A 57,671-nucleotide genomic window follows, 5' to 3' on the forward strand; every position below is an offset into this window, starting at 1 on the left:
CACACCTAGTGTGTGCTCACCACTCGTCAGCGTGAGATGGATGGCTAGTGAGTCATCATTCCTGGTGTCTTGGCCTTGTTTGTCTCCCCGCACCACCGAGGGGGTTGTACTGGCCGGTACGGCGGGCCATAACGCGTCGTAGGTCAATGTGTCAGTGAGCTGCCGTGAAACCCCGGCATAGTCATAGCTGACTTTCGTCTGGTGGAACTGGGCCACCCGAGCCACCTGGTCCACATGCTCACCGGACCACGCACCATAACGGTAAGACACAATGAGGTGATCAATAGGCACATGCTGCGCAACCTCTTCAAGCGCTCCCACATGGTCTTCGTGGGCGTGAGACAACACCAACGTAGAAATGCGGGTAACCCCCAGATCATCAAGACACGACGTCACGGACTGGCCAGGTGGACCCACATCAACCATGACCGTGTGCCCAGTAGAATCTTGAACCAAAAAAGCATCCCCTTGCCCCACATCGCAGGCGGCAACAACCCAGGCACCGTCAGGAGGATCCAACACTGTAGAAAGCCACGCAGGGCGAACCACGACAATAACGATTGCGACAACAAGAACCCCAATCACCCGGATGAGGGCTGTGGAGGGTTTCATGAGTGGGGCTGCGGAACGCGGAGGAAAAACAGGAAAATCCATCAGCCGAGTCGTTGACACTAACCAGGTGGACCGGGCCCGTTGCCGCAACGACACCAGATGCTGCACCACCCGCCTCCCACCGCCGCTGAGAACCCCCACCACGACCACCAAGACGGCCCCCACAGCAACAGCCCCGCCAATGCCCTCAAGCCACGGCACAGTAGCCGAAGGCCACGCCGCAAACGTTTGTGCAACCATCGCGATCCACCACGTGGCACCACTGGCAGCATGAAAAAACAGCATCGCTATACCCGGCGCAACCGTCGACAACAGTGTGCCGGCAACAGCACACAGCGTCGCAGGAGCTAAAGCTAGGGTCGCCACAGCGTTCGCCGGCACGCTGTACAACGACACCGACGGTTCCAACAGAATAAGAATCGGTGTACACGCAATCCAGGCAGCAAGAGGAACAGCAAGAAACGCAGCCAACCCGTAAGGCATCCAACGCCGTGGACGTTGCGGGCGGTGCAGCCACACCGCCAACGGGCGCGTTCCCACAATGAGCCCCGCAGTAGCAACAACGGACAACACAAAACCGTAATGTACTGCTAACTGAGGGTCCGCAATCAGCAAAACAATCACCGCCCAGGACAACGCTGTCATCCCCTGATGAGGGCGACGCAACAACAACGCCAACACGGTAATACCTGCCATTGCCGCTGCCCGCATCACACTGGGTTGAGGTTGCACAAGCACCACAAACACAACCATGACTAAGCCAGCAAGAAGCCCCCTCAACCACACCGGTGTGCTCCGAAGCACAAGGAGCGCACACGTGAAAATCAGAGCAAAATGCGAACCCGACACTGCAGTGATATGAGTTAAGCCCGTCACCTTCATGGCCGCGTCAAGTTCATCAGACATCAACGACGTGTCACCAATCGCAGTGCCTGGCACCAACCCTCGCGCCTGATCACTCATATCCGCGACCGCCGTCAGCGTCGCCGCCCGCAACGAGTTCGCCCACGCCGCCGTCCCCGAGGGGACCTGAAGAACCTCAACACTGTCCGCTTCAAAAAAAGCATGCCGGTGACTTGGCGTGGGCGCCTCACGCACCGTTCCACACACAGACACCACACTGCGAAAATCCAACGGCTCCTGCGACAAAACCATCACTGTCACATGCTGAACACTCAGATCGGCGTACCAAACAGGTCGCTGAGGTGTCGACGAAGACGTCGGGCGCGATGATCCCAAAACCACACCCTGCGCGCACACAGAACTCTCCTGCGCAGCAGCGTCATACCACCCCGCCTTCTCCGCGCGATACATCGTGCCCCACGCCGAAGCCAAAACCAGCATCGTGCACACCGCGGTCACCGCCACACCCACACAGGCAGCCAACACACGGCGAGACACCCGAGGAGAAACACTCCCCCAACGCCGCAGAACACACACCATCACCACGGCACAAACCACAGCCACACAGGCAACCACCAGAACCCCCGGCAGCAACACATCACGGTGGTTCAGCGTGATAATCGCTGCGATCCATGGAACACCCGCTACCGGAACAAGGCGGTAGTCAATAACTTTCATCGCCGGTTACGTGGTAATCAAGTCAGCAACATTAGCCATAATCGCTGGCCCTATCCCACTCACCGCATCCAACCCATCAGGGGAGGTAAACGGACCATGCGCATCACGATGCGCAACAATCCGCCCCGCCAAGGCAGGCCCAATCCCCGGGAGCGCCTGTAACTCCTGTGCGCTCGCAGTATTGATGTTGATAGGTGCGGTTGGCGCTTGCTCGTTCGTATGTGCCGGTGGGTTTCCTGTTGTTGTGGCGGGCAGTGTTTCACCAGGTTGTGGAACAAGGATCTGCTCACCATCGGTGAGCGTACGGGCAAGGTTATGCGCCTCGATGTCAGCTTTTTTCGTCACCCCACCGGCAGCCTCAATGGCATCTGCGACACGGGACTGTTCAGGGAGCGAATATAGGCCGGGCTTCTTGACCTCGCCTGCCACATGAATGACTATTTCCGATGCGGCCCCCACCTCAGCGTTGCCGCCGCTAGGCACAGTCGCTGGCGCCGTTTCCTGTTGCGCGTCAGGCGCAGCAGCGGGGTCAGCGGCGGGGTCAGCGGCGAAATCCTCTTCTTGGTTATCTGTGAGGACTGCACCCGTCAAAGGTGTTGTGGCGTCCTGATAGGTGAGGAGTTGGTACCCGAGGAACAACGCGAGCGCCACTGTGATGACGATGCTTGCCGCACGAGCAGACAGCACCCATCGGTGGGTTCGGCGATGACGGGCTACAAGACCATCGTGTTCAAGTGGATGCCCGTGCGCTGCAGTATAAGCAGCGAAAACGGACTCACGAGCTGAAGTGAGCGCTGGGCGTGGAAGCGCATCATCATGACTTGTTGCGGGATCAGAATGGGTGTTGTCAGTGGTGGTCACCCGTGTGAGGGTACGGATAGGTGCACAGTGGTGCTGTCGCGAAGGCTGTTGTGATCAGCCTAAAGGTGGATAACCCTCAAGCCTTACTCCTGGGGACAACGAGACTCCGCGCACTGAGCCAGAGCTTCGTGCGCAATCAACCAGCCGATGTCGTTGTCCGAGCCCACACAACGGCCAACGTACCAATACCTGTGTGCGCTGCAAGCACAGTGGACAGCGGCGCCACGACAACGTCCACACCTAGTACGTCACGCAATTCCTGAGCGAGGTCATCTGCCTGATCCGGGGCAACACAATGCTGCACAGCAAACTGGTTTGCTCCACGTTCTTGAGCGCGCTGAGCTGCAACAATAAGTCGCTCAGTACCAGCAACCGCAGACCGCACTGCGCCGTGAGGTGAGATGGTCCCGCCTTTGAGGCTGAGCATCGGGCGAATCCCTAGCCGCTGCCCTAACGCACCCATGGGAGCAGACAACCGCCCACCCGCCACAAGACGATCTAAAGTATCGACCAGAAACTCCGCGCCAGCGTGGCTACGCCACTTGGCAATAGTGTCAGCGATGCGGGCAGCGGACATTCCTTGGTCAGCAAGTCGCTGTGCTTCCATCACGAGAAAACCCAAAGACAGGCCCGCAACGGTGGAATCAATCACGTGAATACGCCCTGGCCATGCCCGAGCAGCAACTGCTGCTCGTTGACAGGTTCCCGATAGGTGCGCGGAAATATGCAACGAAATAATGTGTTCCGCACCACCCTTCAATGCGGCCGCATACGCTGCAGTGAACTGGGATTCAGCTGGTTGGGAGGTGCGCAGTGGCATACCTGCACGCAAAAAAGCTTCACAGTCTTGCGCGGTGAAATCAACATTCTCAGTGAACTCATGACCGTTACCGTGAACATGGAGATTAACGACCCGAACCGCACTGCTGCCAGTTGCCCCGGGGGGAAGGCACGCCGTGGAGTCGGTGACAATAACAATTGGTGAATCCTGCACCCTCGTAGACTACCGCTTTCACGACAGGGCAGTTGTCACAGGAGGTAGCCGAAAGGTGGAGTGAGGTACAGGCAAAATAACCCTGCAGTCTGACGCGACAGCGCGTAGGGCACCGTAGGTTTGATCATGGGAAGATTGCTGGCGTTGTTCCCCAACTCTTCCTGAACACTCAGTCAAGTGCTATTGACGTTCACTCATGGAAGGGGCAGCATGCAGGCAATCAGCGATTTTTATCAGCAGATGCGCCACATCGCTGTCGCTTTGACCTGCGTTGCTGCCGTAACGGCCCTTGCGGCGTGCACCCCTTCTCCACGCGAATCTCCAGACCCCACGGACCCAACATCCGCTCAACACCAAGCCGCTACTCACATCACTCATGGTGCTGGGCGCCTCACTGTTGTGGAATCTGACAAAGCACAGACTGCTCTCAACGGACGCCAATTCAGTGTGATCCAAGAGTACTCCGGCGGGGACGGGGAGGACTTCTCGGCAGCGCAACTCACCGAAGACGGTGACATTGTGGCGTTGGCCCGCGATACTGCTTCGGAGACTGGCAGTCGGAACGTGGGGCGAGTTGACTCGGGGAACTACCAACAAATAGCTGACACCACAGTGTTTTGGGGCGGTCAGTTTCATGAAGTTGTGGCAGTCTCCACCACCTCAGAGACAACTGCTTGGCTAGAAAACACCGGTTCAGACGGATTCGCTGGTACTGATGCATGGAAACTCTTCATGCTTCATGACGGAGTAGTCCGAGAAGTTGCCTCCTCACAGGAAAACCTTCCCGATGTGACAAGCCCAGATTTCGGTGACCTCGTCGTTGCAACATCGGAAGACGGAACTCGATTCACCCTTGCTATCACTGGTGAAACTGCACCCCCAGACGGAGGTTCCCGCCACAAGCGCAGTTACCTCATTGAAGGATTAGTTGATCCCTTGATGTGGGAGGAGCCCGCTCAGCACACAACCCTCGCCGTCCACGACCTCGGGCAAACTCAGCTGGCCAGCGTTGTTCAAGACACTGCGTGGCAGGTGCAATCTTCTTCAGAAAATGGGGTCACCACCTTTGCGGTGTCCTCAACTGACCTGACCTCTGACTCCCCTGAACCTGTCCAGCGATTAGTGTACGAGCCTGGAGTGCGAGTGCACCATCACATCGTGTCTGACGGTTCAATGATTGCGGTGCGCGCAAGCATGGGTGGCGAGACATGGATCGACATCATGACACCGCAAACCATGGACATCACCCGAGTGTTGTTGGACTCTGCCCCAGCCGATATCGCGTTGTGCGACGGGTTACTGGCGTGGACATCACCGGCAGCTGATGACCGCTCCTCCCCCGTGTTTATTTTCACGACAGACACCGGTACGTTGTGGTCCACCGACGTCTCGGACAACTTGGGGTCCATCGCCTGCCGTGACGGGTACATCATGTGGCAGGCGATGGATGCATCAGTTGATCAAGGTGCCACGGCCGTTGTGGTTGCTTGGCAAGAGTGACTCTTGAATAACGTGGTTGTCTTGTAGCTCTTCCTCGTTCTGCAGGTTTTCTTGGGTGTAGTTGATACCGGGTAGAGCAGCATCAGTGGCAAGAGACCATGTCAGTTGTGTGAGTCCTTTGCTGTCCTTCACAGTTTGCACCAGCAGTGACATGTGCGGTTCCAACGCTGAGACTTTATCCAACGGCGCACCCACAATGAGTTGGAACCCTAACCCTTTCCAGGCTGAGACACTTCGCCCAGCAAACCGCGAGTCGGCTTTGATGAATGCTTCATCGAGGAAAACTGGTGCATAACGTGGGCGGGCCGCGTCTGCGTCACCAAGCTGGTAACGCAGTGCGGCTCCAACAATAAAAGCCACGAGCTCTTGGGATTCGCCACCTGACTTTCCAGCGATGTGGTCAAACACGGAAACCTCAGTACCCTGCAGGTCAACTTTCATCGCATCTACCTTGACGTGTTCACGCACGTCGATGAGCCGCCGATGCTCAGGAGACTCTGGGCGGACACGGTTCAGTAACGCAGCCATTCGGGCGTAGTGACGTTCCCTGTCAGCTGGTGCAGAGTCTGCACCAAGTTGGGTGGCGAGTTCTTTGAGTTCATGCCGGAAACTACGGATGTCCTGTGATTCAGTGACTTTCGCGACGATCTTTAAGCGATGGTGGTCGTCTTGGAACGGCAGTTTCCACAAAATGTCATTGACTGGTTCCATCCGTTGCCGAATTTCGTCGATTGCTTGCGATATTTGCGCGTTCAACGTGGTGAGTTCATGCCCTGACAACAGGGTGAGAGTTCGGTCCCACTTTTCGCGTAGTTCGTAGAGCCGTTGGTGTTCGAGTTCCGTCAGAATTCTTTCAAAGTCTTCGAACGACCTCTCCGGGTGGGACCCAACATTTGGGTTGGGCCACCGGGCAAGGAACTGAGTGAATACCCTTTCCAGTTCATGAAGCACAGATTGAACTTTTTCTTGCGCATGGTGTCGTTCAACCTGAAGTTCACGGATCATCGCGGTCACTGCGGCATCGAACTCTGCGATGCTACCGGCGTGGGATTGCTCCACCCGAGAATCCAGCAATTTTTCGATCCGGGGGTCAAGCGTGGTGTCTTCGACGTTTTCTAGCCGGTCTTTCGCAGCGTCTTCAATGTCTACCAACCCCGCATAGGTTGCCTCGAGGTCTTCAATACGTGCTGAGGCGTGAGCTATGCGAGTGCGTACTGCAGAGAGCTGGGCGCTGATTTCGTTTTCTTCGCGTTTAAGTTGCGCAACGATGTCGCTGCCGGCTGTGATGTCTTCTAATTGCTGGCGGCGGTTTTCCGCGAGTTGTTGTGCGGCAGCGACATCAATGTTGTCCCAACTCACTGTCAAAATGTGTTCGTGCGCCCGCACGACATTGCGTAGTGTTGCTTGAGCCTCTGCAGCTGCGTCAGCGGCACCGGTCTCTTGCGCGATCTTCTCATCGCAGGCAGCTGCTTCAGCACTCAGGGCAACAATGGCGCCGTCGTTGGAGAAACCTAGCACGGCACGCGTGAGCCCCCCATGACTTCCCCGGCGCCCCTGGCTGGTTTGCCCGGTGACAGTTAATGCTTGCGGGTGGGAGTTCAGTTCTGCTGGGTCGTTGACACACACCAGGGCGAAAGATTGGAGTAGACGTTCTTGCAACCACCCGGTGAATCGCCCGCGGCGATACTCCAAACGCCCTGGGAGGAGGCGGCGGTCCTCGCATTCACTCTGAGGCATATGCGTGGGTACACCTTCAAAGGAGATCCTTCTGCGCAGCGTCAGTGAGTTAATGGCGCGGCGGAAATCAGGAAGTTTCTCCTCGTCAACAAGGAGGGTGACCGCAAACCCGCCAAGCGCAGCGGACAGTGCGGTACGCCATGTCTCATACTCGGCCCGTACTTCAACGAGTTCTCCCACAAAGGGCAGATCGTGAGGTTCCATGCCGCATGCTGCGGCTAGTTGGCAGCGGGCCTCATGAAGTTCTGCTGGGATGTTTCCTTGGCGGGCGCGTAGTGACGACAACTGGGCCGCGATGTCATCACGGCGAGTTTGGGCCGCATCACGACGACGAAGCGCCTGGTAGTGCTGATCGCGTAACTCTTGTTCCCGTTCACTTAAACCGTTGAGGAATTCACGCGCTGTGCGTTGAACACTGTCAAAGTCGCGCCGTGTTGTCACCGTGGCATCTAAGGTGTGCAGGTGGCGATCCAGCGTCGAACGTGTCGCCTCTACCGTTCGTGCTGATTCCTCAAGACCGCGCAAATCGCGGGTGAGGGCGTCAACGCTATCCCCACCTTCGTTGCGGATTGAGGTTCGCACAGTGTCGAGTTGGGTATCTAACGCACTTTCTTGAGCGAGAGCTTGGGCACGTTCTTCCCGGTGCCTGCGAAACTCTTGCCTGTTGTTGGCAATTTCACTGCCCAACAGTGTCACGATGCGTCGGTCACGCCACACCGTGAAGGGTGAGGTGTCCGACGTGTCCGTGAGCAACCCAGCATCATCAATGGCGTGTAAGCCTTCTCGGGCCTGTTCGAGGCTACCTTTAAGTTCGCGAATTGGTTCCAGGTGCGCTACTTGTTGCTGTGCTGTCATCATTTCTTGGCGGACAGTGCTGAGCTCATCAAAGTGCGCCACCGCTTTGGCAGCGGTGTCGAAGGTGGCTGGTTCTTCTAACACCATCTGCTTATACAAGGCGTCAACGGTAGATATGTGTTGGCCTGCTTGGATTCTGGCAAGCAGTTGCATCGCTTTTGCCCCACCACCTGCAGCACCAATTCCCAACGCTGAGTGGAGGCGAGTGAAGAACGCTGCATCCGTGTCATACAGGGTAAGTCCCTCCACCTGGGTGAGGGTGCGTTTGGAGAACCTGCCCTGTGCATGGGACACCAACCTGCGCAGGTCAAACTTTCCCTCCACTGTCGCCCGGTGGAAAACGCACTCATCGTTGCGCCGTGCACGGCGCGGAACATAGAAAATGCGCAACGCGGTCATGAGTGCGCCGCGTTGGTCACGCCACGTCATCGCTACAGCGGACCAAGTGTCGCTGTCTCCGCCTCGTAACACCGTTTCAGTGGGGCCAGTTGCTGTTGGGCGATCATCTGTTTTGCCGCGCACATAACTGATGATGTTGCGTTGGTCTTGTCCTCGGGCGCGGCCTGATGTTGCAGAGTTTGACGCGCCGTTAAAGGGGGTGGTGTGGGGCATCATTAGCGCAATGTAGGCGTCAAGAAGGGTTGATTTTCCGGTCCCTGAACCACCGGAGAGTAGTGTTCCTTCTGGGTGGAAAGGCAGTGCGTGGTGTCCGTGGTAACCGCCCCAGTTCACCAGTTGCAGGGACTCTGCCAACCATTGTTGGCCGGTAGATTCGCGGGGAATTAATCCAAAGAGCGAGTCAACAAATGTCACAGCAGGTCCCCTTGATCTGTGGTGGGTGTTGCGGTGTTTTCCGTCAACCACTGGGTAAGTTCGGTGAGGCGTGAAACGGGTAGAAGTATTTCGATCACTGATGACACTTGGTAGCGCCCTGGTTCACGTTCCGTCATCACACCTTCACGGGTGAGCTGGTTGATGGCTGCTCGAATTTCGTGGTGACGTGCTGCCTGGTTTGTGTCATGTTGCGGGAAGAATGAGTCGGCGTAGTCGATGAGGTCTTCGGAGTCAACAAATACTGATTGGGCGCCAAGGGCAGCGTGTTGCCGGTAGACGGTGCGTAAGTGAATGAGCACAAGAGTTTCAACACGTTTGTATGCCTCGTCTTTCAGGAGGATCGGAACGTGGGTGTCCTCCAGCCTCACCTGTTGTTTATAGGCAATGTCGTAGTTGCGATCAACGATGAGGGTGAGGAACATGTCGTGAAACCGGGACTGCAACAGGTCTTCATGCGTCAAGATCGCTCGCCATACTGCAGGGTGATTCGCCCGGTCTACGAAGCGTTTTTGGAGCAGGAGCGCTAATGCACGGCGCGCTTCACTGGGGAGTTGGCCGCGGTCAGCGTCAAAAAGAATCGTTTGCGGAGCTTCCACCGGTGTGGTGTCGACAAAAGGCTCATCACTCATGGGGTTTCTCCGTGTTCTACCTGTGCGAGGCCAACCGTGTGGCGGGGAATATAAAACTGACGACGTGTCCCGTCATGGCGGATCGCGGTGACTGTGTCGACCTGGTGCGCCTCCCCAGGTGTTTCAGTGGTCTGTAAGTTCTTGCTTGTGAGCGCCATTTCTTGGAAGCCAAGAATTTCCACGGGGCGTTGCAGATCAGGGGAACTCTGGGCAAAAAGTTGGGCAATTGTTACTGCCTCTTGCCGAGCAAGTGCTGCTTGGAATGCGCCATGAATCGCTTCGTGTTGTGGCCCACCCAAGGCCAGCATGTCATCCAGTGCCATGCCTGAGACCTCTTCACGAGGCGCATCAAGATGATCAGGAACCGGTGTAGCCCCCAAATCGGCGAGAGTAGTACGTAACCGCCCCAGTGCTGCGCGTTGGAACCGTGGCATCGCGTCAACTCGGTCTCCGCGATGTGATTGTTCGAACCATCGTGTCAGTGCGGTAACTGTTGACCGTAGCGCTTCGTCAAGTTCGCGGTCGCGCAATGGGTTGTGGTGGGTGATGTTCGCGGTGAGGGTGCGTGAGGCACGTTGTTGTTCTGTGAGGACCACATTGACAGAATCCAGGATGGACGTTTTGATCCCTCGTAGTGCAGCTTTGTCACGACTGTCCAACGCTCTAGCGTGTGGGTGGGAAAGTATCGCATCAATTGCTTGGTCAAGTTCATTGAGAAGGGTTTCATCGCGCAGGACATCAACGGCTCCGGTGAATGCGCGGCCTTCTGGTGTGTGATGGAGGAGTTGCTCAGAGGCATCGAGGTACTCATCAAGCACATCTCCTGCTGGGCGGGAGTCTGAGCGTAGGTCGCTGAGGATAGACCGTTGGAGATCTTTGATTGACTCGGCCACGCGCGCAAAATCGGCGGGAAGTTCCCGTACCAGATAGCGCACGTTGTCCAGTTGCTCTTCCATACGTTGCGGTTCAATGGTGGGCATTGGGGCACCTGCCCGCAGTGCATCGCGTTCCTGTGTGAGGCGTTGTATGTCGCGGTCGAGTTGGGTGATGCGCGCTTCACGGTCTGGTTGAGCTTCGTGCGCGAATCGTTCAATGGTGGACAACAACGTTCGGATTCTCGACTCTGACACCAGTTGATGCATGCCCGATGCGCGCGCCACAAAATCAAGTGCATCTTGGGTGTGGGAGGTCAGTGAGTATTCTTCGGTGTTGTCCACTGTCACCTGGCGAATCAACCACTTTTCCCGAACCCACCGGGTGGTCAGTTGACGCACGGAGGAAGCTTCAATGTCTGCCACGCCATGTGCGCGTAACTGCGTCAGATGGTCTTCAATTTCGACGTAGAACTGCTCGGCCCCAACGCTGGTGCGTTGGGCGGAAAAAACTGAAGCAAACAGGGCCAGAACTGTTGGTGCGTATTGCCTGTTGAGCAGCGTTAATGTGGGTTGACTAAAGGCACGGCGGGCCCGATCAAGTTGGTCAGTCAAGGGCTGCACGTTTCTCCTCACACATGGCGCTGACCGCCGTGCATCACCAGGACGGCACGGCGGTCAGCATCGGGTACTCGTTGAGCGGCAATCACTCCGGGACGATGTTCACCAACTTTGGTGCCCGCACAATGATTTTGCGAATCCCACGCCCATCGAGAGTGCGTTTCACGCCGTCATTGTCCAGAGCCAGAGCTTGCAGGTCCTCATCACTAATCGATGGGCTAACTTCTCCCTTACCGCGGACTTTGCCCTGTACTTGGAAGATCGTGGTGACGGTGTCTTCCACCAGGTATTTTTCCTCAGCCACAGGGAACGGTTGGTACACAACAGAGTCGGTGTGCCCCAACTTGTGCCACAATTCCTCGGCGATGTGTGGCGCGACAGGCGCAACCATGATGACGAGCGCTTCGGCAGCTGCACGCGGCACCTGTGGCAGCGATGTGAGGTGGTTATTCAACTCAATGAGCTTGGCAATGGCCGTATTGATGCGCATGCCGGACATCTCTTCACGGACAGCCACAATTGTTTTATGCAGTGCCCGCAGTGTCGCAACATCGCCAGGTTCTTCGGAAACTGTCACCTCGCCAGTGTTCTCATCAAGCACATTGCGCCACAAACGCTGAAGAAAACGTTGTGCACCAACGACAGCACGGGTTTCCCATGGGCGAGACAAATCCAAGGGGCCCATAGACATCTCATACACACGGAAGGTGTCTGCACCATAGTTCTCGTACATTTCATCAGGTGTCACCACATTTTTCAGTGATTTACCCATCTTCCCGTATTCGCGAGCAACCGGCTGCCCTTGCCAGGTGTAGACAGTTGAACCGGATTCATCCGTGTGTTCTTCGACCTCCGCTGCAGGCACATATTGTCCACGTGCGTCAGTGTATGCGTAGGCCTGAACGTAACCTTGGTTGAAGAGCTTGTGGAACGGCTCAGGTGAGGAGACGTGCCCCAGATCGAAGAGGACTTTGTGCCAAAACCTGGCGTACAACAAGTGCAAAACTGCGTGTTCTACACCGCCAACGTACAGGTCCACTCCCCCAGCATCTGCGACTTGCTCATTGTGGTGAGGGCCAACCCAATACTGTTCAAGCTCACGGGAAACCACGTTCTGGGAATCAGAGGCGTTGTTTGTTGGGTCGATGTACCGCAAGTAATACCAGCATGACCCCGCCCAGTTAGGCATGGTGTTGGTTTCTCGGCGGTATGTTCGCACTCCGTCACCGAGATCGAGGTCAACGTTCACCCATTCATCGTTGCGGCCCAACGGAGGTTCCGGTTGGGATTCTGCATCCTGTGGGTCGAAGGTTCGCGGTGCGAAGTCTGGGGTGTCAGGCAACGCGATGGGCAGCATCGACTCAGGAACCGCAATGGGCTGGTCATTCTCGTCATACACAATGGGGAAGGGTTCACCCCAGTAGCGTTGCCGTGAGAACAACCAATCGCGCAAACGGTAGGTGACTGTACCTGTGCCAGTTTTTTGTTGTTCAAGCCAAGAAATAATCGCGCTCTTCGCTTGTGGCACCGTCATACCGTTGAGGCTAATTTCCTCATTTGATGAGTTGATGATGTCACCATCACCGGTCCACGCACTGTCACCAGCAAAGTCTTGCGGTGGAGCAACGGTGTAGACCACATCGAGGTCGAAAGCCTGAGCAAATGCGTAGTCTCGATCGTCGCCACCGGGAACAGCCATAATTGCGCCGGTACCGTACCCCATGAGGACATAGTCTGCGGTGAACACTGGAATCTGGCGTCCATCGACTGGGTTTGTTGCGAAAATTCCAGTGAACACACCGGTTTTCTTCTTCGCATCAGCTTGACGTTCTACTGCCGTTTTCGCTGATGCCTCTGCTTGGTAAGCCGTGACCGCATGAGCAGGGTTGTCGTACCCTCCGGTCCAGGCATCACGCGTGCCGTCAGGCCATTGAGTTGGAACAGCAGTTTCCAGGATTGGGTGCTCCGGTGCAACAACCATAAAAGTGGCACCAAACAGCGTGTCCGGGCGAGTCGTGAAGACTTCAATGGTGTGCTCGCCAGCGGTGAAGGCCACATGCGCGCCTTCCGAACGGCCAACCCAGTGGCGCTGCATCGACTTGACCTTCTCTGGCCAGTCAATTGAGGCAAGATCATCTATAAGCCGGTCAGAGTACGCCGTGATCCGCATGTTCCACTGGCGCATGGCGCGCTGGAACACGGGGAAGTTCCCACGTTCAGAACGCCCCTCAGCGGTCACCTCCTCATTGGCCAACACAGTACCCAAGCCTGGGCACCAGTTCACCGGTGACTCAGAAACGTAAGCAAGACGGAAGTGATTCAGCACCTCGGTGCGTTGTGCTGGGGTCAGTTCCCCCCACGGTGTACCAGCGACAACGTCACCCACAGGCGGCACCGCGCGCACACCGGTTGAAAACTCCTGCTCCAACTCACTAATAGGGCGCGCACACCCCAGTGAACCGGCAGGGTTAGTCGCCGCCTCGTCATACCAAGAATTGAATATTTGCAAGAAAATCCACTGTGTCCACCGCACATAGTCTGTGTCAGTTGTGGCGAAGGACCGCCGTGAATCGTGTCCCAAGCCCATACGACGCAGTTGGCGTTGCATGTTGGCGATATTGTCCTGTGTTGCCTGGCGCGGGTGTTGGCCAGTCTGAATGGCATACAACTCTGTGGGCAAACCGAAAGCGTCAAACCCCAACGCGTGCAACACATTGTCACCATTCATACGGCGAAAACGAGCTACTGCATCAGTTGCGATGTAACCCAACGGGTGGCCTACGTGTAAGCCAGCTCCAGAGGGAAAAGGGAACATGTCCATGACAAAGAAGGAAGGACTGTCCGGGTCGGCGTGAAGGCCTTTACCATCAGTGAGTCCGCCCACCGGGTCTGCTGCGTGGTAGGTCCCTTGTTCTTCCCATACCTGCTGCCAGCGAAGTTCAATCTTCTGTGCAAGGTCAGCGGTGTACCGGAACGAAGGCTCGGTGGGTGCAGCGTACGCTGCCGTCTGCTGAGGATTGGGCGTTGTGTTCACACACGCGAGTTTACCGCGTTACCCATGGTGCTTACTGAGAATTCCGCACTCACCTAGCCTGTGATTCCCAGCATGTCTGTGTGACGGCTTTACAAAGCCATCGCGATAACGTCTCCCATGCCCAGCAGAATCCAGACCACAACAGCCAAGAAGAACAACGGCAGCAGGAGAAGCCGGTTGTTCACCATGAACCGGCGTGTCGAATCACTAACCCGTACGTGTTCCTCCTGAACGAGCCACACCAAGGTGTACCACGCCAACGGAATCATCATTGCCCACACCACCATGCAGTAAGGGCACAAGCGCTGTAGCACGTGCACTGAGGTGTACATCAAGAAGACAACAAAGACCATGCCAACGGCCATGCCAATGCCTAGCGCACGGTAGAACCACCGCGGCAAATTCCCACCAGCCAACACAACCACACCTGTTGTAACCACAACGGGGAATACCGCCACACCAATCAACGGATTCGGGAACCCCAGAAGAGCACCCTGGCTGGAAGCCATAGCATCGGCACAGTCGAGAAAGAGATTGAAACTGCAGGACGCCAACCGGTCCGGATTAAGCAACTTGAGGTACTTTTCGATCGCCAACGCCATAGACGCAGCAAAGGCAACAGCACCGGCAACAACAAGCAAAAGTGCAAAGTTCCGGTCCGTCAAACGTCGGACAGGTGGTGCTACGACATCGACGGGGAAATCCTCGTCAGGTAGTGATTCGTCGGTTGAATGCTTCTGTGCCATAGCTGACCCCATGTGTTGTCGCGGAACACCGCACGGTGTTGAACTGAGCCTTCACAACAACTGTGTTGGCTCGCTGGGTGTAAAGTACGTGACTTTTCTGAGGACCACCTGAAGGTTCTGCGCCCCCAGCGTCGTGCACATCGTGCCGGGTCAGGACGTTGAACTAGTTAATACGTCAAGTCGCGAGGGCCGTGGAGGAGTAAAGAGAGTGACTAACACAAAACCCACAACGGTCAGTACCACACCTAGCCACGCCAGATTTTGGTAAGAATCTGGGCGGGCAATGACCAACCCACCTAAAAATGCACCATTGGCATTCGCGAGATTAAGCGCAGAGTGACACAATGCTGCACCCAATGATGGAGCTTTAGGCGAAAGGTCCATCAACAACCCTTGTAATCCCAACGCTAAGTACTGTGAAGTTAGCCCCACCAGAAACACTCCAACAAATAACCACACAGCGTGGCTACCTGTTAGACCAAGAAAGATAAGAGCACCTGAGGTGGTCACAAAACCAACATTCACTGTGCGCTTGACGTCAATGTCCATCATGCGACCGGCGAGGAATATCCCAACAGTCATTCCCGTGCCAAAAAGCGCCAAGAGAATGGGAACCAAGCTCTCATTTACCCCCGCGCCAATAACCGCCATGGGCTGCACGTAGGAATACACCGCAAACATGCCACCGAAACCGATACCAGCAGCAGCGAAGACCGCCCATAGGCGCGGATTACGCATACTAGCCAGTTCAGTACGCGGGCGCGCGCCAGGCTCCGGTGCCACCGGTGGAATAAGCACCAGTAAAGCAGTCATAGCAAGTGCGCCAAGCGCACCAACAGCGATAAATGAAGCTCGCCACCCAAACACGGCCCCCAACCATGAGGACAACGGGACACCAATAACGTTCGCTACGGTCAGTCCACCCAACATGATGGACATCGCGAAACCACGGCGAGCTGAACCAACAATCGCCGTTCCCACCACCGCACCAACACCGAAGAACACTCCATGAGGCAGCCCAGCGAGGAACCTGCCCACGATGAGGAGGCCGAGGTCCGGGGCGAAAGCTGACAACACATTCGCCGCAGAATAGATACCCATCAGCCACATGATGAGGTGTGACCGAGACATCCGAGCAGTAAGAATCGCAATGCTCGGTGCACCGATGACAACCCCTAACGCATAAGCCGTGATGGCATGACCAGCAGCCTGCTCAGTGACATCAAGACCCGATGCGATATTCATGAGTATCCCCATGGTCGCGAACTCGGTTGTTCCAATGGTGAATCCACCAAGTGCGAGCGCTCCAAGGGCAAGAGATTGCTGAGTGGGGGTGAGTGTTTTTGTCACTGAGTCACAATCCATACGGCGTCAGCCGCAAGTAGTCCAAGGGTGAGTAATTGATCAGGCACCTCACTCAATGCAGGGCGCCACATAATGTCCATCACCCCAACAGCTTGAGTGCGCGAAACAATCCGCACATGAGCGTCAAGCCCAAATCCGAGGTCAGCAAAGTAGCGGAGCACATCGGGGTCTTCGTCTGATATTCGAGCTACAGTCCCCCGCGCTCCAGGCTCTAGCACTGCCAAGGTATACGCCTCCGGGGTGGCGTAGGTCAGGTCTTTGGAGGGTATTGGGTCACCGTGTGGATCACGAGTGGGGTGCCCTAACCGAGTGTCAATCCGATCCACCATGAGGTCAGACACTGCGTGCTCAAGCACCTCCGCTTCATCATGGACTTCATCCCATGTGTAGCCCAGTTCTTGAACGAGGAACGTTTCGATCAAACGGTGGCGGCGAACCATCTCCAGCGCTTGTCGGTGACCGAGTTCCGTCAAATGGATAGCACCATAACGTTCGTGATCAAGAAGACCTTGGGAGACAAGACGGCGAACTGTTTCGGAAACCGTTGAGGTGCCGACTCCTAGCCGATCTGCGAGGTCTTTGGTACTGACAGGTTGGTCAGACCACTCCTGAAGGCTCCACACCACTTTGATGTAATCCTGGGCAACGCTGGTTAATTGGGGTGTGTTCACGGAGCGCCCTCCTCCTGTTCGGAGGATTCGTCACTGTCGTTGTCTGCAGTTCCGCTTGGTGTTCCCGAGCGATCTACGGACTCCTCGGAAGCACTTTCGGTGTCAGCCGTGACGGGCATGGGTTGCGGGAATGGTACCCGAGGTCCAACAGTTGCAGTGGCTTGCGGAGTGACACTAATTATTTGCAGGTCGACCATGCGCCGCTCTTGTGGATCAAAGCGCAAGACAGTCATTTCCGCCGTACCGTTCAAGGGGCCAATTGTTACTTTCCCTTTGACAGCACCAGCAGTAGAACTATTGACGTATTGGATGCCTTGACCGGTTTGTTGAGGGCCGATTCTGCGGTGGAAGTGCCCAGAAATCTGCACCGGAGCACACCCACTATTGAGGACAGGCACCCCAACTGCTGGCGTGTGAATCAACAAGATATCGATATCCGCTGCACACGCAACATCAGCCAATCGTGCTCCAGCTTCCGCATAGGTTTCACCAGCAACAAGTGAGGACCCTTGGCCAATTCTGGTTGCTCGTGGGTCAGTATCCCCCAAGAAGGTGATGCCTTGAATCTCCACAGGTTCTGCGTGAAGTGTGATAACTCCGGCTTCCTGGGCCTGAGCAGTGGTGATCTCTGAGTCGTGATTTCCATCAGATTGCACCATGACCGCCCCACTGGGCACGGCCGAGGCGAAACTATCCATGCAGAACCGTTCTAGATCAGTTCCATTCATGGTGGTGTCTCCGCCATTAAGAATGATGGAGGCGCCAACGTGGGTCGCTGCTGTGGTGATCAGCGGTGACATTCCGACGTTGCAATGCAGATCAGTGACAACCAACATCGTGACGTACTCAGAGTCATCCGCAGTAGCGGTATCACGGTCGATAATCCGATCAACCATCAACGGTGATTGCGTCGTTTGAGGTGTGATCGTCAGTGGGGCGTTACCCACGGTGGAAGCACGCAGGGCGTCTGTGCGCATGAGTGTGTCGCGCACCGTTAACGCTTCAAAGAGCGCAGCATCTGCCCGGTCATAGAAGGCTTGGTTTTCCTCATAAACACCAACAAGTTGTTGACCGTAGGTGTCTATTACTCCTGACAAACGGCCCGTGATGCGAGCGCCTTCAAGTGGCGTGTTGTCAAACACGCTTGATGCTTGAGCACCAACTGTTTCAAGGTGCTGTTCGGAGCGCACCACTGTTGTCCAGGTCACGGAGACAATCACAACTGAAGCTGCTGCCGTAAGGAGCCACGTGTGGCGCGCTGCGCGGTAGGAGTACAGGCTTCGCCGAGATCGTCCCATTGCCAGAGCAAAGAGCCCAACGATGGCGATTTGCGCTGCAGCAGCCCATCCAGCGCGGACTAAAGCGTCATGGATCAGAAGCTTGGTTACCAAACTCACGGTTGCCTCTGGCGCGGCAAAGAACTGTAGATAGCTCTGTACGTCTGAACTGAGAGCCTGTAAAGCATCGTCGGGGTTCAAAACGGTCAGTGACTCTGGGATTTCGGAGACCACTGCGGTTACTCCCAACCCAGCGGGTAACGGCGAAGGGATTTGCAAGGTTCCTAGTGGCCCAGCGTCGAGTGTCACCACGGAATTAACGGTGATTTCGTAGGTGGCATCGTGCGGTCCAAAGTTCGCGTGAGCAGTTGCAGTGGTTACCCCATACAACGCACTGGTGAGCGTGATGAAAAGCCCAACAATGCAGAGCCTGACAATACGTGGGGTGATGACTCCATCACGCGGATACATGGCCCATCGAACGAATGCCCGACGCCCCACCCCTAGGCGGTCCCGTACGGTGCGATAGTTGATTCGAGCACGCAGAGCGTTGAACAGGGATTTCGGAGCCGTCAAAGGGCATCCTCAGCGTCACGCGAGAAGATATTTGCTACAGATGCTGGGTTATCGGCTTCCTGCACCGCGGAACTGCCGGTTTCAGCGTCAATGAGCGAGATTGTTTCTGTTTGGGCAACGTGCTGGATGACCTCGTGGCGTGGGTGCGCAACAATAAGGTCAGGTTCTGGGGTGTCACCGTAGTTGGTGGGGTCTTGGCTCATGTCGGGTCTCCTTTGTTGTCTCTAGCCTAATCGACACTGTTGCTCTGCACGTGAGGCACCTTGTTTGCACCAACCAGCCCTGCTGTTATCTGTGGCATTCCTCACCCCTCGCTCGTGACAGCATGCACCATGAGCCGGTCATTCTGACTATTTGTCCACTCCAGGACGCAACCCATCTTTCAGGTAACCTTGCTACCTACTGAACCATCTCCAACTCAGAGGTGGTGAGATAACTCACTGGCAGAACACGCATATGCTGGCCAGCCGTACTATCGACTCGTGGCAAAGACACAGACTCCCCAAGATAAAACGTACGACGTGGTGCTCATTGGTGGCGGAATCATGAGTGTCACCCTCGGCGCGCTCATCGCCGAGTTACAACCAGACTGGACAATAAAACTCATAGAACGCCTCGATGATGTGGCTCTTGAGTCTTCCAACCCATGGAACAATGCGGGCACCGGGCACGCAGCACTTTGCGAACTGAACTACACCCCGCAGATGCCTGACGGCTCAGTGAACATCAACAAAGCCGTCGACATCAACGAGCAATTTCAAGTGTCTCGCGAGTTCTGGGGCCATTTAAGTGATCAGGGCAGTATTCCTGCACTGTCAACATTCATTTCCCCCACACCACACATGACATTTGTGCGCGGAGAAGAGAACGTCGAGTTTCTGCGTCGCCGACACCAGGCGCTCGTCACACACCCGAACTTTTCTGATCTTGAGTTCAGCGATGACCCCGCCGTGATCGCGACGTGGGCTCCGCTCTTGACTCAAGAACGCGACGAGAATGGACCCATCGCAGCCACCCGCTCACTTGATGGCACGGACGTCAACTTTGGTCGGCTCACCCATCACCTGACGGACTACCTCAACCAGCACGGTGTTGACGTTGCCCTACAGCACGAAGTTCGCAATCTCAACCAGCGCAAAGATGGCACCTGGGACATCACGGTGCGTGACCGGCACTGGAATGCCCCTGTGCGCACGGAGAAGATCTCCTCACGGTTTGTCTTTGTTGGAGCTGGTGGCGCCGCGTTGCACCTTCTCCAAAAATCAGGCATCCCTGAGATCAAAGGCTACGGTGGTTTCCCAATCTCCGGCGTTTTCATGCGCACCACAAACCCTGAAATCGTCTCGCAGCACCAAGCGAAGGTTTATGGCAAGGCAGACGTTGGTTCGCCGCCCATGTCAGTCCCCCACCTGGACACTCGTGTTGTCGATGGAGAAACGTCTCTGCTATTTGGACCATACGCTGGTTTTTCGACGAAATTCCTGAAGCAGGGTTCTTTCCTTGACCTCGTCACTTCCATTCGGCCCACAAATATTGTGACAATGCTGTCGGTCGCTAAAGACAACTTTGACCTGACACGGTACCTGATGCGTGAAGTCACAAAGTCACCATTGTCGAAGTTCCGTTCCCTCAAAGAGTTCATGCCCACCGCCAACCCTAAGGATTGGGAGTTCATCACTGCGGGGCAACGTGTACAAGTGATGAAAACTAAGCCCGGGCAACGTGGCGGAGTTCTTGAATTTGGTACCGAACTCGTGACAGCACAAGACAGCACAATCGCAGGTTTACTTGGAGCCTCCCCTGGCGCCTCGACTGCGGTTTCCGCGATGTTGCAACTTTTACGTTCCTGCTTTCCAGACAACTTCGCCGCATGGGAACCACAGATTGGGCATATGATGCCAAGCCTTTCGGTTGAGGACGCTGACGCAGAGTTCGCCGCTCTAGACCAGTCCACCGCGCCACACACCCCTGAGGTGTTCTAGGCTGCACATATGGAGACCAGAACAGCACAACGCCTACCCTTTTCCTTCAGTGTCATTGGCCAGGGCTGCTGGCAGCTTGGTGCAGACTGGGGAGATGTCACCCAGGACGCCGCACTGACGATCTTGGACGCCGCATACGAGTCCGGGATTCGCTTCTTTGACACTGCGGATGTTTATGGTGATGGGCGCTCTGAGCAACTCATTCGCACCTACCTTCAGGGACGCTCCCACCACGGCGTCACGGTTGCCACAAAGATGGGCCGCCGCGCTAACCCGCACACTGGAGATCAGTACACGCTCGATAATTTCCGCGCGTGGACTGATCGCAGTCGGGAAAACCTTGGAGTGGACACCCTCGATCTCGTGCAGTTGCATTGCCCGCCAACAGAGGTTTACCACCGGGCAAGCACCTATGAGTGGCTCGATACACTCGTTTCAGAGGGCCGTATCGCACACTACGGTGTGTCCGTTGAAACGTGCGCTGAAGCGTTGGAAGCATTGTCGCACCCTGGGGTTGCCTCGATCCAAATCATTGTGAACGCATTCCGTCAGAAGCCTCTGTCCCAGGTACTACCTGTGGCCGCCGACGCAGGGGTTGCGGTGATTGCCCGCGTTCCGTTGGCATCGGGGTTGCTGTCGGGGAAGTACACAACAACCACGACGTTCGCGGACAATGACCACCGGTCATTCAACCGCGATGGTGGGGCGTTCGATGTTGGTGAGACTTTTTCTGGCGTCCCCTACGAGGTTGGGGTTCTTGCCGCAGCGGAGTTCTCCGTTGCTGTTAATGCACAAGGTATCGAAGCCTCACCGGCCCAACGGGCTTTGCGGTGGCTGATTGATCAGCCGGGCATCACAACGGTCATCCCCGGTGCACGCACCCCTGACCAGGCTCGGGCGAATGCTGCTGCAGCTGGTCAGCCAGCATTGGACGACGCCACCGCGCAGCGGATCACAGAAATCTATTCACAGCACATCAGCGAACATGTTCATGACCGCTGGTAGTGACTCGTCAGGCGGAGGTTACTTTCGTAACCTCCGCCTGCATGCGCTGATCGTGACTCTTGGATCACCGAGTGAGTTGACCGCCTGATTCCCGGAGGTAGCAGGTCGCACACAGCGACTCATAGGTCACTTCGACTCCGTCGATGGCAACCTGATCGCCTTCAAAAACGTAGGCGTCATCAAAGCGGCGTGCGTTGAACACCGCTTTTCGACCACACCGGCATATGGTTTTCAGCTCTTCTAACGAGTGAGCTATTTCGAGGAGCCTGCGCGATCCGGGGAACGCCGCTGTGCGAAAATCTGTGCGAATTCCGTAGCAGATCACGGGAATGTCATCGAGAACTGCAATGCGCATCAGGTCATTTACCTGGTGTTCCGTGAGGAACTGACACTCATCGATAAGCAGGCATGACACGTCTGTCCCGTGCTGTTCTTGCACTCGTGCCCGATGCGTTTGAAAGGTTGCGTAGGCGTCGTCGCCTTCTGCCAAGAGGTAGTCGACGGTTCGGTCAACCCCTAACCTCGACAAGACTGCTTGCCCAGCCTTCGAATCAATGCCCGGTTTTACGAGGAGAACGTGGTGCCCGCGCTCTTCATAGTTATGTGCAGCTTGAAGTAAGGAGGTGCTCTTCCCGGAGTTCATTGCTCCGTAGCGGAAGTAGAGCTTTGCCACTACGTGTCCTTCCTGAAGTGTGGCGGTTTTGGTGCGTGGAGATCAAAGTGGATCCCCACCATACGCAGGACAAAGCAGATCAGTGCTGCAATGACCACCCATGGCACGCTTGGCATTGATGATTCCACGATCAGTACTGTTAGCCCAGCTGCTAGTGCTGCGGGGATGGCGTACAACTCGGTATGAAGCACGGCCGGGATGCGCTGGATCATGATGTCACGAATGGTCCCACCACCAGCAGCGGTGATCACTCCTAGGATGATGGATTGAACTGGCCCTAGTCCGAAAGCCAGCCCTTTCAAGGTGCCGATGACGGCAAACAGCGATAACCCCACTGCGTCAAAAAGGTTGATGGTGGGCGCCAGCCGCTCAAGACGCGGTCCGAGAAAGAAGGCAAGGAGAGAGCCCACCGCAGCGGTGAGAAGATAGCGCCAATCTTGGAATGTGGTGGGCGGTAGGGAGTCAATGAGGATGTCCCGGATAAACCCACCTCCTAGCGCTGTGACCATTCCAAGGGTCAGCACCCCGACGATGTCTACGCGGGCGTACCTCAGGGCTGTCATGGCACCATTGACGGCAAAAGCCAGTGTCCCGAGCAAATCGAGCGAGAGCAGAGCGACGTGCCCAGAATCCATGGTTCATTCCTACCGGAAGTTTGACCTGCTACCAAATAGGCACATGGCCTAGGCAACACGTTACCCGTGGATGAGACGACGAGTACCCACAGCACACGGTTTAGGTTACCCTTACCTAAGTACTGCGAGGTGGATTCCCACCCTGACTCATGGAGGCCACACGTGCCCGTCATCGACCTTCTCCCCGCCGATGTTCGCGCTAGCGACCCACACACCACTCGCCACCCGCTGTCGTGCCGCCATGCCCAGGCCCCCCAACTTTCCCCCTCCACAACGAGAAGTCACTCTTTTCACGAGCTCCTCTGCGTCATGTCAGGGACAGCTCAGGTCGCAGTCGAAGACCGCACGTGGCACTTGTCCACCGTGCGCCTCCTGTGGATTCCTGCGGGAGTACAGCGCGAACTTCGCCCCTCCGCAGATGCTTTAACCTTTCCCCTGTTGTTCCAACCCGACGAGTGCCCCATCACCTGGGACTCCCCACAATCCATTCGCTCTACTGGAGCATTAACACATCTCGTTCGAGTGCTCCTCCAACCATCCATGACCAGTTCACAGCAGTACGCTCGCGCCGCAGAACAGGCTTTTGAGGTTATTCCGCGCCTGCGGGAACTCGACCTTGAACTGACGATGCCACGCGACCCTCGTGCGGTACGAATAGCTCACGAGCTCCTCAGCAATCCGGCAGCGACCACCAGCCTTGAAGAGTGGGGGCGTATCGGATTCACCTCCGCAAAGACACTGCAGCGGCTGTTCGTTGCTGAGACTGGCTTGACGTTTCCCGAGTGGCGCACCGTGGTTCGCATCCGTAAAGCAATTGACATGCTCTGCGAAGGAGCTAGCGTCACCATGGTGGCCAACCGTGTGGGATACTCAACACCGAGCGGATTTATCGCGGCGTTTTCTCGCATCACTGGACACACACCAGCGCGCTACATCCGCGAGATGACAAATCGCCAATAACACCACAAAAACCCGCCGAGGTTTCCACATGGAAAGATTTTCCCGGTATTTCGGTCAGATGGTGGACACTTCTCCCCGTCTCGGGGGACAATCGACGCATGAGCATCCCTGACGTCCGTGACCTGGCAACCACCGTCCTGTGGTACCGCAACCCAGCTGATGCCGGCATTGTGTTGGATCGCCTCCAAGCAGCTGGGATCACCGAAGAAGCCCTCGATCGGTTCTTCGTGTCCTACGACCCCCGCAATCCAGAGATCTTCACCATCGCTCCGTACAACAGTTTTAGCGATGACCAAAAGCTGCTATTGCTCTCGGAGTACGCACACCGCCAGGGCAAGCTCTCTGAACTTGTTGCTGACCAACGTCGCGCAGTTATTACCGCTATGCTCGCGACCCGGTCACTCAGTTCCATTGCTCACAGCCTTGGCGTCACGAAACAAGCAGTTCACAAAATTGCACGGAGTGCACGCACGACAGACTAGCCCCACCCCCACGGGCACCAAGAGCATCACCTACAGTGGAGTGATGACACTCAACTCTGATGCCGTTGTGTGGAGGAGGCAGCCTGCTGCCTCCTCCGACACGCCCCGCCCCCTTCTCCTTCTGATGCACGGGCTCGGTTCACACGAGAATGATCTCGTCGGCCTACTCCCCCACCTTCCGCAATACTTTGAAGCTGCATCACTGCGCGCCCCGAAAGTCGACATGGGCGGTTACGCGTGGTTTTCCCGCGGCCCAAGCCCAGGCACCCCCGACCCCCAAGACATTGAGCAGGCTACTGACGCTGTCCTCAGTTGGCTCAATGCTGAAGTACCACAGAACACGCCAATCATTCCGGTGGGTTTCTCTCAAGGTGGGGCAATGGTGACACACCTTTTACGAACAGCACCTGAAAAATTCCGTGCTGGCGTTGTCCTCTCAGGCTTTCGGTCCTCTGAGCCGCACCCCGGCGACGAAGCATTAGCCCAGCGTCAGTTGCCTGTATTTTTTGGTCGCGGAGACGCCGACCCCATCGTCACGCTGGACCGGTTCCTTGACGCAGAACACTGGCTCGAAACACACACTCAATTAGACCTTCACATCTACCCAGGCCTACCTCACGCTGTCAGCGGTGAAGAACTTACCGATCTCAGCGATTTTCTCCTCAATGTCGCTCCTGACAGTTAAACCGAGGGACTAGAACAAGTCAGCGGGCGGCGGTAGGTGGTGGTTGACCCCTAACCCGTGGAGGAATACGGGGCCATCACGCCCCAATTGCGCCCCGTATTCCTCAGCCCACACAGAAAAAGGGGTGCGCGCCAAAGATTCATTGGAAAAACGCCGGTCTTCAGTCACCTCACTGGCGCAAAAAGCTGGAATCGTCAGATCAGTTACCGGCCTGCCTCGTTCACATTCAGCAATAATGAGTGGGCGGTTGCGTCCGCCAAATACGTCGAGAACCCACCCATCCTCACCGAGTAATACACCGTAGCGGTTCTTCGCGATGACCTGGCCACCCAATGTGATCATGGATAGCGCTACGGTGGCATCCAGTTCCCGTTCAGCTTCGTAGCGGGTTCCCGCATTCATTGGACCTTTTACTGTCACCGCCGCAAAATCAACATCTCCCCCATGGTCGGCAAGGATGTGCGGGATGTTCTCTGACCCGTCCATAGAAAGTCGAACACCTGGGGCTTGAACGCGAACCCGCAACGCGAAGCCTTGTTCAGCAAGATAGTAGTTCTGCACAATAAGCGTTGGGCTAGGGTCTTCTAAGACCACTGAGGGTAATGACTCAACGTAGAAGCGTCGTTCAAACTCGAAGTCGCCAAATCCGCACGTTTCTTCAGTCATCCCTGCCTCCCTCTCCTCCTGTGGAGCCACCTCACCAGTCACGGTGGGCAACTGCTGCTATGCGGAGAACTCCTGCACGTAGGAGTCGATCATCGCGTGGTAGTCTGCCCGGCGTTCTGCGCTGACCCAACTGACATCAAACGAGTTGCGGGCAATCTGCACCATTTCTGCGGTGGTCGCACCGCTGGCCTGCGCAAATGCCTGGTAGTTATCACCAATGTAACCACCAAAGTACGCTGGGTCATCGGAGTTAAGAGTTACTTTCACTCCCTCGCGCAGGAGGTTAATGATCTCGTTTGCTTTCATATCATCGGAAACAAACGAATTCGACAAGGGGCAGCAGGTTAGCCCCAAACTTTGGTCCCGGACCATTTTCACCAATGCGGGGTCCTCAACGATGTTCGTCCCGTGATCAATCCGGTCAACCGCTATGTCTTCGATGACTTGGCGAATGTGCTCAATGCTATTGTGCTGGTCAATGTCACAGTGCATCGTCAGTTTGAGGCCGTTCTCCCGGGCTGTTGCAAACGTCTTGGCGAACAGTGCTGGCGGGTTCCCTCGTTCGTCTGAGTCGAGACCCACACCGAGAATCCGGTGCTTGTGTGGCAGTGCTTCTTCTAGGGTTGCGTGAGCGGATTCCGGGGTGTGATCACGCAGGAAGCACATAATGAGTTCGGCATCAATGCCGTGTCGTTCCGCTGCTTCATAGGCGGCCCGCGAATACCCCGAGATCACGGTGGCGAAAGAAATGCCCCGAGTGGTGTGTGCTTGAGGATCGAAGAAGATTTCTGCGCGCTTCACGCCCTGGGTGGCAGCTTTTGCAAGGTACGCGTCAGCCAAGTCATAAAAATCTTGCTCTGTCACGAGTACCTGCATCGCCGGGTAGTACACGGCAAGGAAAGAAGCTAGATCGGTGAACTGGTACGTTGCCTGGACATCTTCAACGCTTTGCTGCCCTATATCTACCCCATTGCGCCTCGCCAAACGTAGCTTCAGGTCAGGTTCTAACGTACCTTCAACGTGGAGATGTAACTCTGCTTTGGGTAGCCCGAGGAGGAAATCGTTTGTCGGGGTAGTTGGCAGTGGCACGTCGCGTTCCATTCGTTGATCGTCTATGTCCATTGAAAGGGACACACGCCATTGTGCGCCCCTTCCAACGTAGCCCGGTTCGCCACATTTGGCCTGGCGGACACACACGAATACAAGAACTTCAGACGCTCATTGTGGTGTCTGTGGCCTCACCCATCTCATACAGCCAACGACCGTCGCTTCGCACAAACCGCGAGGTCTCTGTTAAAACTCCGCGCTCTTGCCCCGAACGATAGTGAGCTCGAAAGCTCACATACCCAACATCGCCAACAGGTGGTGGTGCGTCAAGGATACGGAGCCTGCGCCAATCGATGTCTTGGGAAACCTCAAGATCATCGGGGACGGTGTCGGGATGCCACGTCTCTCTCAAGTAGGCCTCGTCCAAAACCACGTAGGCGCTATAGCGTGAGCGCATGAGTGCTTCTGGTGAGGCAGGTACCGCTCTGCCCCCGTGGAACGGGCCGCAACACGCTAGATAAGGACTCCCTGTACCGCAGGGACACAACAACGTCTCAGACATGGGGTCATCGTATCTGTTTCTGGAGGCTTCATTCAGTGGGATGTGAGTGGCCGTTCATCATCCAGTGGAGTACTCGTTGAATCTGCTGATCCCAGTATCCCCACTCATGGTCTCCCGGGCCCTCGAGGTCCTGTGTCATGACGAGCCCAGCGTGGCGGGCAGCTTCAGCGAAGCGCAGATTGTCTTGGTAAAGGAAGTCTTCAGTGCCACATAGTTGATACAACGATGGGAGTCGATGCGGGTCAGCTTTGCGCAAGAGGTGCACGAGGTCATCGTCAGTACCTGCGGGGTGGGCATCACCCCACACCTGGGGAATTTCGCCACGTAGCATCTCGAAACTAGCGGATTCGGCGACGTCTAGAGCACCTGACAACGATGCGGCTGCGGCGAAACGTTCCGGGTGGTGAAACGCGAGCTTAAATGCGCCGTACCCGCCCATCGATAACCCCGCAACGAATGTGTCTTCTCTGCGAGTAGAAACCTGAAACATTTGCGGGATGATTCTCGGGATTTCCTCACTGACCAACGTCCAATATTTGCCGCCCCACCGCTCATCACAGTAGAAAGACCTGCCAACGCGGGGCATGACAACCGCGATGCCATATTCCGCCACGTACCTTTCAATGGAAGTTCTCCGCGTCCAAATGGAATCGTCATCGCTCAATCCATGCAGCAAATAAAGAACCGGGGTTTTACCTGTCGGAACAACAGTGTCCATACCGATTTGCCCGTGAGTTGACTCCGGGAGAATAACGGTCATCACCGTTGATTCACGAAGAGCCTCCGAGAAAAACCGGACCTGCGCGACTGCCATTGTGTCAACCTTTCACCCGTCAAGCATTCACAGAATCTACCAAGCATGTCCGGCGACAATGCGCGTGACCTCTGCCAATAGCATCTGTCCTAGCACTACAGTTGGACAGTACACCGCCGCCCCTTACTTCTTACGATAACGTCCCCACCTCCAACACCCGCGCATTGGACTGTGAGCATGAACCGACCCCGCCAACGTTCTACCTCGCTCGTTGTGCCTCTCGTGGGATTGCTCATCGTTGGGATTATTGGGTTGGTTATTGCAGGTGCTCTGGCCGCGATCCGCAACAGCGCGAGTCTTTCAGCTGGTTCACCTCAGCCCCCTGGAATGCGCGCCGGCGCACTGACAACCGAACATCCGCCCCTGGCGGATGGTGCTGACCTCGAAACGTGGCCAACCGCTGACCTCCCTGACCCCACGTGGGTTATCCGCACCTCTGAACTCACAGGTGTTCCCGAGCGCGCATTGCGCGCCTACGCTGGCGCAGCCATGCGGAATCAAGAGGTTAATCCTCGGTGTGAACTATCGTGGAACACCCTCGCTGGCATAGGACGCATCGAATCCTTCCACGGCGTCATCAATGACAACACCTTGTCCGAGGATGGTACTGCTGAACCGGGAATTTTCGGGATTCCGCTCAATGGCGATGGTGTTGCGGCAATTGCGGACACTGATGGTGGGGAACTTGACGGTGACTCCGAGTGGGACCGTGCTGTGGGCCCCATGCAGTTCATTCCTGAGACGTGGTCGCGTTTTGGTACCGACGCGAATGGCAGCGGTGAGGCGAATCCGCAAAACATCGATGATGCTGCCCTGTCTGCTGCGTTCTACCTCTGTGATCGCGGACAAGGCGCGTTAAGCGAGGCGGAAAACTGGGTGCGGGCCGTGCGGGCGTATAACAATTCGTCAAAATACATCAATGACGTCGCCGAACGCGCCAATAACTACGCAACCAGTTTAGCCGCCGATCCCACGTAACCTTCCTGCGCACTGCCTTTTTCACTCTATTGACCACCGTGCATTTTTCGTAGCACCCACTGTTGACACTACTGGCAATTCTGTGAGTATGATGTGCGCGGCGCTATTGATAACGATTCCCATTTTACTTGCGTTTGTAGCGCCGCCGTTCATGACATCCCACCCACAACACAGGAGGACCACCCATGGGACCACGCAGCACACAACGCACAGCGCTACTGGCAGCAGCAGGGGCAGCAGTACTCGCTTTAGGAACGCCGGCGGCAGCTCACGCAGCAACCATCACCTCTGGGCACATCGACATTGTCGAGATTGAATGCGTCAATGGCGACTACGAAGTAGGAGCCCACGTTGGTGACACCCACGTCCACGGTGACGAGATCGGTGACTACAACTTCATCATTGATCGTTCATCAAGCGGCGGATACGTCACCTACAGCTCCGCCCTTGACCGCTACCGGGTGACCGGCGGCGGCAACGCCGATGACTACATTCCTGACTTCGGCTTCGCTTATGAAGCTACTGGCGCGGGATGCGCGTCAACACTCACCGTCAACTGGGCCACAACAGGACCAGGCAGCGTCACCTTCAACGGAGGCACAGCTGTGACGCTGTCGCAGAACAGCCACACCCACGGCACCTGGGTCTACAACGGTGCAACCAGTGGCACAACCGCATACGACTACACCATCAACTTCTCTGTTCCTACCGCTGGAGAAGGCGTCGGGCCAGTCAACGTCCGCGTACAGCCTTAATACCGATGGTGGTGCCGGATTCACCGGCACCACCACCCACATTTTTCTCATCTCATCACCTCATTGTGAAAGACGTTCATGGCTCGACACCACCGGCCCCTTGTCAGCGCTGCCCTCACCCTCCTTATCACCTGCGGCTTACTCGCAGCCCCGCCTGACACACCCGCCTACGCCGACTCGCCCCCTGTTATCACCACAGGAAGCTACGTATACGGCACCGTCTTGAACCCCGAGAGCGGGATAAGAGAATTCGCTATCAGGAACTCCACAACGTGGGATACCGTGGCACCGAACACCGTCTTTCACCTGAGTAATTCACACCAATCACTGATCCCCGAGACCGATGACACTGCGTTCCTTGGGGAGGTAGGTAGCAGCTCATGGGTGACATCCGATAATCCAGACCTCGCCGACAGCCTGAATCTCACCTTCTCCCCTGGGTTCGCCTCACGAGCCCTCGAAGGAGGCTCGAGTGCAAGCTTCACCTGGAAGCTCGACAGCGTCCAAGGCCCCGGTGACTACCTGGTATATACCCCCGCATCGGCGCCCAATAGTGTCAGCCCGCACGATGCCGCCCGCCCTTTTCTCGGGACTGGAATCGATCGCAGTGGGACGCCCCGCCCCGCTTCCACGGACCACCCCCGCAACCACTTCCCTACTACCCGCACGCACCGATTTAACGCTCCGGGCATGTACTGCATCACCTACTCACTCACCTATTTACCCGCTGGTGAAACCAGCGAGCAGACCACTACTGGAACAATCAACGTTGCAGTAGGTGATTCAACACCAACAACAGCACCCTGCGGATACCTTGGCAGTGAACCACCTGTTTCTCCACCACCTGCTGATGGTGATGACAACAGCGGTGAGACTGACCCCACTCCTGATCCAGATCCACAGCCAACTGACCCTAGCGACCCAGAACCTCCAGGCGATAGCGCACCAGATGATGGAGAGCCAGGCGATAGTGAAAATCCCGCAGAACCGGATCCAGGCGAAGAACCTGTGTCACCTGACGAACCTATCGATCCCAGCGACCCTCGTCCCACCGACACCGTCGTCATGAGAAGTGGGCACGCCGATGTCCTCTATCCAGTCATCACAACAGAGCAGGGCCGCGAAACACTCGCCCTTCGCTCCCATATCGGGCTCGGTAGTACCTTTGCGGGAAACAATCCCACATTGCCCGCTGATGTCGAACACAGCGATCTGATCATCACTCACACAGATGCCGTTGCCCAGACGCTCCCATCGACGTACACCGACAACAACGACTACTCTTTTCTCGCGCCTGCTGGTTCACGGGTGTGGACCTCGCCTATTACGCAAAATCTGTCAGAGCCGTGGATCGGGTTGTCAACGGAATCTTCCTCGTTGTCGTCCCTTGCCCGCCGTGCTGCAGTTAATTTCCGTGTTGATGCTGTCACCGGAATTGACGGCGATGCACCACCGGGAGATTTTGTCCTGTGGTCACACGCCAACAACGCTGAAGGTGTTATTGCCAGCACCCGCACCTCACTTCCAGGTGCCTGGTCGGTGTCGGTGGGCAGCCACCGCCACTACGCGTGGACTTTTACTGCCCCCGGTGTGTACTGCGTTGCTGTCACCGCTCAAACCCGTACGGCGAGCGGCGCCGTGCTCAGCGACACCCAACAGTTAACCATTGCCGTCGGCGATGACGCTGCGGAAGAGGCTGTTCTGATCGAACCGTGTGGTCGTGTTGTCGATGACCCTCAGGTTCCGACTCCCACACCACGCCCAGGTGGCACAACCCCAGTGACCATCACCTCCGGTTTCATGGATTTGCGACCAACTCTTTCCGGAAACACACTCGACGCGTCACTGCGTTTACACGACCACAGGGGTGCGTCGGCGGGCGTTGAATATGACATTGATGATGTCATTGTGCACCGCACCGTCGGAGTTCACACGCCGTACATTGCATTGCGCGGCAATGTCCCTGACCGGAGTTCACTGCTAGCTGTGACCACAGATTTCACGGGAATCCCGCACACCTCTGAACTTTCAGAGGTCCATTGGTCGCTCGGTGACGTCGAAGGGCCGGGTGGCCTCACCGTCAACGCGTCGTGGAATGGAATCGAAGAGTTATTTTCCCCCGATTCCCCTGGGGCGCACTTTGTGGGAATGCCAGGGTCTCGTGTGGGGCAACAAGCATGGGAAGTCACCCAGCCGGGGCGCTACTGCGTTCCCATGACATTCACTGTGCCTGGCACACCACAACGTTCGGTCACTAAAACCCTCACTCTCGTTGTGGATGGCCCCACTGATCCCGATGATTGGGACTTTGACGCCCAAGGTCGCATTATTCATAACGGCGAGGTGTGGCGAGGGGCTGACCACGGCGCATTAACAACTCCCTGCGCTGCTCAGTCTTCTGAGCCGACAGAACCAACCCCTGACCCTGGCGACCCCACGGAACCAACAGACCCAGGTTCGCCGACGCCTCCTACTGATCCAGTAACGCCGCCAGTATGGAAGGTCAAGAACGGGACAGTGAACAAAGCTGGAGCCATTGTGCTCAACGATGGACACGTTGATCTCGCCTCCCGCGTTATCGCTAACCAACTCGTCACCCACGTCAAGGACTCGGCAACCGCAGCCACGCCTCGATGGCACACTATGGACTCCGTTGTGTTCCAGGTCCTGCCCGATGCGCGGACATCAGTTCCTGCCAGTTCCCAATACCGTTTCCTTGGCCCTGCAGGGGCCCCACTGTGGCTCCTTCCAGAGTCGCAACAAGAAGGCATCTTGTGGCCGGGGTGGTCAACGGAGTCGATCGCACCAGGAGCTATGGGCGGCGACATGACGTGGCGTCTGACGAATGCATCCGGTCCAGGCGAGTTTGCTCTGTTCACATCCAACGCTCAGCAACTTGGCGGCGTCGATATAGCAATGTCTACCCGTGACGGTATTACCGCCAAGGACACCATCACTGTTCCCCCCAATACCCACGCTCACGGCGCATGGGCCTTTACCGCAGAGGGCGCCTATTGTTTAGCTTTCCAACGTTCAGCAACTCTTACGGGAGGTTTGCGGTCAACGGACTCGTTTGTGTTGGCAGTAGCAGTCGGTCGAACTGACGTGACACGCTTGGATCCATCGGGATGCTTTACCACAGTGGACGGACAACCCGGATCTCCAGACACCACACCCATTCCACCGGGAAGTTTGACTGACTCCACCTCGGGCAACGTACGGGTACTCAACGGGACTGCTGGTTTCTCGCCCGGTCAGTTGCTCACCGTACACATTGGTGCACAGCATGCCGGTGAGTGGACATCCGTGTGGCTCGATAGGTCAACGTGGCTTGGCTGGGTTCAGGTGGGAGCAAGCGGCGCTCTTCAGGTTCGTCTGCCAGCAACAGCCAGCGCCGGATCACACACCCTGGCAGTAAAAACTCGCGGTGGTGAACTCATCGGCTGGGACTCTCTCGCCGTCACCAGTGCAAACATCGTGAACCCGCCCAACGATGGTGCGCCACCCGCGGCAGGTAAACCAACCACTCCGAAACCAGGTGCGGTGTGGAACGTACCCAATGGGACCAAAAACTCCGCGGGATCCGTGGTGCTCAATTCTGGGCACGTTGACGTTGCCTCAGTCATCAACGACGGGAGCCTAACAACACGCATCAAAGACTCAACCCGTGGCGGCAAACCCGCGCTCCGATCACCGCGCAGCACCGTTTTACAACTACTACCCGCCACGAAAACTACGGTTCCTCAACTGGCGCCATATGGTTTCTTGGGTAAAAAGGGCGCACCTGTGTGGCAGGTTTCCCACACCCAACGTGACGGCGTACTGTGGCCGGGATGGTCCACCGAAGGCATCGCTGCCTCAGAAACGCAGACAGGCGTAACGTGGGCACTCACGGGGATGGAAGGTCCAGGAGACTTCTTCCTCTACCGCCCATCTCCAACATTAATGGGAGGTGTCGATGTCCTCTTTAACACAGCCAACGGAATCACCTCCGCAGATCAAACAACCATCCCTCAATTAACACACGCCCACGGGTCATGGGCATTCACCCGAGAAGGGCACTATTGCCTATCGATGGAGCGAGTGACACGGCTTGCATCAGGCAAGAAATCATCTGACTCCTTCGTACTATCGGTCGCTGTTGGAACCGCAGATGTCATGCAGTTTGATGCACGTGACTGTTCCGTAGCACCAGAAGTCGCTGGATCAACAGTTACTCCCCCTGCCTCCACTCCAGCAACAGGTGGCGGACAAGCATCACAACAGGTATCTTCCACGTCACCGAACGCACAGTGCGTCGCCAACGCAACAGTGCTGTCACGGGGGCACGCAGATGTAGCTACCAGAATCGTTGGCGGAAAAGCAAAAATACTTATCGGTGACGATTCATCGGGCACCAAGGTGTACCGCAAACCCTCCGACACCGTCATCTGGCTCCGGCCCGAAGGACGCACCGCCATGCCTGCCGGATTCACGAGCATCGCTCCAGCAGGGAAAACAGTCTGGCAAATACCACAAACCCAAAACCCAGCACTCATCTGGCTGGGATGGAACACGGAATCACTCACCAGTTCCTCGGCAGCTTCACCTGTCACCTGGACATTAAACTCCGTGCAAGGCCCCGGTAGTGTCAAAGTGTTCCTTACCGGCCCATTCGGAGGAGTGCAAGATGTCGTCTTCGGTGGCGCTGGAGCACGCTACTCCGTCCCATTGGGAGTACACGCCCACGGGAACTGGGTATTCTCACACGAAGGCATCTACCGCCTCAATATGACACAAACGGTGACTCTACCGGGCGGAGGCCAATCCAGCGGCACTGCCGAAATCGTCCTCGCAGTTGGGGACGTTGACCCGGCAAGTGCAGTAAAGAACTCTTCTGGGTGCGGTGTAGTCAGCCAAGCATCACTCACCTCCAAGGACGACCCAGAGCTCGAAGAACAAGCAGCTGAGCAAGCATTTGTCGACGCACAGCAGGCTGCAATCTCAGTCCTCCCTGGCGAAAGTACGCTTGGCACTGATGCAGAACCCTTGACGGGCGACACTCAGCGGGCACAGCTGTTATGGCGCATACTCGGTGGATTATTGCTCGGCGCAGGTGTGGGAACGGGCCTTGTATGGTGGCGCCGCCCCGAACTATTCAGCGGCCTCCTGCGTGGTGGCGCATCGTGATGCATGCAAACCAGCACGGTGGTGTGCGCAATCAGGTCGCGACGCACACCACCGTGCGCCTATGCGCTGTACTCTTATGCGTCGCGTTGGGACTAGGAATCTCAGCTCCCACCACACGCACGAACAGCGGGACAACACCTGACGCAAAAACCACACCCGTGATTGTCACAACGACACCGTTGCTCGCTGACATCGTGCGCAACATTGGTGGGGACAACGTGGACGTCACATCTCTCGTGCCGCTAGGAGGTGATCCAGAAAAATACGAGCCCACACTACGCGATGCACGCTACATCACAACGGCAGACCTCACCCTGTCTCACTACCCGCTTTTCGAGAATGCAGCACTGCTCAGGGCCGTTAACCCATCAGGCACTGACGCTCCTCGCCATGTCAGCGTGACTCAAGAACTTGTGCGGTACTCCGCACGGTTCATCACTCGAATCGAAGATCCCACACTTGATGCCGTGTGGCTAGGGTTCTCCTCACCCACCCGTGACACAGCATCACCTGACGAAGCGCGCCAGTGGATATCTGTGACCAACGTTAACGGCCCCGGCCACCTGGTGGGATACGTCAGAGGCGCACTAGGAACAGCCACTGTGCTGTTCAGTTCCCTCGACGGATTCGACGAAGCAACCGGGTTCGAGGCTGACACCCTTGCCGTGCCTCCAGGAGCACACCATCACGTGTCGTGGATATTCACTGAACCAGGAATCTATGAGGTCGAATTACGAGCCCAACACAGTAAAAACAAAACCGCGCGTCCAGACACCGTAGGGCAAGCAACACTCGTCCTGGCCGTAGGTGTCCCCGCCCACGACGCCCCCAACCAACGTACCCCGATCTCTGGCGGCCACGCTGACATCAGCGTGGGAGAAACTGGCCAAGGTCTTGTCCTTGCAGTCGCCGACGAAGAAGACGCAGGGCACGACCACACCGACCACAGTCATGCATCAATGTCCTTAGACGATGTCGTCATTACTGTGCCACCCCACACACTCACACCCGCTGACATCCAGACTGATTCAGGCGATCTTTTCCCACCAGGAACCTCGGTGTATCAGTTACCCCAAGCAGTACTCGGCCGAAGCATTCACGGTGAAATCGACCCAGCACTCTGGCTTGACCCCACCAATGTTGTTGCGCTCGCAAGCCTGGTCTGTGACGAACTAGTGCGTCTCGACCCATCTGGTTCTGCGGAATATCACTCAGCATTGGAGCTGTACAGTCACAAAATTCACCGTACTGACCGCTATGCCTCTGCACGGATGTCGAGCATCGCAGATTCCGACCGCTACCTGGTTACCGAGTTTGATTCCGTGCGTTACCTCGCAGGAGCATACAACCTCACTATTGCGGGAACGGCAGTTCCCCGCCGGGGTATCGATCCATCGTTGACGCATCGACGTTCTGTTTTGCAGTCCATTACTGGGCACACAGTGCGTGCAGTGTTCGCCGAAGAGGACCCACTTGGTGGGGAGTCTCTCCTCACTGATATTGCCCGGCAAACTGACACCCGTGTTTGCCACCTCGTTACTGGTGCTGGCCTGACGAGGGACCACCCAACGATTCTTGACGCTATGACGTACAACGCTGACACCATTGCTCGCTGCCTAGCCGATCAATGACCTACCCACACCAAGGCTCTCTACCGATGACACTTCTTTCTTTCTCTCGACTACTCGTGACTTTTACAACGGCCGGTGCTCTCGCCGTATGTAGTTCTGCAGGCGCATTTGCCGCGTCAGATGATTCAGATCTCGAACAAACACTTGATCCTGATGCGCAAGTCGTCGCTGATCAACGAGTTATTGACACAGGCCACGTTGACCTTGGCCCCCGTTTTGTTGACGGTGAGTGGCAACTTCTGATCCATGATGATGTTGCTCGTAGTGACGCTGATGCTCAGAGCGTGTGGAGACCACTGAACAACACTGTTTTGTCGTTAACCGATGCTGCTACAGAATCTGTGCCCGATGACCCCACCTACAGCTTCCTGGGAAAGGACGCGGGAGAGCCCGTGTGGATATCACCGCAAACTCAAAAACCTGGTGTTGTGTGGATCGGTTGGAACACCCAAGACCCTGCGGTCATGGAACGCATTGATCGGGGTATCACCTTGTCCTTGCGGGACGTTTCAGGCCCTGGCGCGCTGAGCGTGTATCTGCAATCAGGCTCATCGTCGGCCCCACAGATCCTGTGGGACTCACGCAATGCGACTCCACAACCAGTGTGGGTTGATGTCAATACTCACACGCACGCCAACTGGGTATTCACGGAACCAGGTGTGTATCTGGTGACGTTGGAAGCCCAGGCCACTCTTCTCGATGGGTCGACAGTGAGCGATGTTGACACACTTCGCTTAACGGTCGGCGAAGGTGGCGACACTCAAGAAGCTTTTTCCGCACAAGTAACTGACGTGTCCCCCAGTGAACCCACGACGGCGGCAACAGACACCGCAGCGTCACCTGCGGTGACAAACTCCGGTCTGTCACGTGAGGAACAGATCCTCATTATTGCTATTGGTGTCACCAGTGTCGCTTTGATCAGTGGGTTTTTTGTTGTGATGATGCGTAGCAGGCGAGCCAGGCACACCGCTTTGGCGTCAACGACTACTGATGCACCACACGAAAAAGGTGCCACCTCATGACCACTGGAACTGCTGCGCTCACAGTCAATAATGTCAGTGTTGATCTCGCAGGGCGTCGCGTGTTGGATCAGGTTTCCTTCTCGTTGACTCCAGGGACTTTCGCAGCGCTTCTCGGTCCAAACGGTGCAGGGAAAACCACTCTGCTTCGCACGCTATTGGGTTTGCTGCGACAGCGCCAGGGCACAATAGATGTCCTTGGTCAGCCAATACGCCGTGGAAAGTCTCCACTTGCATACGTTCCTCAGCGGCATGAGTTTGACTGGAATTTCCCGGTGAGTGTCGCTGACACCGTCAGCACTGGACTTGTTGGCTCTCTTGGCATGTTCAAACGCCCTGCCGCCCAGCACTGGTTAGCTGTGCGTGAAGCACTGAGCGACGTCGGGATGCTGGACTTAGCAAACAGGCCTGTTGCTCAGTTGTCTGGCGGGCAACGTCAACGAGTCCTTGTTGCTCGAGCGCTCGTACAACGCCCGCAAGTCCTCCTCCTTGATGAACCATTTACCGGTTTAGATATGCCAGCTCAAGAACAACTCATGGATCTCTTTAGCGCTCAATCCCATCGAGGAACAACCCTGCTCATGACAACCCATGACATCCCGGGAGCGCTTGATGCGTGCGATGTCATCATCTTGCTCCGCACCTCCATCATCGCTCAAGGGAACCCCCTCGACATCGCAGCTGATACGGCAGCGTGGACAACAACATTCGATGTCCGTGACGGCTCTGCGTTTCTGCGGCAACTGCAGGTGGTTTAAGTGGTGATCGTCGAGTTTCTTCAGGACGTTTTCACCCCTGAATTTGCGTTTCTCCGCAGGGCGTTACTGGTGGCCATGATGTCTGGGGTCGTATGTGCTGTGGTCGGCACCTACGTGACACTTCGTGGCATGGCTTTTATGGGTGATGCCTTAGCGCACTCTGTCCTGCCAGGGATTGCTGTGGCATTTATTCTGTCGGGGAATATGGTGTTCGGCGGATTGGTCGCTGGAGTTCTTACTGCGGTACTCATTGCTGTGGTTTCCATGCACCCTAGGCTCCGTGAAGACACTGTCATCGGTGTACTTTTTGTTGCGATGTTCGCGCTAGGAGTGGTGATAATTGCTCGCTCCCCTGGGTATTCAGGCCAGATCAGCAGCCTGCTGTTAGGGTCGCTGGCGGGCGTCTCTCCGCGCGATGTGTGGATGACAGCAGCCACATCAGTCATCATCTTGGCCATCATCACGCTCTTTCATCGTGGCTTCGTGGTGGTGAGCCTTGATCGTGAAACTGCCCACGCACTGGGGCTTCGGGTGCGATGGATTGACTTGGTACTGTACGTTCTGGTTAGTCTCGCAGTCGTGGCAAGCATTCGTAGCATCGGGAATGTCCTTGTATTGGCACTTCTCATCACGCCGGCTGCCACTGCCCGCATGATCACGCAGCGCCTGTCGGTCATGATGGTGCTCGCACCTTTTATCGCAATGTTCTCCGCAGTTTCTGGCGTCTTCATTTCGTGGACGTGGGATCTTCCCACCGGCGCTGCCATTGTCCTCGTAGCGTCAGCTCTTTTCGCCGTCACGTGGTTAAGCACTATGTCTCCACTACACCGCCGCAGCACGCAACGACCAGAATCCTCATCGCCCGCTCTTCAGGGAACCAGTCATGCCTAACCATCGACGTGTCATATTCTTTTCCGTCATCACTGCGCTATGTGTGACAGGTGTCGGGGCCCTCATTCAACCACATAGAGATTCCACCCCCTTCAGCGGCGATGTTCCCTCAACTGGAACTTCTGACCACTCGCCCACCCCACCTCACGATGCCTCCCTTAGCCAGCCAGCACCGGCATCTGCGTCAGTAGCTGGTCAGGAAAATCCGCCTGTGCAGTTTGGCGGAGAAACGACGTTAGGAGACCTCGTAGAACCACAGTGGGTGAGCGCCGTCTCCACTGCCACAGGCATACCACCCCTCGCTCTGACTGCGTACGCCGGGGCGAGCATCGCACAAGCTCAAACCACCCCTCAGTGCAACCTTGGTTGGAACACGCTTGCCGGAATTGGGGAGGTGGAATCTCACCACGGAACTATTAACGAATCGCTCCTCGATGAGTCCGGCACTGCGACACCACCCATCATTGGGGTTGCTCTCAACGGTGACGGTGTAGCGGCTATCCCTGACACTGATGCTGGGCAGGTTGACGGCGATACCCAATGGGACCGCGCAGTGGGCCCCATGCAATTTATCCCCCAAACGTGGGCCACTTTCGCGCAGGACGGCAACGGTGATGGTGTCCAAGACCCGCAGAACATCTATGATGCCGCGCTTGCCGCGGCGGCATATCTGTGTAGTACTGGAGGCGATTTGAGGGAATCTGACCAGTGGATCGCAGCAGTGAACACCTACAACAACGATGTTCAATACAACAATGATGTGGCCAGTGCAGCGAACAGGTACGCACAAGCGGCAACTACCCAGTAGCGCCGTCGTCCGCGCAGGGTATCGCTAGGTGTGAACTGGCTTATCAGTGGCTTGTGCTTTCTGCCTGGCCACCGCATCCACGGCTCGGACAAAACCTATGTGACTGAACGCTTGAGGGAAATTGCCAGCTAGTCGCTTCGACGTTGAGTCGTATTCTTCGCTGAACAACCCTAAATCGCTTGCGCACTCAGCAAGACGATTGAGGAGGTTTTCGGCGTCAGAAAGGCGCCCTGAGTGTGCATACTGTTCGACCAGCCAGAAAGAACAGATCATGAAGGAATATTCTTCGCCTTCTAACCCGTCGATACCAGAGTCAGTCCGGTACCGATGCACAAACCCCGCTTCGTCAAGGAGGTCTTGCTCAATTTTGCGAACGGTACCAAGCATCCGTTCGTCATCAGCGCTCACCACCCCGGTGACGGGCAGGTGAAGGAGTGAGGCATCTACTTCGGTGTTGTTATACGTCTGGGTGAATGCGCCAAGTTCTGCATTGAATCCCCGGCTCAACACTTCATCACGCAGTTGGTCGCGCAGGGTTCGCCATTGTTCAAAGGGGCCCGGTAGGCCATGCTGTTCAATGGCGCGCACCCCTTGGTCGAATGCCGCGAACATCATGGCCCGGCCGTGGGTGAACCAGTCTTCGGGCCCGCGCATCTCCCAAATTCCGTGGTCTGCGCGGTCAAAGTTGTGTTCCGCGAAGGTCAACAAATTGCGTTGCAGTGTCCAGGAGTATTCGTCTTCTTCAACGCCGGCGTCACGTAATGCTGCGAGCGCAAGCATGACTTCCCCAACGACGTCCGCTTGGTATTGGTTGACTGCGCCGTTTCCGATGCGTACGGGGCGTGATGCTTCGTAGCCTGCTAGGTGGTGGAGTTCTTCTTCTGGTAGGTGTCGTTCACCTGCGATGCCGTACATGATTTGGGTGTCGTCGGGGTCTCCTGCGACGGCTCGCAGGAGCCAGTTTCGCCAGTGGAGTGCACCTTGGGCGAAGTTGTGGGCGATGAGTACTTCAATGGTGAGTGCGGCATCTCGTAGCCAGGTGTAGCGGTAGTCCCAGTTGCGTGAGCCGCCGAATTCTTCGGGTAGTGAGGTGGTGGGGGCGGCAACTATTCCGCCGGTTTCTTGGTCGGTGAGTGCGCGGAGTACAAGCAGGGAACGCATGACAGCTTCGTCATAGGTGTCTTCAGCATCAACGTGTGCGGCCCAGTCGTGCCAAAAGGTGATGGTGTCTTTTTTGGCGTCTTCTGGTGCTGGGGTCACTGGTAGGGCGTAGTGGGAGGGGAGGTAAGTGAGTGTCCACCCTTGCGTTTCGCCTTCGTTGAGGGTGAGGTTGAGGGCGAGGCGGTCTGCGATTGCCCCGTGGTAGTCGACGAGTTTGTCGCAGTCGGCTTCTGTGTTAGTGGTGGGGGCCGTGTCGTGGTGGAGCGCCTGCCAGGTGTCGTCGATGCGCATGGCGGGTCCGGTGAGCAGGAGTGCATCTGGCCCCGCAACTGAGAGTAGTGCTTGTGTGTCATCTGGGCAGGTGACAGTCCGGGTCCAGGGTTTTGCTCTGTTGTAGTCAAACCGGATGCGGAGGTCGTGCGAGAGAGTGATAGTGCCTTCAAGGCAGGTGACGTGGCGGACTAGAGAGTTTGTTGCCGTGTCGGTGGGGAGGAAATCGGTGACGAGTGCGCGCCCTGTGTCGCTTTCCCAGTATGTTTCCAGCACGAATGTGTCGTGGTGGTACTGCCGGTGTGTGACGGTAGCGTCGTCTATGGATAGTTTCCATCGCCCGTCTTCTGGTTCCCCCAAAAGCGCGGAGAATACGGCGGGCGAGTCGAACCGAGGTAAGCATAACCAGTCGATTGATCCGTCCCGTGAGACGAGCGGGCCTGTTTTGAGGTCAGATAGTAAAGCGTAATCTTCGAGGGGCGTTGAGCGGGGGTGGCGGTGGTCTCCCATCACTCCAGTCAACCAAGGGATGGGAGTTTTCGCACCTCAGAGCGCAGGAGGAACATGTCTGTGGTGTTGGAGGTGTGAGGTACGGGGTGCTCTTCACACTGCGTCGTGGTGGTATGCCAGATAGGGTGGCGTGGCATGGAGTCCATCGAAAATCTTGTCATTCTTGGAGCTGGTAGCGACGTGACGTCCCGGCTTCTTTTACCTGGTCTGGGGTCTTTGCTTGTTCAAGAGCCTCACCGGCGTATTCGCCTTGTGGGGTTGTCTCGTCATAGTGATTTGCCGTGGCGTGAGACTGTTCGTGATGCTTTTGATGCTGTCGAAGCTGGAGGGCCAGCGGTTGATGATGCGATTGCGCGCGCGGAGCATCGTGAAGTTGATGCTACTGATGGCGAAGCTTTAAGCGCTGTTCTCCAGGAGCTTGATGGTGCTAGTGCCTTGTATTTTGCGCTACCTCCCGCTGTGACAGAGCGCGCGTTGGAGGCTCTTGCTGGTGTTGGGGTCCCCGAGGGAACGGTCCTTGCCTTGGAGAAACCTATTGGTGATGACCTGGAATCCGCGCAACGGTTGGGTGTATTGGCAGCTCAGGTGGTTCCAGCATCGTCGATTTTCCGTGTTGATCACTTCCTTGGGTTACCTCCGGTCTTGAACTTTTTGGGCCTTCGCTTTGCGAATCGTTGGCTGGAACCGCTCTTGAACCGTGAGCATGTGGAACGCATCGACGTGACGTACGACGAGTCGTTGGGGTTGGAAGGGCGAGCTGACTTTTACGACTCCACCGGTGCGTTGCGTGACATGATTCAATCCCACCTGATGCAGGTGCTGGGGATTGTCATGATGGAACCTCCTTCATCGTTTGACCAGGTGGAGATCCCAGCGCTCATTGCCCACGTGTTGCGTGCCACCCATGTGTGGGATGCGCAGGGCAGCACACCTGTACTGCGCGGTTGTTACACCGCAGGGGTGATTGACGGCAAGCAGATGCCTGCCTACCGCGATGAGGAGGGGGTAGACCCCGGCCGGGAGACGGAAACGTTCGCCCAGGTCACCCTTGAAGTTGATACGTGGCGATGGAATGGTGTGCCAGTAACTCTGCGTTCGGGCAAAGCCATTGGTAGCCCCCGTCAAGAGATAGCAATAACGTTCCGTCGCCCGCCACACACCTACCGTCAGTTCCCTCATGATGGAGACGTTGCGCCAAGCGTGTTGCGTATCGGGTTGGGGCATGAGCACGTGTCGTTTGAGGTGAACGCGGGTGGGCCGTTTGATTCGCGCGGCATGACCCGCGCAACGATGTCCTCAACGATGCCACAACCGGGGTTGACCGCTTACGGTGTTGTTGCCCGCGGTGTGTTGGACCGCGACCCTACCTTCTTCGTGCGCCAAGATGCCGCTGAGGATGCGTGGCGAATTACTGAAGATGTCCTTGCCCTGTACAACAGCGACGATGTTCCCCTTCATGATTACCCTGCAGGAAGTGACGGTCCACCATGACGATTCCACGTACCCTCACTGTTCTCGTTCTCGCTAGTGCGTTAGGAGCGTCGTGTTCCTCTGGTGCGCAAAACCCTGACGCTCCTGTTGATGACACCGCACAAAGCGACCTTGCTGGCGGCGTCGACCGCCAGGACCCGGACGACACCTTTGTGGTGCCCACGGAAAACTATGAGCCGGTTGCGGAGTCTTTGGATTCTCCGTGGTCACTGACGTGGTGGGGTGACACTGGCGTGGTGAGTAGCCGTGACACTGCTGAGATTCTTGAGGTGCTGCCTGACGGGTCGACACGGGTGATGGGAATTGTTGATGGTGTTGTCCATGGCGGGGAAGGTGGGCTACTTGGGCTTGCGGTTAGCCCCGGCAAGCAGCTATTTGCTTATTCCACGGGGCAAGAGGGGAACCGTGTGGACCGGTTCATCGTCGAGGGGGAAGCGGGTTCGCTCAGCATCGTGCACGACGCCGTCATTGTTGACCAGATCCCTGCTGGGCGGACGCACAACGGCGGGCGGATCGCCTTTGGACCAGATGACATGTTGTATGTTGCCACGGGCGACGCGGGCAATCCTGATACCGCACAAGACCCTGCCTCGTTAGCGGGGAAGATTCTGCGTATGACGGTGGATGGTGAACCTGCTCCTGACAACCCAGAACCAGATTCTTTGGTTTATTCCCTGGGGCACCGCAATGTTCAAGGCATCACGTGGGCACAGGATGGCACCATGTTTGCTACGGAATTTGGGCAAAGCACGTGGGATGAACTCAATGAGATCACACCGGGTGGGAACTACGGCTGGCCGCAGGTTGAGGGCATAGCTCAAGAAGAGGGGTTTATTGATCCCGTTCAGCAGTGGGAGCCGGCTGATGCGAGCCCAAGTGGTGTGGCCTACGCAGATGGTTCCCTCCTCATCGCGAACCTTCGCGGACAACGGTTAACTGTTGTCCCGGTGGACTCTCTTGGTGACTCATCAGAATTTTTTGTTGGTGAGTTCGGTAGGTTACGTGACGTTGTCGCTACTCCTGATGGTGGTGTGTGGCTGATGACAAACAATACTGATGGGCGGGGTAATCCTGGTGACGGTGATGACAGGATTCTTGAACTATCCCTGTCAACGCCTTAGCGAACCTGTGCATCACTGCGCAGGTTCCCCATTCAATGGCCCCTTGAGCATGGAAAACATGTTGCAGTACCTGTACCTCAACTATTTAGCTCTCCCCGCAGGTGAAGTGTGGGTCAGTGATGACCTTTCGGGTGTTGTTGCCCTGGTGCCACCAAACGCTGGCGACAGTGTGCCACCCGCGATCTGGAATGAAATTACGCAGACGCATGGAACACATGCGGAGCGGGTGCACTCCGTGGAACTGCCGACCTGCCCTGACCCCAGCGCATGGTCATTGGCTACTTTGGGGTAGCGCGTCACCGCCAGGGGCGGGGAGTTGGTCAGGCTTTGCTTCACCACGCCTTGGCTGTTTTTGATGTCGAGGTGGGAGCTGCTATTCACTGCGAAACCTCGGATGCTCGCAATGTCACGCTCTATGAGCGGCACGGGTGGAACACCACTGACACCACCTACATTCCCGATGGCCCCACGGTGTGGTCGATGCTTCGCCGTGTTGGCGGTGGCTCCCGCAGGTAATGTTCCCACTTGGTGGCTCGTCATGGGTATGACGGGACACCATCCTTTAGTAGGTAGGCAACCTATCTAGTGCGGCGTACGATCTAGGTATGGAAGAACCCACGCGGCCAACTGAATGGACACGAGCCACACTCGTGCTATGCACACTCAGTTCGTTGCAAGACGGACCAACCTACGGTTACGACATCGCAGCCCACCTTGCGCGCGCTCAACTTGGCACAGTCAAAGGTGGCACCCTCTACCCCCTCCTCAACCGCCTTGAAGCTCAGGGGTTAGTTCACGCCGAGTGGCGTGCAGGGTCAGGAGGCCCGGGGCGCAAATACTACGAGCTGACCGTTGCCGGACTCACAGAACTCGACCGGCTCCGTGACGCATGGCGCCAACACAGCAGCAATGTCACAGATTTTGTGTACCGGCTCCCCCACACCACTCAGGAGACCTCCTCATGACCAAAGCCACTAAAGGTTCCCAAAAATTCGCTCTAGAACAAGAACTTGCCCCCAACACCGACCCGCACTGGGCTGAAGAATTTATCCTCACCCTACGACTTGATGGGGTCAGTGGAACGCACATCGGCGATGCGCTTGCCGTCGTTGACTCACACTGCGCAGACAGCGCTGAACACCCGCAAGAAACCTTCGGCTCAGCCCGCACCTACGCACGTTCCTTGGAACTACCCACAGACCCAGACCAAGGACTCAAAGGCGTTTTGACAGCTTTGGCTCCCACCGGGGTGCAACTAGCTGGCATGGCTCTCACGCTGACATCCTGGACAGCACACCTTGAAGGCAATCCCTTCACTCTCGGTTGGGGCGCCCTGTTAGTGTCAGTGTGCTTCCTCACCACAGTCAGTGCTGGATATCGGTATCTCGGTTGGATTCTCAAACACCCCTGGCTCACTGGCGCGCTCTTCAGCCTGACCCTAGGAATAGGTGTCGTCGGTTCACTCTGGCTTGATGCACGCGAGACCTCTGCCCTGATAACTCTCCCAGCACTCCCCTGCACCATCGTTGGGGTCGCCATGTTGATCATAGGGACCACCCTCGAGGTGTTAGACGCGAGAATAGGCACCACGGAGAACCCGATTGTTCAGCCACTTGTCTCCGCGGAACGACGCACAGTTGATTGGCGCGCTGTAGCCAGAGCATTTCTGGTTCCGGTCGGAACGATTGTGCTGGCAATAGTCCCTGTACTGATGTCCTAGGCCCCGAACCCACGCGTCACAGCAAGCGTTCAACGGCCACGTGCACCCGAGTCATCCCACGTCCTGGGCTGTTAGCCCTAGAGGAGGCTCCACAATTCCGATAGGTTCATAAGTGGCGGGGATCACCTCCCCCGATGCCTACTTGAAGGAGTCACCGATGACTGCTGTCTCAGACGAGACCCTCACCATCATCGATCGGTGGTGGCGCACAGCCAACTACCTGTCCGTGGGGCAAATTTACCTGCTCAACAATCCGCTTCTGCGTACTCCTCTGAGCCGCGATGATGTGAAGCCGCGCCTCTTAGGCCACTGGGGCACCACGCCCGGCCTCACTTTCTTGTACGCCCACCTCAACCGGGTCATCAAAGAACGCCAGCAATCCACCCTCTACATCACCGGCCCCGGACACGGTGGCCCTGGCCTAGTCGCTGGCGCATACCTCGACGGCACCTACACCGAGATCTATTCGGACATCACCGAAGACGCGGAGGGCCTACAAAAGCTCTTCAAGCAATTCTCCTTCCCCGGAGGCATCCCCTCACACGTAGCACCTGAGACACCCGGCTCCATCCACGAAGGTGGAGAACTCGGCTACGCTCTCTCGCACGCATACGGTGCAGCGTTCGACAACCCTGACCTACTTGTTGCTGCCGTTGTGGGTGATGGTGAAGCCGAAACTGGTCCACTAGCAACCAGTTGGCACTCCAACAAGTTCATCAACCCCGCAACCGATGGCACCGTTCTGCCGATTCTGCACCTCAACGGGTACAAAATCGCAAACCCCACCCTGCTTGACCGCATCCCTCACGAGGAACTAGAAGCCCTCATGGTCGGCTACGGTCACAAGCCGCACTTCTTCGAAGCCGGGTATGACGAAAGCGAAGAGCCTGCATCTTTCCACCGCAGGTTCGCAGAACTCCTCGACACTGTCCTCGACGAAATCGACGCCATCAAAAAGCGCGCTGCAGAAGGCGATGAATCACGGCCAAAGTGGCCCATGATCGTGTTCCGCACCCCCAAAGGCTGGACCGGCCCCGCAACCATTGACGGCAAAAAAACCACTGGTTCATGGCGCGCACACCAAGTTCCCTTGGCCAGCGCTCGGGACACTGAAGAACACCTTCAGGACCTCAACACGTGGTTGCAAAGCTACCGGCCCAACGAACTGTTCACCGAGGACGGACAGGTGGCGGAAGACATTCTCTCGTTAACTCCTCCAGGCACACTACGCATGAGTGCAAACCCACACGCCAACGGTGGGGTACTGCTGAAAGAGTTGCGACTGCCACCCATCGAAGACTTCGCTGTTGATGTCCCGACACCGGCATCAACAATCTCTGAAGCACCTCGCGTACTCGGTTCCTATCTCACTGAGGTGATTCGCCGAAACCCCGAGAACTTCAGAATCTTTGGACCGGACGAAACCGCGTCGAACCGCCTGCAAGGGGTCTATGACGTCACCGATAAACAGTGGAACGCGGACTTCTTTGGCCCCGAGGTCGACGAACACATGGCCCGCAAAGGCCGTGTGGTGGAAATGCTCTCAGAACACCAGTGCCAAGGCTGGTTGGAGGGATACCTTCTGACAGGCCGTCATGGGCTGATGACATCCTACGAGGCGTTTATCCACATCGTTGATTCCATGTTTAACCAGCACGCCAAGTGGCTGAAGGTTACCAACCACATTCCATGGCGCCAACCCATTCCTTCGCTGAACTACCTGCTGTCTTCACACGTGTGGCGCCAAGACCACAACGGGTTCTCCCACCAAGACCCCGGGTTCATCGACCACGTGGTGAACAAAAAAGCTGAGGTTGTGCGGGTCTACCTGCCTGCCGATGCCAACACCCTCCTGGCAACCTACGAGCACTGCTTACAATCACGCCAATACGTGAATGTTGTGGTCGCTGGTAAGCAACCCGCACCGAACTTCCTCTCCATGGACCAAGCTAAAGCTCACTGTGAGCGCGGTCTGGGCATTTGGGAGTGGGCTGGCACCGAAACCCCAGGCGAAGACCCTGATGTGGTGTTGGCTTGTGCTGGTGACGTGCCCACGTTAGAGGTGCTGGCTGCTGCGGATATTTTGCGGCGGGAACTGCCAGACCTCAAGGTACGCGTGGTCAATGTTGTTGATTTGATGCGCTTGCAGGACGAGAAAGAGCACCCACACGGGTTGAATGACCGTGACTTTGACACGATCTTCACTCGCAATAAGCCGGTTATTTTTGCGTACCACGGTTACCCCTGGTTGATTCACCGGTTGACGTACCGGCGCAAGGGGCACGAGAACATTCACGTGCGTGGGTACAAAGAAGAGGGCACCACCACGACGCCATTTGACATGGTGATGCTCAATGATCTTGACCGGTTCCACTTGGTGATTGATGTCATTGACCGCGTGAAGCACTTGGGTTCAACGCATGCTGGTCTTCGCCAGAAGATGGAAGACGAGCGAATTCGCGCCCGTGCTTACACCCGCGAGCACGGTCAGGATTTGCCTGAGGTCCGTGACTGGGTGTGGCCAGATGCTGCGAACCAAGCTGACGGCGACAAGGTCCAGGCAACTCTCGACACCGGTGGTGACAACGAGTAGTTTCCCCGAGTAATTCTTGCGCGAAAGGCCCGCTCCCACTGGGGGGCGGGCCTTTCCCTGTCACGGTACGTACAGACCTGGTAGCGCATCGTCGTCGAGGCGCCACGTGTGGGCGGTTTTCTCGTGGCTAGCAAAGGGCACAAACCATACGGTTAAGCCCGGTGACCATCCGGTGATTGAGCTGGCCCACTGCCCTGATGCAGGCATGTCTGGGATGTCGATAACGATTCCGGTCAGGTGAAGGTATGCCAAAGGTGTTAAGTACACGGCGTCCCAGTCTTGGCTCATGCTCAGCCAGTTAGGGGTTACCCACGCCCCGTCACGGCCAGTGTTGTGTTTCCAGCAACCTGCCATCGTTGCTGAGACGTCTTGTGGGTAAAGTGCGCATAATTGTGCCCAGTCGGCGGCTGTGTGAATTTCTTTGACGCGGGCAGTCGGTGGGGTAACTTGCCTAACTTCTTTCGCGTCTTCACCGAACGAATCTTCCACACAGTGGAGGGTCCAAGGCCCGTACTCTGGCACTGCCATGGAGGTCGCGGGCAGTTCATTTGACGGGCTAGACCACCATCGCCCTGACGAAACGTGCTGAGGGTGTCGGGCTAACTCGCGGACAGATCGCCGTTCTTCCTCGCGGTGGTCAAGAGCTTCTTGGGCGAGGACGGAAACAATGTCGTTGTCTCGAGCGATAAGAGCCGCCCGCGGGGCTCTATCGGTTTCGGAGTCAACGGGAACCATGTGCCATTGGTTGGTGGGGTCGTATGGTTGGCTGAGGAACCTGGCGGTTGGTGCACGAAGAAGGTGGTCTGCAATCCGTTCCAATGCACCTGATACTGCCGGGCTTGCGGTGAATTTTTCTTCACCACGAGGAGGTTGGCCCCACAGATGCATCGTGTTAGCTGCTTGTGACACTGCGCTCAGCAAGTGCGGGGCCGTCACGTCAGGTAGTGGTATGTCGTTCAGGAGCGCTGCCAATGTTGCTGGTGCCTGCACTTCGCCGAGCCCACCCTCTTGGGCATCTTTCACGTACTGGCTGTGAGCACTACGCAGTCCTTGTGTGCCTGGTTGAGGGAAAAGCATCAGTGTGGTTATCCCTTGCCCAACGTCATACGCGGTACCCGCGTAGTGGAGCGCATCGAGAAACGAGGTGAGCGGTGTCGCTGGCTGTGCTGGGGCATCGGGAGTGTCACTCCGCCGAGGGTCGTGGCTGCGCAACCATTCGATGCACATGGCACGCCCTGCTGGTGAGGCGAGTAGTTGCTGGGCGGTGATAGGCATCTCCCTACTGTATCCCTTATCAGGTTATGTCCTAATTACCACTCGTTAATAACATCCCACCCAAGCTTAACAATCAACGCACCGACCACAACAAGGAATGCTATCCGGACAAAACGTGAGCCGCGTGCAACGGCCATACGCGCGCCAACATAAGCACCGAAAACGTTCATCACCCCGATAATCAGCCCCAGGGACCACAGCACAGCGCCAGAGGGGATGAACAGCATCAAGGCACCAGCGTTAGTTGCCAAGTTGACTATCTTTGTGATGGCTGTAGCTGGCAAAAAGGAATAACCCAACCCCGCTACAAGGGCAATCACCAAGAAACTCCCCGTACCTGGGCCAAGAATTCCGTCGTAGAAACCAATCACTGCGCCCCACACCATCGCCACTGCTGTGTGTTTGTGCCCAGCCCAACGCAGGTTGTCGTGAGCCCCCAGTTGTGGGCGAACAATGGTGTACACGGCAACGATAATGAGCACAACCACCACGATGGGTTTGAGGGCTTCGGCCGGGAGGAGAATAGCTGCACGGGCTCCTGCGATGGCGGCAAGTAGCGCGGTCACCGCCATGGGAAGCGCTGTTCGCATGTCGGGATGCACAGCCCGATAGTAGGTTGTGGCGGATACCGACGTACCCATGATGGACCCGACTTTATTGGTGGCTAGCGCTTGAACTGGCGAAATTCCTGGCACCAGCAGCAATGCGGGAAGTTGAATGAGCCCGCCTCCCCCAACTACTGCGTCAACCCAACCAGCAGCAAAACCAGCGATCGCCAGGAGCAACAAGGTTCCCATGGTGAGCTCCAGGGCACCCATGCCTGGCAATGTTTGCGCTGTGTGCAGCATTATTGTTCTCATTTCTCACAACTGCACCCCAACGCTTTACCTGCGTTGGGGTGCAGTGTCGTGTGTGGTGTCACGGTGCTGAAAAACTCCGCACCAGTACTTCCCGATTTAGTTCGGGTTCGTAGGGTTCTGCCATGGCCGGTTGGGGAGGTCCGGTGGTTGCGAGATCGCCACGTGCGCGGCAGCAACCTCCACCTGTTGAGCCGGGGTGTTGGGAAGGCGAGTCTTTCCGCTAGTACGTGTCGACACTCGCGATGCGGCTAGTTCTGCGAACTTGCTGAGCGCATAGTTCAACAAAATAAACATGATCGCTGCAACAAGCATCGTTTGCAGAATCGGCATTGGCGAGCGTGACCCAAGGAGCCGCGCTTGGCGCAACAACTCAGGGTAGGTGACGATTTGACCAAGTGCGGAGTCTTTGAGGATCACGACAAATTGGCTGACCAGCGAGGGGAGCATCGCAAGGAGCGCCTGTGGGAGTTCGATGTAACGAATAGATTTTCCACGTGTCATGCCGATGGCCAAACCAGCTTCACGTTGCCCTTTGGGCAGGCCGTGGACACCTGAACGCACAAGTTCAGCGATAACCGCGCCGTTGTACAACGTCAATGCAACAACCACAGCGATCAGTGGCGCTTCACTGCGCGGAATGAAATCCATGCGAGAAAACAACACCCAGCCTGCAACCATCATGATCAGAACAGGTACCGCACGGAAGAACTCAACGACCACACCGCAGATCCAGCGGATTACTCGCGAGTTCGCAAGACGACCTACACCAAACAGGGTACCGATGACCGTTGCCAGAACGATAGACAACGCTGCAGCAATAAGCGTGTTTTGCAAACCTGGAAGGAGGAAGTTTGTCCACGCAGAAGCATCAAGGAGAGGTGTCCACAGTTCAGCACGTAGTTGACCGGCTTGCTGGAGCTGGACTACAGCCCACGTAACAATTCCAATGGCAAAAAGGAGTCCGATGACGTTGAAAATAAGGATCCGACGGCGGGCTTTGGGCCCGGGCGTATCAAAGAGGATGGAGTGTGAACTCATCGTGACACCGCCAATTTTTGGGAAAGGTATGTGGTGAGCATGCCCACTGGAATAACAAGAATGACGAAGCCCACTGCGATTGTCAGGAAGATAGGGATGACGTAGTTTCCGTTGCTTTCAATCATTTCTCGCATGAGGATTGATACTTCAGCAACCGACGCAGCCGCCGCGACAGTGGTGTTTTTAATCAGCGCGATAAGTGTGTTGCCAAGTGGTGCAATGGCTCCACGGAATGCTTGAGGCATAATCACTAAACGGGCGGCGGGAAGGAAACTTAACCCGATTGCGCGCGCAGCTTCTGCTTGCCCGACAGGAACCGTATTAACACCAGAGCGAATGGCTTCGCAAAAAAACGAGGCGTGGTACAGCGAAAGACTTAACACCGCAAGCCAGAAGAAATTCTGGTTGAAATTATCGCTGAATGACACGTTGAAGATGGGCCACAGGACGAGAATCGCGAATACCACTATCACTGTGAGCGGAGTGTTCCGCATCAAGTTGACGTACGAAGCACCAAAACCTCGTAGCGAGGGAACTGGGGAAATCCTCATCATGGCCAGCACTAAGCCAAGCAGCAAAGCAAACACTGCACTGAAGAAAGCAAGCTGGATATTGACCCAGTAAGCTCCCAGAATGTCATAGTTCGTGAGGACATCCAGAAAATCTGACACGCTCAGTCCGTTCCTTTCACAGGGAGGCGATCAGCCATGTGGCACTGGCGCACGACGTGCTAACCAGTGCCACATGATGGGTTATCAGGCCGCGCACTCCACGAGTGTTGGAGGGTTTAGGTCAGCGTTTGGAACAAACCCGGTGCCATCGGTTGCTGCGTCGATTGCTTCTTGCCAGCTGCCGTCATCAAACATTTCCGTCAGGGCTTCGTTGATCGCTGTGCACTGGTCAGAGCCTTCTGGGATGCCCACTCCGTAACGCTCCTCGGAGAAGGGATTGCCCACGACCTTCATCGCACCTGAGCCTTCTTCAGCAGCCAATCCGGCCAAGATGATGTCGTCAGTAGTGACCGCATCTACCTGTCCACCGGTCAGGAGGGACAGGCACTCTGAGTAGCCCGGCTGCTCAACAAGGTTGATTTCAGAGCCAGTGTCATACGTGTCTTTGACACGTTGCGCTGAGGTGGAACCAGACACGGAGCACAGGTTTTTCCCCGAGAGGGATTCTGGGCCAGTGATGTCCATGTCGTCTGCCCGCACGAGAAGGTCTTGGCCGGCAACAAAGTATGGTCCAGCAAAGTCAACCACCTGGTCGCGTTCTTCGGTGATCGAGTAGGTCGCGAAAATCATGTCGACTTGGTCGCCTTCAAGCATTGTTTCGCGGTTTGCAGAAATCGCTTCAACAAACTCAATTTGGTCTTCGGTGTAGCCCAATTTGTCAGCGACGTATTTGGCCACATCAACGTCGAACCCGGTGTACGTTTCGCCGTCTTTGAAGCCGAGGCCAGGCTGGTCGAACTTAATACCGATGGTGAGGCTGTCACTGTCTTGCGTGGTCGACTCATCGCTGGAGCAGCCAGCGAGAAACAGGGCGGATACTGCGGCACAAGCCATAAGAGTGTGTCGGGTGGTGCGCATCGTGTTCTCCTTGAGTTTCGTGCGAGATCGGTCAGAGGTGCAGTGTCATACAGTGCGATACGTTGGCTCTAGTGGGTCAGGATTTTGCTGAGAAAATCCTTGGCTCGTTCACTTTGTGGGTTATCGAAGAACTGGTCTGGTGGAGCTTGTTCCACGATGCGCCCGTCTGCCATGAAGACCACGCGGTCAGCGGCTTTGCGCGCAAACCCCATTTCGTGGGTGACAACAACCATGGTCATCCCTTCGCTGGCGAGGGACACCATGACATCGAGGACCTCGTTGACCATTTCCGGGTCGAGTGCAGAGGTCGGCTCATCGAACAACATCACTTTTGGTTGCATTGCTAGCGCTCGGGCGATGGCAACACGCTGCTGTTGGCCACCGGATAGCTGGGCAGGGAGTTTGTTGGCCTGGTTGGCAACACCGACCCGTTCCAGCAGTTCCATGGCTTGTTTTTTTGCTTCAGCAGGCTTCAGGCGGCGCACCTTGAGGGGGCCAAGGGTGACATTCTCCAGAATGCTTTTGTGAGCAAACAGGTTGAATGATTGGAAGACCATCCCTACATCTGCCCGCAAGCGAGCTAGGGGCTTGCCTTCCTCTGGCAATTTTTGCCCGTCCAATGTGATGCTGCCTGAGTTGATGGGCTCCAATCGGTTGATCGCCCGACACAGGGTGGACTTCCCAGACCCGGAGGGCCCAATCACTACCAGCACTTCCCCCCGTTTCACATCGAGGTTGATGTCCTGCAGCACGTGGAGTGCACCAAAGTACTTATTGACGTCGGTCAGGCTGACAAGCACGTCTGACGATGCTTCAGCCGGTTGGGTGGCAGGCGCATCCATCCCTGGGTTATCCATCATGCTCCTTGGTGTGTCTCGGCGACGTTGCCTCATTGTTGCCCATAGGCCATGTCGGGTTGTGAACAATCATGTTTCATCGTTGTTTCGCCCGCCAGTTCACGGTCACACTGAGGCCGTATCGTTACTTTTCACCCGGGAAACATCGTCGCTGGCCACGCACGGAACGTCCGGTGGCGGCTGGCAGATAGTGGCGCAACAACAATGGTGGCCGATGGGGACTTCTGCTCCCCCATGGGAGGACTTGGTGAGTGGATCGTTGCGTGGAAGAGTTCCAAAAACACAACAGGATCGCCGATTGGACCGCTTGTTTATATTGTCTGGAGTGTCGACGCGCGCGGCCTTCGCGGCGTCGTTACGCCGTGTGCGTGGCTTTGTTTAGCGAGCTATGTGGGTTTCTTGGCCGCATTGGCGTGAGAAAAAACAGCCTCGGCACGTTACAGCCACACACCCAGCGGAGGTTGTGGTGTTCCGTGGAACAGGAAGGTCGTTACGTGTTTCTCGGATCATTAATCGCACAAGATCCACTGGCATCCCTGTTGCACGGGCTGCAGCGGGCACGGATGCGCCTGCATTGAGAGCATCGTTAACCTGCCGCAGCACTCCGCGATTGATGGCCGTGGGCTGGGTGATCATAGCAGGCGGCCCACCTGGAACACCACAACCGCAAGCACCCAGGCGAAGGTGAGGGAACCTGCTGCTGCGAGCGCGGTGATACGTCCGCCAAAGAGCCGGCGTTGTTCGGCGACAGTCACGAGGCACGGGGTATAGACCAAGCAGAACACCATGAAGGCGAGAGCTGCGGCTCCGGGGTGGCCACCTGAGGATTCATCGAAGGTTGCTCGGAGTCTGGCGCCGAGGTCTCCGGCGAGTGCGGGGTCTTGGGGTTCGTCGACACCGTAGGTGGTGGCGAAGGTTCCCACGACTGCTTCTTTGGCGACGAAACCGGTGATGAGTGCTGCGCTGGCGTGCCAGTCATCGAAACCTGCTGGGGCGAAGATGGGGGCGATGGTATCTGCGGTGGCTCCGAAGAGGGATTCGTGGGCTGGCATTGTGGGGTCGCCGATGCTGTATTCGCTGGTTGCGGGAAAGGCCATGAGTACCCATACCCCAAGCGATAGCGACAAGATGAGCACCCCGGCTCGGGTGATGAAGGAGGTGCACCTGATGAATACTGCGCGGCCTAGTTGGGTGAGGCGTGGCGTTTGGTAGGCGGGTAAAACAAGGAGTAACGGTTGGCTGACTGCGCTGCGAAATGCTGTTCGCGATAACACGAGTGCGCCGAGGGTGATAGTGAGTGCTGATGCCAGGTACATGAGGAACACTACTGTTCCCGCGTGGTTGGGGAAGAACGCTGAGGCGAGGAACAGGTAGATCACTAGGCGGGCGGTGCACGATGAGAAAGGGACGAGCAAGCCGGTGAGGAGTCGGTGGCGGGAGTCTGGGATGGTTTTTGTTGCTGAGAGGGCAGGTATGTTGCAACCGAATCCGATGACTAGCGGCAGGATCGCGCGCCCGTCGAGTCCGAGTTTTTGCATGACGTGGTTTCCCATGACGGCGACTCGGGCGAGATATCCGCTGTCTTCGAGGAGGTAGATGAGCGTGAAGATGATGACCATGAGGGGGAGGAAACTGAGTACTGTCCCCACGCCCCCTAGTAGGCCGTCTACAAGCATGGAGTCTACCCATGGCGGTGCGTGCAGTGCGCTTGTCAGTGCGAGGAGGCCGGTGGTCACTGGGCCGGTGATGAAGGATTCGGCGAGGTCTTGAAGGGGGCCTGCGACTGTGGTGGTGAGGTGGAATGTTGACCACAATACGGCGAAGAATAGTGGGATACCCAACCATGGCCGTAGTAGCCAGGAATCGATGGTGTCGGTGGGGGTTGTGGTAGCTGTGTCGTTGACTTCTGCCGCGTCGAGCACACTGGCAACCCAGTCAAAAATGTGTTCTGGGGAGGATTCGTGTGGTGTGATTTTTTGTTGAGCTGGTGGGGCCGCTGGCGCATTCAGGTGCTGTGTGACGGCGTGGGCGAGGTCGTTGATGCCGTGGCTTGTGCGGGGGTTGAGCTCAACAATTGGGATACCCACTGCATGTGCTAACGCAGCGGTGTTGATGGTGCTGCCTCGGGTGTGGGCGACATCGTTCAGGGTGAGCGCACCGATGATGGTGGCACCGTGTTGTTGCACTTGGCGCAAGAGGTAGAGGGACGATGCGAGGGCGGTTGCGTCCAGCACCACGATAACAAGGTCATCGGGTGCAGATTTCTCGGCCAGGCGCGAGATTTCTTGTGCGGTGACTTCCTCGTCAGGTGACTGTGGCAGCAGCGAGTACGTGCCAGGTAAGTCAACGAGACCTGTCGTTGTGGTGTCGTCTAGCCGCCACGTTCCGGTTTCCATGGTCACCGTTGTGCGTGGGGCGTTCATGGTTTTTTGCCGTGACCCTGTCAACGTGTTGAACAAGGTTGATTTTCCAACATTTGGGTGGCCGACAAGAAGTATCACAGTCAGGCTCCAATGGTGGTGACGGTGACGTGTTGTGTGGTGCTGCGGTCAAGCGCGATCCGTTGATGTTGAACAACAACGATCCTGGTGCCGAATGGTGCGCGATGCATAACCGTGATGTTCTGACCAGGGTAAATGCCCATTTCCGCCAACCGCCGTTGGTGTGCGGGCGGGGCTTCAACCTGATGGACGTGGTGGGCAACACCCGCTGGGCATTCGGACAGCAACATGACTCATACGTTAGGTGAGGTTAGGCTTCCCTACTCAGGGCCAAAGTCCCGACATGCTTGACTACTACTCACTCACCGATACAAGCAGCAAGAACCCTGAGAACCTCACGCAACTCATCCTCACCGCACTGTACATAGTTCACTACCACCCCAGGTTCCGCGACATCACG

Annotated in this window: 50 protein-coding genes (2 of these 50 cut by a window edge); 21 read left to right on the forward strand and 29 right to left on the reverse strand. The window is 56.6% G+C overall.

Annotated features, from left to right (window positions below; translation table 11 throughout):
• The 3 genes from G538_RS16170 to G538_RS0110060 all read right to left on the reverse strand — a co-directional run.
• Positions 1 to 2,193, reverse strand: the 5' portion of a protein-coding gene (locus G538_RS16170; protein WP_051196916.1) for a ComEC/Rec2 family competence protein. Its footprint begins 342 nt before the window's first position; the window shows 2,193 of its 2,535 coding nt (coding positions 1-2,193); its start codon is at positions 2,191 to 2,193; the stop codon falls past the left edge of the window.
• A gap of 6 nt (positions 2,194 to 2,199) precedes the next feature.
• Positions 2,200 to 3,054 (reverse strand): helix-hairpin-helix domain-containing protein, encoded by an 855-nt coding sequence (locus G538_RS18345; RefSeq protein WP_051196918.1) that lies wholly within the window; start codon positions 3,052 to 3,054, stop codon positions 2,200 to 2,202.
• Between the two features lie 136 nt (positions 3,055 to 3,190).
• Positions 3,191 to 4,048 carry a DegV family protein gene (locus tag G538_RS0110060; RefSeq protein WP_029069224.1) on the reverse strand — a complete coding sequence of 286 codons (858 nt, stop codon included), beginning with the start codon at positions 4,046 to 4,048 and terminating at the stop codon, positions 3,191 to 3,193.
• Positions 4,049 to 4,258: 210 nt separating this feature from the next.
• On the opposite strand from G538_RS0110060, the gene G538_RS0110065 reads away from it, so the two are divergent.
• Positions 4,259 to 5,548, forward strand: a complete 1,290-nt coding sequence (locus tag G538_RS0110065) for a hypothetical protein (RefSeq protein WP_029069225.1) — start codon at positions 4,259 to 4,261, stop codon at positions 5,546 to 5,548.
• On the opposite strand, the gene G538_RS16180 is transcribed toward G538_RS0110065, so the two are convergent.
• The 9 genes from G538_RS16180 to G538_RS0110110 all read right to left on the reverse strand — a co-directional run bounded on the left by G538_RS16180 (position 5,501) and on the right by G538_RS0110110 (position 18,968).
• Positions 5,501 to 8,953 (reverse strand): ATP-binding protein, encoded by a 3,453-nt coding sequence (locus tag G538_RS16180; RefSeq protein ID WP_084618297.1) that lies wholly within the window; start codon positions 8,951 to 8,953, stop codon positions 5,501 to 5,503. The two genes, G538_RS0110065 and G538_RS16180, sit on opposite strands and share 48 nt — an antisense overlap.
• Positions 8,950 to 9,603, reverse strand: coding sequence for a DUF4194 domain-containing protein (locus tag G538_RS16185; protein ID WP_035834085.1), 654 nt, complete (start codon positions 9,601 to 9,603; stop codon positions 8,950 to 8,952). The genes G538_RS16180 and G538_RS16185 overlap by 4 nt, the downstream gene beginning before the upstream one ends.
• Positions 9,600 to 11,099, reverse strand: a complete 1,500-nt coding sequence (locus G538_RS16190) for a DUF3375 domain-containing protein (RefSeq protein WP_035834087.1) — start codon at positions 11,097 to 11,099, stop codon at positions 9,600 to 9,602. The genes G538_RS16185 and G538_RS16190 overlap by 4 nt, the downstream gene beginning before the upstream one ends.
• Before the next feature lie 82 nt (positions 11,100 to 11,181).
• A complete protein-coding gene (gene leuS / locus G538_RS0110085) occupies positions 11,182 to 14,130 on the reverse strand; it encodes a leucine--tRNA ligase (RefSeq protein WP_029069226.1) in 2,949 nt (982 codons plus the stop codon).
• An 89-nt stretch (positions 14,131 to 14,219) separates the two neighbouring features.
• The gene (locus G538_RS16195; protein ID WP_035834090.1) at positions 14,220 to 14,876 is read right to left on the reverse strand and encodes a vitamin K epoxide reductase family protein; all 657 of its coding nucleotides are present in this window, start codon (positions 14,874 to 14,876) and stop codon (positions 14,220 to 14,222) included.
• 150 nt (positions 14,877 to 15,026) lie between these two features.
• Entirely contained in the window at positions 15,027 to 16,226 is a 1,200-nt protein-coding gene (locus tag G538_RS0110095; protein ID WP_029069227.1) for an MFS transporter, read from the reverse strand.
• A complete protein-coding gene (locus G538_RS0110100) occupies positions 16,223 to 16,912 on the reverse strand; it encodes a metal-dependent transcriptional regulator (protein WP_029069228.1) in 690 nt (229 codons plus the stop codon). Before G538_RS0110100 ends, G538_RS0110095 begins: the two co-directional genes overlap by 4 nt.
• Entirely contained in the window at positions 16,909 to 18,765 is a 1,857-nt protein-coding gene (locus tag G538_RS16200) for a metallophosphoesterase family protein (RefSeq protein WP_157544422.1), read from the reverse strand. The genes G538_RS0110100 and G538_RS16200 overlap by 4 nt, the downstream gene beginning before the upstream one ends.
• Positions 18,762 to 18,968 carry a hypothetical protein gene (locus tag G538_RS0110110; protein ID WP_029069229.1) on the reverse strand — a complete coding sequence of 69 codons (207 nt, stop codon included), beginning with the start codon at positions 18,966 to 18,968 and terminating at the stop codon, positions 18,762 to 18,764. The genes G538_RS16200 and G538_RS0110110 overlap by 4 nt, the downstream gene beginning before the upstream one ends.
• Before the next feature lie 279 nt (positions 18,969 to 19,247).
• Between G538_RS0110110 and mqo the strand changes: the two genes are divergently transcribed.
• Together mqo and G538_RS0110120 are read left to right on the forward strand one after the other, a co-directional pair.
• Positions 19,248 to 20,747 (forward strand): malate dehydrogenase (quinone), encoded by a 1,500-nt coding sequence (mqo, locus tag G538_RS0110115; RefSeq protein ID WP_029069230.1) that lies wholly within the window; start codon positions 19,248 to 19,250, stop codon positions 20,745 to 20,747.
• A gap of 9 nt (positions 20,748 to 20,756) precedes the next feature.
• Positions 20,757 to 21,752, forward strand: a complete 996-nt coding sequence (locus G538_RS0110120; RefSeq protein ID WP_029069231.1) for an aldo/keto reductase — start codon at positions 20,757 to 20,759, stop codon at positions 21,750 to 21,752.
• 64 nt (positions 21,753 to 21,816) lie between these two features.
• On the opposite strand, the gene G538_RS0110125 is transcribed toward G538_RS0110120, so the two are convergent.
• On the reverse strand, positions 21,817 to 22,425 hold the full coding sequence (locus G538_RS0110125) for a thymidine kinase (protein ID WP_029069232.1): 609 nt from the start codon (positions 22,423 to 22,425) through the stop codon (positions 21,817 to 21,819).
• A complete protein-coding gene (locus G538_RS0110130; protein ID WP_029069233.1) occupies positions 22,425 to 23,060 on the reverse strand; it encodes a trimeric intracellular cation channel family protein in 636 nt (211 codons plus the stop codon). The genes G538_RS0110125 and G538_RS0110130 overlap by 1 nt, the downstream gene beginning before the upstream one ends.
• A gap of 162 nt (positions 23,061 to 23,222) precedes the next feature.
• On the opposite strand from G538_RS0110130, the gene G538_RS16205 reads away from it, so the two are divergent.
• The 3 genes from G538_RS16205 to G538_RS18170 all read left to right on the forward strand — a co-directional run bounded on the left by G538_RS16205 (position 23,223) and on the right by G538_RS18170 (position 25,187).
• Complete coding sequence (locus G538_RS16205) at positions 23,223 to 24,020, forward strand: AraC family transcriptional regulator (protein WP_051196922.1); 798 nt, start codon at positions 23,223 to 23,225, stop codon at positions 24,018 to 24,020.
• A 98-nt stretch (positions 24,021 to 24,118) separates the two neighbouring features.
• The gene (locus G538_RS18165) at positions 24,119 to 24,502 is read left to right on the forward strand and encodes a hypothetical protein (RefSeq protein WP_029069234.1); all 384 of its coding nucleotides are present in this window, start codon (positions 24,119 to 24,121) and stop codon (positions 24,500 to 24,502) included.
• Positions 24,503 to 24,545: 43 nt separating this feature from the next.
• Positions 24,546 to 25,187, forward strand: a complete 642-nt coding sequence (locus G538_RS18170; RefSeq protein ID WP_029069235.1) for an alpha/beta hydrolase — start codon at positions 24,546 to 24,548, stop codon at positions 25,185 to 25,187.
• A gap of 9 nt (positions 25,188 to 25,196) precedes the next feature.
• Here the strand turns inward: G538_RS18170 and G538_RS0110150 are convergent, their stop codons facing one another.
• The 4 genes from G538_RS0110150 to G538_RS0110165 form a co-directional block, all read right to left on the reverse strand.
• A complete protein-coding gene (locus G538_RS0110150; protein WP_029069236.1) occupies positions 25,197 to 25,853 on the reverse strand; it encodes a CYTH domain-containing protein in 657 nt (218 codons plus the stop codon).
• A gap of 57 nt (positions 25,854 to 25,910) precedes the next feature.
• A complete protein-coding gene (add, locus tag G538_RS0110155; protein WP_211218601.1) occupies positions 25,911 to 26,942 on the reverse strand; it encodes an adenosine deaminase in 1,032 nt (343 codons plus the stop codon).
• Between the two features lie 121 nt (positions 26,943 to 27,063).
• The gene (locus G538_RS0110160; protein ID WP_029069238.1) at positions 27,064 to 27,462 is read right to left on the reverse strand and encodes a YchJ family protein; all 399 of its coding nucleotides are present in this window, start codon (positions 27,460 to 27,462) and stop codon (positions 27,064 to 27,066) included.
• A gap of 28 nt (positions 27,463 to 27,490) precedes the next feature.
• Complete coding sequence (locus G538_RS0110165) at positions 27,491 to 28,276, reverse strand: alpha/beta hydrolase (RefSeq protein ID WP_029069239.1); 786 nt, start codon at positions 28,274 to 28,276, stop codon at positions 27,491 to 27,493.
• 177 nt (positions 28,277 to 28,453) lie between these two features.
• Here G538_RS0110165 and G538_RS0110170 point away from each other — a divergent pair, with 177 nt between their 5' ends.
• From G538_RS0110170 to G538_RS16225, 8 genes are all read left to right on the forward strand, one after another.
• Entirely contained in the window at positions 28,454 to 29,254 is an 801-nt protein-coding gene (locus tag G538_RS0110170; RefSeq protein ID WP_035834094.1) for a lytic transglycosylase domain-containing protein, read from the forward strand.
• 185 nt (positions 29,255 to 29,439) lie between these two features.
• Positions 29,440 to 30,009 (forward strand): hypothetical protein, encoded by a 570-nt coding sequence (locus tag G538_RS0110175; RefSeq protein ID WP_029069241.1) that lies wholly within the window; start codon positions 29,440 to 29,442, stop codon positions 30,007 to 30,009.
• Between the two features lie 78 nt (positions 30,010 to 30,087).
• Complete coding sequence (locus tag G538_RS17410; RefSeq protein ID WP_029069242.1) at positions 30,088 to 35,178, forward strand: TIGR03773 family transporter-associated surface protein; 5,091 nt, start codon at positions 30,088 to 30,090, stop codon at positions 35,176 to 35,178.
• Complete coding sequence (locus G538_RS0110185; RefSeq protein ID WP_029069243.1) at positions 35,178 to 36,809, forward strand: anchored repeat ABC transporter, substrate-binding protein; 1,632 nt, start codon at positions 35,178 to 35,180, stop codon at positions 36,807 to 36,809. Before G538_RS17410 ends, G538_RS0110185 begins: the two co-directional genes overlap by 1 nt.
• A 26-nt stretch (positions 36,810 to 36,835) precedes the next feature.
• Positions 36,836 to 37,831, forward strand: a complete 996-nt coding sequence (locus tag G538_RS16215; protein ID WP_051196924.1) for a choice-of-anchor M domain-containing protein — start codon at positions 36,836 to 36,838, stop codon at positions 37,829 to 37,831.
• Positions 37,828 to 38,586 carry an anchored repeat-type ABC transporter ATP-binding subunit gene (locus G538_RS0110195; RefSeq protein WP_029069244.1) on the forward strand — a complete coding sequence of 253 codons (759 nt, stop codon included), beginning with the start codon at positions 37,828 to 37,830 and terminating at the stop codon, positions 38,584 to 38,586. Before G538_RS16215 ends, G538_RS0110195 begins: the two co-directional genes overlap by 4 nt.
• Positions 38,587 to 38,589: 3 nt before the next feature.
• On the forward strand, positions 38,590 to 39,477 hold the full coding sequence (locus G538_RS16220) for an anchored repeat-type ABC transporter permease subunit (RefSeq protein ID WP_245566846.1): 888 nt from the start codon (positions 38,590 to 38,592) through the stop codon (positions 39,475 to 39,477).
• A complete protein-coding gene (locus G538_RS16225) occupies positions 39,470 to 40,285 on the forward strand; it encodes a lytic transglycosylase domain-containing protein (protein ID WP_051196928.1) in 816 nt (271 codons plus the stop codon). Before G538_RS16220 ends, G538_RS16225 begins: the two co-directional genes overlap by 8 nt.
• Positions 40,286 to 40,309: 24 nt before the next feature.
• On the opposite strand, the gene G538_RS0110210 is transcribed toward G538_RS16225, so the two are convergent.
• Entirely contained in the window at positions 40,310 to 42,226 is a 1,917-nt protein-coding gene (locus tag G538_RS0110210) for a glycoside hydrolase family 15 protein (protein WP_029069245.1), read from the reverse strand.
• Positions 42,227 to 42,361: 135 nt separating this feature from the next.
• On the opposite strand from G538_RS0110210, the gene G538_RS0110220 reads away from it, so the two are divergent.
• The 7 genes from G538_RS0110220 (at position 42,362) to G538_RS0110245 (ending at position 49,151) form a co-directional block, all read left to right on the forward strand.
• Positions 42,362 to 43,717: a glucose-6-phosphate dehydrogenase gene (locus G538_RS0110220; protein WP_029069246.1), complete on the forward strand. Its 1,356-nt coding sequence runs from the start codon at positions 42,362 to 42,364 to the stop codon at positions 43,715 to 43,717.
• The gene (locus G538_RS0110225) at positions 43,714 to 44,838 is read left to right on the forward strand and encodes a PQQ-dependent sugar dehydrogenase (RefSeq protein ID WP_029069247.1); all 1,125 of its coding nucleotides are present in this window, start codon (positions 43,714 to 43,716) and stop codon (positions 44,836 to 44,838) included. Before G538_RS0110220 ends, G538_RS0110225 begins: the two co-directional genes overlap by 4 nt.
• Positions 44,839 to 44,887: 49 nt before the next feature.
• Positions 44,888 to 45,130, forward strand: a complete 243-nt coding sequence (locus G538_RS17415) for a hypothetical protein (RefSeq protein ID WP_051196930.1) — start codon at positions 44,888 to 44,890, stop codon at positions 45,128 to 45,130.
• Positions 45,106 to 45,354 (forward strand): GNAT family N-acetyltransferase, encoded by a 249-nt coding sequence (locus tag G538_RS17420; RefSeq protein ID WP_051196932.1) that lies wholly within the window; start codon positions 45,106 to 45,108, stop codon positions 45,352 to 45,354. Before G538_RS17415 ends, G538_RS17420 begins: the two co-directional genes overlap by 25 nt.
• Before the next feature lie 89 nt (positions 45,355 to 45,443).
• Positions 45,444 to 45,803 (forward strand): PadR family transcriptional regulator, encoded by a 360-nt coding sequence (locus G538_RS0110235; protein ID WP_029069248.1) that lies wholly within the window; start codon positions 45,444 to 45,446, stop codon positions 45,801 to 45,803.
• Positions 45,800 to 46,558 (forward strand): hypothetical protein, encoded by a 759-nt coding sequence (locus G538_RS0110240; protein ID WP_029069249.1) that lies wholly within the window; start codon positions 45,800 to 45,802, stop codon positions 46,556 to 46,558. The genes G538_RS0110235 and G538_RS0110240 overlap by 4 nt, the downstream gene beginning before the upstream one ends.
• A gap of 157 nt (positions 46,559 to 46,715) precedes the next feature.
• Positions 46,716 to 49,151 carry a phosphoketolase family protein gene (locus G538_RS0110245; protein WP_051196934.1) on the forward strand — a complete coding sequence of 812 codons (2,436 nt, stop codon included), beginning with the start codon at positions 46,716 to 46,718 and terminating at the stop codon, positions 49,149 to 49,151.
• A gap of 60 nt (positions 49,152 to 49,211) precedes the next feature.
• Here the strand turns inward: G538_RS0110245 and G538_RS0110250 are convergent, their stop codons facing one another.
• The 10 genes from G538_RS0110250 to pdxR all read right to left on the reverse strand — a co-directional run.
• Complete coding sequence (locus tag G538_RS0110250) at positions 49,212 to 50,426, reverse strand: hypothetical protein (RefSeq protein ID WP_029069251.1); 1,215 nt, start codon at positions 50,424 to 50,426, stop codon at positions 49,212 to 49,214.
• A gap of 35 nt (positions 50,427 to 50,461) precedes the next feature.
• On the reverse strand, positions 50,462 to 51,244 hold the full coding sequence (locus G538_RS0110255; protein WP_157544444.1) for a sulfite exporter TauE/SafE family protein: 783 nt from the start codon (positions 51,242 to 51,244) through the stop codon (positions 50,462 to 50,464).
• Between the two features lie 138 nt (positions 51,245 to 51,382).
• A complete protein-coding gene (locus G538_RS0110260) occupies positions 51,383 to 52,324 on the reverse strand; it encodes an amino acid ABC transporter permease (RefSeq protein ID WP_029069253.1) in 942 nt (313 codons plus the stop codon).
• Positions 52,321 to 52,995 carry an amino acid ABC transporter permease gene (locus G538_RS0110265; protein ID WP_029069254.1) on the reverse strand — a complete coding sequence of 225 codons (675 nt, stop codon included), beginning with the start codon at positions 52,993 to 52,995 and terminating at the stop codon, positions 52,321 to 52,323. The genes G538_RS0110260 and G538_RS0110265 overlap by 4 nt, the downstream gene beginning before the upstream one ends.
• An 84-nt stretch (positions 52,996 to 53,079) precedes the next feature.
• The gene (locus G538_RS0110270) at positions 53,080 to 53,913 is read right to left on the reverse strand and encodes a glutamate ABC transporter substrate-binding protein (protein ID WP_029069255.1); all 834 of its coding nucleotides are present in this window, start codon (positions 53,911 to 53,913) and stop codon (positions 53,080 to 53,082) included.
• 68 nt (positions 53,914 to 53,981) lie between these two features.
• Entirely contained in the window at positions 53,982 to 54,755 is a 774-nt protein-coding gene (locus G538_RS0110275) for an amino acid ABC transporter ATP-binding protein (protein WP_051196999.1), read from the reverse strand.
• A gap of 393 nt (positions 54,756 to 55,148) precedes the next feature.
• Complete coding sequence (locus G538_RS0110280) at positions 55,149 to 55,406, reverse strand: hypothetical protein (protein ID WP_029069257.1); 258 nt, start codon at positions 55,404 to 55,406, stop codon at positions 55,149 to 55,151.
• Positions 55,403 to 57,271, reverse strand: coding sequence for a ferrous iron transporter B (feoB, locus tag G538_RS0110285; RefSeq protein WP_029069258.1), 1,869 nt, complete (start codon positions 57,269 to 57,271; stop codon positions 55,403 to 55,405). The genes G538_RS0110280 and feoB overlap by 4 nt, the downstream gene beginning before the upstream one ends.
• Before the next feature lie 2 nt (positions 57,272 to 57,273).
• The gene (locus G538_RS16235) at positions 57,274 to 57,501 is read right to left on the reverse strand and encodes a FeoA family protein (protein ID WP_051196937.1); all 228 of its coding nucleotides are present in this window, start codon (positions 57,499 to 57,501) and stop codon (positions 57,274 to 57,276) included.
• A 68-nt stretch (positions 57,502 to 57,569) separates the two neighbouring features.
• A protein-coding gene (pdxR, locus tag G538_RS0110295; RefSeq protein WP_029069259.1) for a MocR-like pyridoxine biosynthesis transcription factor PdxR crosses the window boundary here: on the reverse strand, positions 57,570 to 57,671 show its final stretch. 1,299 nt of this gene lie beyond the right edge of the window; the window shows 102 of its 1,401 coding nt (coding positions 1,300-1,401); its start codon lies beyond the right edge, outside the window; the stop codon is at positions 57,570 to 57,572.

The sequence above is a fragment of the Jonesia quinghaiensis DSM 15701 genome, assembly GCF_000423205.1.
Classification (GTDB): Bacteria; Actinomycetota; Actinomycetes; order Actinomycetales; family Cellulomonadaceae; genus Jonesia; species Jonesia quinghaiensis.

What these genes read in the sequence shown, in the direction of transcription:
- G538_RS0110260 (WP_029069253.1), bottom strand. Translation starts at nt 52,324, where the DNA reads ATGAGTTCACACTCCATCCTCTTTGATACGCCCGGGCCCAAAGCCCGC.
- G538_RS0110160 (WP_029069238.1), bottom strand. Translation starts at nt 27,462, where the DNA reads ATGTCTGAGACGTTGTTGTGTCCCTGCGGTACAGGGAGTCCTTATCTA.
- G538_RS16195 (WP_035834090.1), bottom strand. Translation starts at nt 14,876, where the DNA reads ATGGCACAGAAGCATTCAACCGACGAATCACTACCTGACGAGGATTTC.
- G538_RS0110185 (WP_029069243.1), top strand. Translation starts at nt 35,178, where the DNA reads ATGCATGCAAACCAGCACGGTGGTGTGCGCAATCAGGTCGCGACGCAC.
- G538_RS0110175 (WP_029069241.1), top strand. Translation starts at nt 29,440, where the DNA reads ATGGGACCACGCAGCACACAACGCACAGCGCTACTGGCAGCAGCAGGG.
- G538_RS0110110 (WP_029069229.1), bottom strand. Translation starts at nt 18,968, where the DNA reads ATGAGCCAAGACCCCACCAACTACGGTGACACCCCAGAACCTGACCTT.
- G538_RS0110225 (WP_029069247.1), top strand. Translation starts at nt 43,714, where the DNA reads ATGACGATTCCACGTACCCTCACTGTTCTCGTTCTCGCTAGTGCGTTA.
- G538_RS0110255 (WP_157544444.1), bottom strand. Translation starts at nt 51,244, where the DNA reads ATGGGTGCCCTGGAGCTCACCATGGGAACCTTGTTGCTCCTGGCGATC.
- G538_RS0110275 (WP_051196999.1), bottom strand. Translation starts at nt 54,755, where the DNA reads ATGGATGCGCCTGCCACCCAACCGGCTGAAGCATCGTCAGACGTGCTT.
- G538_RS0110250 (WP_029069251.1), bottom strand. Translation starts at nt 50,426, where the DNA reads ATGCCTATCACCGCCCAGCAACTACTCGCCTCACCAGCAGGGCGTGCC.
- G538_RS17410 (WP_029069242.1), top strand. Translation starts at nt 30,088, where the DNA reads ATGGCTCGACACCACCGGCCCCTTGTCAGCGCTGCCCTCACCCTCCTT.
- G538_RS0110195 (WP_029069244.1), top strand. Translation starts at nt 37,828, where the DNA reads ATGACCACTGGAACTGCTGCGCTCACAGTCAATAATGTCAGTGTTGAT.
- G538_RS16235 (WP_051196937.1), bottom strand. Translation starts at nt 57,501, where the DNA reads ATGTTGCTGTCCGAATGCCCAGCGGGTGTTGCCCACCACGTCCATCAG.
- G538_RS0110245 (WP_051196934.1), top strand. Translation starts at nt 46,716, where the DNA reads ATGACTGCTGTCTCAGACGAGACCCTCACCATCATCGATCGGTGGTGG.
- G538_RS0110220 (WP_029069246.1), top strand. Translation starts at nt 42,362, where the DNA reads ATGGAGTCCATCGAAAATCTTGTCATTCTTGGAGCTGGTAGCGACGTG.
- G538_RS0110240 (WP_029069249.1), top strand. Translation starts at nt 45,800, where the DNA reads ATGACCAAAGCCACTAAAGGTTCCCAAAAATTCGCTCTAGAACAAGAA.
- G538_RS0110210 (WP_029069245.1), bottom strand. Translation starts at nt 42,226, where the DNA reads ATGGGAGACCACCGCCACCCCCGCTCAACGCCCCTCGAAGATTACGCT.
- G538_RS0110235 (WP_029069248.1), top strand. Translation starts at nt 45,444, where the DNA reads ATGGAAGAACCCACGCGGCCAACTGAATGGACACGAGCCACACTCGTG.
- G538_RS16185 (WP_035834085.1), bottom strand. Translation starts at nt 9,603, where the DNA reads ATGAGTGATGAGCCTTTTGTCGACACCACACCGGTGGAAGCTCCGCAA.
- G538_RS0110065 (WP_029069225.1), top strand. Translation starts at nt 4,259, where the DNA reads ATGCAGGCAATCAGCGATTTTTATCAGCAGATGCGCCACATCGCTGTC.
- G538_RS0110280 (WP_029069257.1), bottom strand. Translation starts at nt 55,406, where the DNA reads ATGATCACCCAGCCCACGGCCATCAATCGCGGAGTGCTGCGGCAGGTT.
- G538_RS0110165 (WP_029069239.1), bottom strand. Translation starts at nt 28,276, where the DNA reads ATGGCAGTCGCGCAGGTCCGGTTTTTCTCGGAGGCTCTTCGTGAATCA.
- G538_RS0110170 (WP_035834094.1), top strand. Translation starts at nt 28,454, where the DNA reads ATGAACCGACCCCGCCAACGTTCTACCTCGCTCGTTGTGCCTCTCGTG.
- G538_RS16225 (WP_051196928.1), top strand. Translation starts at nt 39,470, where the DNA reads ATGCCTAACCATCGACGTGTCATATTCTTTTCCGTCATCACTGCGCTA.
- G538_RS0110150 (WP_029069236.1), bottom strand. Translation starts at nt 25,853, where the DNA reads ATGACTGAAGAAACGTGCGGATTTGGCGACTTCGAGTTTGAACGACGC.
- G538_RS17420 (WP_051196932.1), top strand. Translation starts at nt 45,106, where the DNA reads ATGGTCATTGGCTACTTTGGGGTAGCGCGTCACCGCCAGGGGCGGGGA.
- G538_RS18170 (WP_029069235.1), top strand. Translation starts at nt 24,546, where the DNA reads ATGACACTCAACTCTGATGCCGTTGTGTGGAGGAGGCAGCCTGCTGCC.
- G538_RS0110270 (WP_029069255.1), bottom strand. Translation starts at nt 53,913, where the DNA reads ATGCGCACCACCCGACACACTCTTATGGCTTGTGCCGCAGTATCCGCC.
- G538_RS0110120 (WP_029069231.1), top strand. Translation starts at nt 20,757, where the DNA reads ATGGAGACCAGAACAGCACAACGCCTACCCTTTTCCTTCAGTGTCATT.
- G538_RS0110130 (WP_029069233.1), bottom strand. Translation starts at nt 23,060, where the DNA reads ATGGATTCTGGGCACGTCGCTCTGCTCTCGCTCGATTTGCTCGGGACA.
- G538_RS18165 (WP_029069234.1), top strand. Translation starts at nt 24,119, where the DNA reads ATGAGCATCCCTGACGTCCGTGACCTGGCAACCACCGTCCTGTGGTAC.
- G538_RS16215 (WP_051196924.1), top strand. Translation starts at nt 36,836, where the DNA reads ATGACACTTCTTTCTTTCTCTCGACTACTCGTGACTTTTACAACGGCC.
- G538_RS17415 (WP_051196930.1), top strand. Translation starts at nt 44,888, where the DNA reads ATGGAAAACATGTTGCAGTACCTGTACCTCAACTATTTAGCTCTCCCC.